This window comes from Ochrobactrum sp. BTU1, from assembly GCA_018798825.1.
Classification (GTDB): domain Bacteria; phylum Pseudomonadota; class Alphaproteobacteria; order Rhizobiales; family Rhizobiaceae; genus Brucella.
Window position 1 is genome coordinate 1206687 of sequence record CP076354.1, and the last position, 54913, is coordinate 1261599.

A 54913-nucleotide genomic window follows, 5' to 3' on the forward strand; every position below is an offset into this window, starting at 1 on the left:
CCTTGAGGGCAGCTTCAACAGTCAGATCAGGATTGATAACGAAAGCCTGCGAAAGAAGAACAACTTCTTCATAGAACTTGCGCATACGGCCTTCGATCATCTTTTCGATGATTGCATCTGGCTTGCCCGATTCACGAGCCTGCTCAATGAAGATCGCCTTTTCGCGTTCTGCAGCAGCTGGATCAACGTCAGCAGCGGTCAGAGCGAGTGGGTTGATAGCAGCAACGTGCATCGCAACCTGACGACCGAATGCGCTTGCAGCTTCTGCATTGCCTTCGGTTTCGATTGCAACGAGAACGCCGAGCTTGCCGAGGCCATCCGAAACACCGTTGTGGATGTAGGTAGCAACTGCACCCTTGGAAACTTCAAGAGCTGCCGAACGACGGAAGCTGATGTTTTCACCAATGGTCGCAACTGCGTCCTTAGCAACCTGCGTAACGGACTTGCCGTCGATGTTTGCTTCAGCAACAGCTTCAGACGAACCGTCGGTCGAAAGAGCAGCCTGAGCGATCTTGCGGACGAGATCCTGGAAAGCGTCGTTACGAGCAACGAAGTCGGTTTCGGAGTTGACTTCAACGACAACAGCCTTGTTGCCGGAAGCAGCAACGCCAACCAGACCTTCAGCAGCCGTACGGCCAGCCTTCTTGTCAGCCTTAGCGATACCCTTGGCGCGCAGCCAATCAACAGCGGCTTCTACGTCGCCGTTGGTTTCAGCAAGCGCTGCCTTGCAGTCCATCATGCCTGCGCCGGTCAGTTCGCGGAGTTCTTTAACCTGTGATGCGGAAATGCTCATTGTGTCGCCTTTCACGAAAGCGAAGGCACACCGAATGGGTGTGCCAACTTTTAACCGACGCTCATTGCATCGGAACGAATGAAGTTATCCACCCGTCATGTGACGGATGGATGAAATTCATGAGCGCTGATTATGCGCCTTCAGCTGGAGCTTCGAGAGCTGGCTCGATAGGAGCTTCAGCCTGTGCGCCAACGTCGATGCCGAGAGCGCCCTGCTGACGTGCAATACCGTCGAGAGCAGCGCGAGCAACCAGATCGCAATAGAGCGAAATAGCGCGTGCAGCGTCGTCGTTGCCTGGGATTGGGAAGTCGATCTGGTCTGGATCGCAGTTCGAATCGATAACCGCAACAACTGGAATACCAAGACGCTTGGCTTCCTGGATAGCAATTGCTTCCTTGTTGGTGTCAATGATGAACATCAGGTCAGGAACCGAACCCATGTCCTTGATGCCGCCGAGAGCGCGGTCAAGCTTTTCGCGTTCGCGTTCGAGGTTCAGGCGTTCCTTCTTCGAGTAACCCTGAGCGTCGCCAGCGAGAATTTCGTCGAGCTTGCGCAGACGCTGGATCGAGTTCGAGATCGTCTTCCAGTTGGTCATCATGCCGCCGAGCCAGCGTGCATTGACGTAGTACTGAGCCGAACGAGCTGCTGCGTCAGCGATGATGTCCGAAGCCTGGCGCTTCGTACCAACGAACAGAACGCGACCGCCGCGAGCAACGGTGTCCGAAACGATCTTCAGCGCGTTGTGCAGCAGAGGAACGGTCTGGGACAGATCAAGAATGTGGATGTTGTTGCGGTCGCCATAGATGTAAGGAGCCATCTTTGGGTTCCAGCGGTGGGTCTGGTGACCAAAGTGAACACCAGCTTCCAGAAGCTGACGCATGCTGAATTCAGGCAATGCCATCTGTATTTTCCTTTTCCGGTTGAACCTCCACGGGCTGAGGCGATTGCTCGCCACCGGAGGCTGAGGCAGGATTTCTCCCTGCAAAAGCCCAATCCCGTGTGTGGAATAGGCGCGCTGTTAAACCAACACGCCAATAAATGCAAGCCTTGCGACCATTATAACGCCAAAGGCTGTGGCAAACGACCTATTTGCAATCCGCTTTGGGTGCTTTGTCATCATAGACATCAAGCTTAACCAGCTTTCCACGCATGGCGAAATCACCGTAATCCATAGTCAAGTCGCGGGTGATGCCGTTTTTGTAAAGCTTGAAGTTGATGCGATAGATTGGAAGACCGTCCTGCTTTTCCTTGTCGTCAAAGTAGGAGATCGTCACCGGCCAGACATTGTCCTTCGTGAACTTGCCCATGGCTTTGGTTTCGTCGTTCTTGGCTTCCTGCTCCTTACCAACGACAACCGTCGTCGAGACAACGCGGTCCGCATCTTCCGACGCATCATAAAGAGACGTCTGATAGAACTTTTCACCAGCTGCCGCTTTGGCGATCAGCTCTTCCATATGCATCGTCGGAAACTGCGTCGCCTTGAGATCGAGCCTGTTCTCCTTCGGCTTGGTCAGTTCGACAAGGGTCTTGCCATCTGCAACCTTGGCATCGCCACGAACTTCCTTGACCAGTTCCTTGTCAACGAAGGTTTTGTTGACGAAACGGAAATCCTTGCCGTTACCGCTTTCAAACGTTGTCGTCTGCTGATCGGTCACGCGTTGCGGCTGCTCATCCATATCGATGCGCGTCACAAAGCGAAAATTCGTCGTATAGCCTTCGCAAGCCGAGCCATTGAACTCATAGACCATACGCCCCGTCAGGCCACTAATCCCGGATTTCTCATCGGCACGATCCAATGTGAGATCATACACTGCGCGATGCGGAACCAACGTTACCGTCGAAGCAGCATTGGCAATCGTTGCCGAACCACCCCAAACACAAACTGCCGCTCCAGTCGCCGCAAATGTCATTCTCAAAAAACGCATACATGAATCTCCCGATCTATTGAGGAGCATGATAAAAAAACTCGTGGCGGAAGCGAGGCAAAAAACGCACCCTCCCCAAAAGCTTCACCGATTCTATTTAATGTATCGGGTGCGAAAGGCATTAAGTTAGCAAGGATTAATGGAATGACCGACACAATCGACAGCCGTCTTAAAAATCTGGGTATATCTTTACCGGAAGCTGCAGCACCGGCTGCAAACTATGTGCCTTTCGCGCAAACCGGCCCTCTGTTGCTGACTTCGGGCCAGCTTCCATTGGAAAACGGCAAGCTCATTCACACTGGTCAGATCGGCGATGCGCTGACGGTTGCTCACGGCCAGGCTGCAGCACGCGCCTGCGCCGTCAATATTCTCGCACAGGCAAAGGCAGCTCTTGGCGATCTGAACAAGATCAAGCGCGTCGTAAAGATCACCGTATTCGTTTCCTCGACAGCTGATTTCGTTGAACAGCATCTGGTTGCCAATGGCGCATCAGATCTTCTCGTCACTGTCCTTGGCGATGCTGGCAAACACGCCCGCTCAGCTGTCGGCGTTGCAAGCCTGCCGCTGAATGCACCGGTTGAAATCGAAGCAATCATCGAGGTTGCATAATGTCATCTCCTGAATGGCTCAAGAAACAGCCAATTGCGCATCGTGGCATCCACGATCTCAATAAAGAGCGGTGGGAAAACACACTCGCAGCCTTTGATGCAGCAGCGAAAGCTGGCTTTGCAATTGAATGCGACGTGCATCTGACCAAAGACGGCGGCGTCATCGTGTTTCATGATGACGATCTCAAGCGCCTTACCGGGCGCGAAGGCCGTATCAGCGATCTGACGCTCGCAGAGGCTACTGAGCTTCATATTGGCGGCACCGCTGATCGCGCGCCAACGCTCAAACAGATGCTTGATCTGATTGCTGGCCGCGTGCCTGTCGTGATTGAGCTGAAGGGCATTGAAGGCCGCGACGATGGTCTCGTGGCGGCTGTTGCAAAAGAACTCGCTTCTTATAAGGGCCAAGCTGCAATCATGTCTTTCGACCATCATCTGGTTCGACTGTTTGCAAGCGACGCTCCCGGCATCCCGGGAGGCCTGACCGCAGAAGGCACGCGTACAAAGGATTTCGAAGCACATTTCTCAATGCTCGCGCATCAGATTTCCTTCGTATCCTATAATGTGCATCACCTGCCGAACCCATTCGTCAGCTTCGTTCGTGAAAAGCTCGCCCTTCCGGTTATCAGCTGGACAGTACGCGATGCAGAAATGAAAAAGCATAGCGATCTCAACGTGGATCAGATCACCTTTGAAGGCTTCGATCCGCGCGCACTGGTCGCTTAACAGGACATTTCGCCATGAGTGACGACGAGAAGCAGACTGAGCAAAGCTTCGCTCTTCGCATCGTTGAAAGCGTTGGCGACTTTTCGGAAGACGAATGGAACCATCTTGCCGGAACTTCCCGGCAGGATGGCAATTATAACCCGTTTATTTCCCGCGCATTTCTTCTGGCGCTGGAACAGTCAGGCTCCGTGTCACAACAGGCTGGCTGGTTGCCTCACTATCTCCGCCTCGAAGACGATCAGGGGTATCTTATCGGGGCAATTCCCAATTACCTGAAAGGCCATAGTCAGGGCGAATATGTATTCGACCACGGCTGGGCAGATGCTTTTGAACGCGCAGGCGGGCGTTACTACCCCAAGTTTCAGGCATCAGTTCCGTTCACACCCGCAACCGGCCCGCGCCTGCTTCACCATCGGGAGTTTGAACCCGAAGCCATCCAGGTTGCTCTCGCGACGGGGCTGCGGCAACTCACTGATCAGACAGGCGCTTCTTCTGCTCACGTTACATTCGCGCCTCAGACCGAGATTTCATCGCTCGAAGCAGCCGGTTTTCTGCATCGAATCGATCAGCAGTTTCACTTTATAAACAATGGCTTTTCCGATTATGATGATTTTCTAAATGAGCTTGTGTCAAGAAAACGCAAAGCTCTCAAAAAAGAACGCCGAGAGGCGCTTTCAGAAGGCATCGAAATCGACTGGCTGACCGGCAAGGAGTTGACGGAAGCGGTCTGGGATGACTTTTATGAATTCTATATTGATACAGGCAGCCGCAAGTGGAGCCGCCCCTATCTCAACCGCAAGTTTTTCTCGCTGATTGGCGAAACGATGGCGCAGGATATCCTGCTGGTCATGGCGAAACGCAATGGTCGTTACATTGCCGGTGCGATCAATTTCATCGGTAGCGATACACTTTATGGACGTCACTGGGGCTGTATCGAGGATCACCCATACCTCCATTTTGAGGTTTGCTACCATCAGGCGATAGACTTCGCGATTGATCGCAAATTACGGGTTGTGGAAGCAGGTGCACAGGGCGAGCACAAGCTTGCACGTGGCTATGTGCCTGTTACGACCCATTCCGCGCATTATATTGCGCATGAAGGTTTCCGCCGCGCTGTCAGCGATTATCTGGAACGTGAACGGCGAGAAGTCGATCAGATACATGCAGCACTGGAAGAGCACACGCCCTTCAAGCAGGCATGACGATAACAACCGAATAAGAGACTGAACTGGAGAGAACAGTATGTCCGCCACCTATGATGACAACAACATCTTTGCAAAAATCCTGCGCGGCGAGATTCCTTCAACGCGCGTCTATGAAACGGATGATATTGTGGCATTCATGGATGTCATGCCGCAGGGAACCGGCCACACGCTGGTTGTTCCAAAAGCCCCTTCACGCAACCTGCTTGATGCAAAGCCGGAAGCGCTCGCCCAAGCCATCAAAGCCGTGCAGAAGATCGCAAATGCCGTGAAGAATGCTTTTGACGCGGATGGCGTCACTGTCATTCAGTTTAACGAACCGGCAGCAGGCCAGACAGTTTATCACCTGCACTTCCACGTCATCCCGCGTTTTGAAGGTGTAGAACTGAAGCCTCATACCGGAAAAATGGAAGACGCAGCGGTTCTTACAGCAAATGCTGAGAAAATCCGCGCAGCACTTTGATAAGAATCGTCTTTATAAGCTCAACAATCCGGCAATCAGCAGCGCTTCTGCCACCACAATACCGACAAGCAAGCGCTTGCCCGCGATAAGATAAGCGATGAATCCGGCAGCTGCCGATCCAACACGAAGCCACATCGGGGAGTTTGCGAGCTCCCCGTTCGGATACAGAATAAGCTGTGCGATCACGCCTGCAACCAGTGCCGTCGCAACACAGCGCACAAACACCAGAACCTCCGAATCCTCACGTACCCGGCCACCGACAACCACTCCCATGACCCGGAAGATGTATGTTGGAAGCGCTCCTGCAAGCAGAATGAATACAAGCGGCCACCACCAATCGGAATAGCTGTCCCAATTCATTGCAGAGCCTCCTTGCTCGCCTTGCGCGAGCGGTGAAAGGCGAAGGAAATCAGCCCGCCGAAAACACCAGTCAGAAGCAGATCATAGCCCGGTGCAAACTGGTGGAAGATCGGGAAAAGCACGATGCCTGAAACCATCGCAATCTGCCCCGCCCGTTCGCGGGCCGATCTCCAGAGCGATGTTAGAAAGTACATCGGCGTGAGCATGAAAAGCGCTGCAAACACGACAGGCGGAAAAGATGCCGACAGCATATAAACCAAGGCGACCACAAGCGCATTCGTGCCAACAAGAACGGTGCCGATGCCTGCAAAATAGCTGGTCCGCATATTGCGTGGCACATTACGCAGCTCTTCCATTGCCATGACCCAGGCCGTCACCGCCACAAAATGGCATAGGGCCGCAAGTGTCAGCTTGCGTGTCTTTGGGCCTTTCAATTCCGGTAAAAGAGCCACCACCATCGGCATGAGGCGAACAGATGACAATCCGACAGCCAAGGCCGCTGCGGGAATTGATACCCCGGCGCTGATCGCGCCAATGAGCACCACCTTTGCAGGCAGAGCCCAAATGGTCAGTGTCATAAACACCGCCTGCCCGGCTGTTATGCCACTTTCAATCGCCAGCCCTGAAAAGCCAATAAAGGAACTCATCAGTAAAATGGCAGGCACGCTCACGATTCGGCGCGTACCGCGAAAAAACCAGCCAAGATGGCCAGATTGCTCTGCTGACTGTTGGTCGGAACTGGGGGAAAGACTCGAAGACATGCTTCAAACTAAAGCATTTCCAGCAAAAGTGCGAAGCGGTTTTGCGCAGGATAATGCATATTAAAAACTGAAGATGTATTTAAGCCAAAATTGCGAAGCGGTTTTTCAGCCGCAAATGCAGTCAATAAAAAAGGCCCTTCATGTGAAGGGCCTTTTTAAGTTCTTATTTCTTACGCGGCACTTTAGGAACCGACGATTTCGCCGTCGAAGCCTTGGTGGCAGGTTTTGGCGCGACCTCATCCTTGCCAGCCAGAACCTTTTCCTTTTCAGCCTTCTTCGGTGCTGCCTTCTTGCGCACGGGCTGCTTCTTTTCTGCCGGAATATCCTTCTTCGGAGTAACCGGCTTGTCGGAAACAGTCTCAAGAGCAAGATCGGTCTTGCCGTCGTCCTTTGTCGTCACATCGACGCGAACCGTACCGCCATGCTTGAGCTTGCCAAACAGCACTTCATTGGCCAATGGCTTCTTGATGTGTTCCTGAATGACGCGAGCCAGCGGACGCGCGCCCATGCGCTCGTCATAACCTTTGTCAGCAAGCCAAGCGATAGCGGGCTCGGTCAGTTCGAATGTCACGCCACGTTCTGCAAGCTGTGCCTCGAGCTGCAGCACGAACTTCTGAACGACCTGATGAATGACCGGAACCGGCAGCGGACCGAATGGAACGATTGCGTCGAGACGGTTGCGGAACTCCGGCGTGAACAGCCGGTTGATCGCTTCCATGTCGTCGCCTTCGCGCCGTGTCGAACCGAAACCAATCGCAGCCTTTGCCATATCGGCGGCACCGGCATTGGTGGTCATGATCAGAATCACATTGCGGAAATCGATCTTCTTGCCGTTGTGATCGGTGAGCGAGCCATGATCCATAACCTGCAACAGAATGTTGTAGAGGTCTGGATGCGCCTTTTCGATTTCGTCGAGCAACAGCACGCAATGCGGATGCTGATCGACGCCATCGGTCAGAAGGCCACCCTGATCGAAGCCGACATATCCTGGAGGGGCACCGATCAAACGCGATACAGTGTGACGCTCCATATATTCCGACATATCGAAACGCAGCAGTTCGACGCCCAGCGAAGAAGCAAGCTGCTTGGCCACTTCCGTCTTACCGACACCTGTTGGGCCGGAGAACAGATAGGAGCCGATTGGCTTGTCTGCTTCCCGCAAACCTGCGCGGGCAAGCTTGATCGCAGAGGAAAGCGCTTCAATCGCCAGATCCTGACCATAGACAACGCGCTTCAGTTCCGATTCGAGATGTGCGAGCACCTGCTCGTCATCCTTCGAAACAGATTTCGGCGGTATCCGCGCCATGGTGGCAATGGTTGCTTCGATTTCCTTGACGCCGATGGTCTTCTTGCGCTTGTTTTCCGGCAGAAGCATCTGGCTTGCACCAGTTTCATCGATCACGTCGATGGCTTTGTCGGGCAACTTGCGGTCGGAGATATAGCGTGCAGAAAGCTCTACAGCCGACTTGATAGCATCAACCGTATATTTGACTTTGTGGAAGTCTTCAAAATACGGCTTCAGACCCTTCATGATCTCAATCGCATCCGGAATCGATGGCTCATTGACATCAATCTTCTGGAAACGACGCACCAGTGCGCGGTCCTTCTCGAAGAACTGACGATATTCTTTATATGTCGTCGAACCAATGCAACGGATTGCACCCGAAGAAAGCGCTGGCTTTAGCAGGTTCGATGCATCCATCGCACCGCCGGAAGTCGCGCCGGCACCGATGACAGTGTGAATTTCGTCGATGAACAGAACCGCACCCGGATATTCTTCGAGCTCCTTTACGACCTGCTTCAGACGCTCTTCGAAATCACCGCGATAACGTGTACCGGCAAGCAGCGTACCCATGTCGAGCGAGAAGATCGTGGCATCAGCAAGCGCTTCAGGCACATCGCCTTCCACGATTCGCTTTGCCAGACCTTCGGCGATTGCGGTTTTACCAACGCCCGGATCACCCACATAAAGCGGGTTGTTCTTGGAGCGACGGCAGAGAACCTGAATGGTGCGGCTGATCTCGCTGTCACGACCGATCAGCGGATCAATACGACCGGACTTGGCTTTCTCGTTCAGATTGACGCAATAGGCAGTAAGCGCATCCTGCTTTTTCTTTGCGCCTTCTTCCGGCTCCACACTCGTACGTTCTTCGCTCGGGCTTTCAGCGCCACGCGGGGTACGCGTTTCGCTGCTCTGCGTGCGTTTTGAAATGCCGTGCGAAATATAATTGACTGCATCATAGCGCGTCATCTGCTGCTCCTGCAGGAAGTAGGCAGCATGGCTTTCGCGCTCTGCAAAGATGGCAACCAGCACATTCGCACCGGTAACTTCTTCACGGTTGGAAGACTGGACGTGAATCACGGCGCGCTGGATCACGCGCTGGAAAGCTGCCGTCGGCTTGGAATCCTCGTCATAGCCAGTGACAAGATTGTCCAGTTCACGGTCGATATAATCGGTCACGATCCGTTTGAGATGCTCGAGATCGACGTTACAGGCGCGCATCACTGCGCCCGCATCCTGATCGTCGATCAGGGCAAGCAAGAGGTGTTCGAGCGTCGCATATTCGTGATGCCGCTCGTTCGCGATGGTAAGCGCTTGATGCAGCGCCCTTTCAAGGCTGGGAGAAAACGATGGCATATGACCTCACTTTTTCTCCATTACACATTGTAATGGATGCTGGTTTTGGCGGGCAAAATCCATGACCTGGCTAACCTTGGTTTCGGCAACTTCGTAAGTGAATACGCCGCACTCACCGACACCGTGGTTATGAACATGCAACATAATACGCGTTGCGTCGTCCATATTCTTTTGAAAAAACCGCTGCAGGACATGAATGACAAACTCCATAGGAGTGTAGTCATCATTGAGAAGCAGGACACGATAGAGGCTTGGCTTCTTGGTTTTAGGCTGCGTGCGCGTGACCACAACCGTACCGTTATCCGGTCCGTTCCCGCCGTTGGTCTTGCTCTGCATGACTGGATTAAAATGCCTCATGAAACCTAACACCCGAATGCCCAACTATCTGGCCTGCCTGCCCTCATATGTAGGGCGTCATGATCTGATTTTAAGCCCTTCATCGACACTTGCAACCGAGACTTATTGCAAGGTGCTGCATTGGCACAGTTATCTCAGTCACTTTTACGAGTAGGCAACCATCGAAAGATGTTCAAAATCAAAAATAGCTATCAATAAGACGAACGAGCACCCGAAACCGCTGGGCACATTTTTTCAAAATTTATGAATATTGTAGTTACCATAAACGGATTGGTAACGCTGATGACAGTAAGGTTACGGAATTAGACAGCTGTGTGCCCTTTGCGCCGCAGTTCAAAAAAACCGGAATACAGGCAGGTCATCATCGTGCGTACCGCATTCAGCAAAGTAGCATATGCCTTGAAAAGAGCGGCGCAAGCCACACTTCTTCTCGCTGTTGTAACAGGCTGCTCTACGGCCTCAACGACAGTTCCTGCTGTGGCAAATGACAGATATGCCGCTATTGTGATCGATGCGAACACCGGAAAAACGCTGTTTGCATCCAACGCAGACGCTAAACGCTATCCGGCATCGCTGACCAAGATGATGACCATGTACATGCTATTTGAAGGCATGAAGTCAGGTCGTATCAATAAAGATACCCGTATTCCTATCTCTTCTTATGCAGCAGCGCGTCCACCGACAAAGATTGGCTTCAAGCCAGGTCAGACCATCCGTGTTGAAGATGCTATTCTCGCCATGGTGACCAAGTCTGCCAACGACGTTGCAACTGCTTCGGGCGAATTCCTTGGCGGCTCAGAAGAGCGTTTCGCACAGATGATGACGGCCAAAGCCCGTCGTCTGGGCATGGCAAACACCACTTTCCGCAACGCGTCGGGCCTTCCGAACATGTCGCAGGTTACGACTGCACGCGACATGGCAATCCTCAGCATTGCGCTTCGTCAGCACTTCCCGCAGGAGTTTTCATACTTCTCGCGTCGTAGCTTCGTATTCCGTGGTCAGACAATCAATGGTCACAACCGCCTGCTCGGTCGTGTTGAAGGCGTTGACGGTATTAAAACCGGTTACACCAATGCATCGGGCTACAACCTCGCTTCATCGGTCAATTATGACGGTCGTCGTCTTGTTGCCGTTGTCATGGGCGGTAACACCGGCGCGAGCCGCGATGCACACATGACCCAGCTGATCCGCAAGTATCTTCCTGCAGCCACTCGTGGCCGCGTTTCGGAACCACTTGTTGCAATGCGTGGTGAAGTTCCACAGGTTGTCGCATCGGTTGATCTGCCAAAGGCACGTAATGCACCGGTTCCAGTTGCTCGTCAGACCACTGAAGTTGCTGACGTCATCAACAACGAAAGCGGCGAAGGCGATATTGACCAGCCACAGGTTCTGGCTCTCGCCGCACCGACACAGCGCCCAGCTGCAATGGCAGCGCAGGCAGCTGTGCGCCCAACGCCAAAGGCCGCAGTTCCGTCGGCTCCAGCACACGATATCGACCCTGTAACGACAGCATCAGCACCCGCTTCCGGTGGCTGGGCCATTCAGGTTGGCTCGCTGCCAAGCGAAGGCCAGGCACGCGATATGTTGACCAAGGTCTCTTCATCAGTCGGTGCGCCACTTCGTTCCGCATCGCCTTACACTGAAACATTCGTGAAGGGTAACTCCACTTTCTACCGTGCTCGCTTTGTAGGCTTCTCCTCGAAGCAGGCTGCATGGGATGCATGCGCATCGCTCAAGAAGAAGAACTTTGGCTGCTACGCAGTCGCCAATTAATCCGAGCGAGAGGGGAGGCTCTCTCGTAACCGCTTTAAACCCGAAAATAGTATTGCGTAGAGGGTTTCGAGATGTCGAATATGAATGAAACGATCGGACAATATGCTCTGAAGTCCAGCATATGGACTGAACAAGCGCCTCGCCCATCCGGACTTAGTTCACTGTTCTCCGTTCAGGCTCTTAAGCAGGCTGCGATTCGTCTTGCCGATGTGCGTCATGGAAAAGGTTTCCATACGCGTGATCTGGTTGGATTGCTGGTTGGCCACGCCGCTCGCAATCGCCGCATGGTGCAGCCGCGCACCATGATGCGTATGACCCTGCCGGTTACGTCCGATAAAGTGGCAGTACGCATCACGATTGAGAGCTGAAATATCTCACCTACAAAAAAGGCCCGTCATTTCGACGGGCCTTTTTTGTTTGTAAACTAAAGCAATCCCAGCGCTGCAAGTTCCTGCCGAAGCTCCGGCGGCAGTGCTGCCCTGCCCGACTTACCAGCCGCTTCATCAAGCGGAACCTCGTTTTCACTGAGATAGCGCCAGCCCTGAAAAGCACGACGTGGTTGCCACTGAGTCGGATGGATTTTCGGCTCCAGCACCAGATGGCAGCGATTGATGCCCTGCTCATCCGTAAACGGGCGAATATCGAGCAAGCGCTGGCGGCATTGAACATTGCCTTTGATCACCCAATAAAGCGATCCGCCTTCAAGCAGTTCATCAATACGTTTGGGAACCATGCGTGTCGTGTGAAACTGTTCCGGGACAAGCCCGGCAGCGCGCTGCTCCGCAAGCCTGAAATCGATCCAGGCTGCGAGATCTTCGATGCTATCGCAGCCGACGCAGAGTTTGACGAGATTAAGTGCCATGAGGCTGATTTAGCCAAGCTGAATGCAGGCTTCAAGTGATAAGAATGTTATCCTCAGCAGGCAACCACATTGACGGCCAGTCCGCCCTGACTGGTTTCCTTGTAGCGCTCGCTCATATCGTGACCCGTCTGACGCATGGTTTCGATACAGGCATCAAGCGGCACGAAATGCTGACCATCACCCTTCACAGCAAGCGATGCAGCCGTAACAGCCTTTACAGCGCCAAGCGCATTGCGTTCAATACAAGGCACCTGCACGAGACCGGCTACCGGATCGCAGGTCATGCCCAGATGATGCTCAAGGGCTATTTCAGCTGCATTCTCAATCTGCTCAGGCGTGCCGCCCATAACAGCCGCAAGACCGGCAGCGGCCATAGCTGATGCAGAACCGACCTCACCCTGACAACCTACTTCTGCGCCTGAGATCGAAGCATTGTGCTTGATCACGCCACCAATTGCCGCTGACGTCAGCAAAAAGTCTCGAATGCCCTTTGCATCGGCATCGTCGTGGAAATGAAGGTAATATCGCAGAACAGCAGGCACGACACCCGCCGCACCATTGGTCGGTGCGGTTACAACACGCCCACCCGAAGCATTCTCTTCGTTGACGGCCATAGCATAGACGGACAGCCAGTCATTTGCGAGCAGCGGATTGAGCTTGTTGTTGCGCCAATCGTCTTCCAGACGCTCAAATAGTTGACGTGCGCGGCGACGGACCTTCAAGCCCCCCGGCATGATACCATCACGGCTCAGGCCACGTTCGATACAACCTCGCATCGCACCCCAGATGCGATCAAGACCTTCGTCGAGATCAAGGCACGACATATGGCACTCTTCATTGGCGCGCTTCATGTCGGCAATTGAAAGCCCACTTGAACGTGCCATAGCGAGCATTTCAGCTGCATTGTTGAACGGATAAGGCACATTGGCCTTTTCCTCGCGCTTTCCACCACTGGTCTGCACGCGGCTCAATTCTTCCGCAGTCACAACAAAGCCGCCGCCAATCGAAAAATACACACGGCGGAGGAGCAATCGGTCGCTTTTGTCGTATGCCTCAAAAGCCATGCCATTCGCATGGCCGGGCAAAGGCGTCTTACGATCAAGAACCAAATCGGTCTTGGGATCAAACTGATATGCCGGATGCCCAGCGGGCTGAACCGTCCTGGCACGCGAAACCTTTTCGACTTCGCTATCCATAATATCCGGATCAATCGAATCAGGTGTGAAACCACAAAGGCCCAGAATCACAGCGCGATCCGTGGCGTGGCCGATGCCGGTATAGGCGAGTGAGCCGTGCAGGCTCGCCTTCAATCGATAAACCTTCGCATTGGCGGGCTTCGGCCAATTGCCGCTGACCAGCTCATCGAGGAACATATGGGCAGCCGTCATCGGACCCATCGTGTGCGAACTCGAAGGCCCAATACCAATTTTATACAGATCGAATACCGACAGAAACATTCTACACCTATTTCGCCCCGCAAACGGGCAGCGCAATGTCACGCGCGAACGCGCAATAATATTACACCATTAACAGATAGTGTAGGAGAGGAACAACGCCAACAGAATGCCGAAATGCGGCATTAAATTTCCGGTTTACGCAACTCCATAGCACGTCGAACCTCAATTAAGATACGAACGCACGTTCTGTCCATTTTCAATGCAAAGCCGTATCCGAAAAGCCATTCAACTTTTCGGGACCGAATGCATCCGCATCAAGCGGAAAAAAGATAAGCCATGAGAATGATTGTAGCGAGGCCAACGACTGCCCAGAGCGTCACGCCCCAGCAGGATTTTTGAACGGTTTCGTCCATGGAGATTTTTTTACAACCTTGTTGTGCAACTCTTATAAGCAGCGTCCTTCACAACGCTGTTACCGGAGATATAATCCTGACGCAGATGAAACGCAACTGTGAAAAATGGCGGAAATGCGGCGCATTTCATCAATTCGCAACAGCACGATTCAAAAACTGATTTAGTATCAGAACCTTAACAACAGCTATGCTTAACAAAAGCTTTAAAGTCACGGCAGAAATGGGGCATCAGGGTTGAGGCAGCAGCATATCTGTCTTGCCGGTCATCCAATAGGCTGTAAGCCCTACCCATTCACGCATTGCTACACTAAAGCGCGACAAGGCTTCGTTCGGCGATTCAAGATAGATTGAAAGGCCCTGCTTTGGTGGTGTCTTATAATCAACCGGCCATGCAACAACGTCAAAGCCTGCTTTGCGGAAGCACCCGATAGACCGCGGCATATGATAGGCCGACGTCACCAGAAGCCATGTTTCACCGGGCTTTGGTTCAGCGAGCGCCTTGGAAAACTCCGCATTTTCTACTGTATTGCGGGATTTGTTCTCAAAAATGAAGCGATCACCTGAAAAGCCCAGATCAGACAACATTGTGCGTGTGCTATCGGCTTCGGGCTTGGCGTCTTCAAAAAAGGCACCGTCCCCACCGGACACAATGACTTTCGCGTCGGGATAAAGCCGTGCAAGCCGCATCGTCTCAAAAATTCGATCGGCAGCGCTGTTCAATTCAAATCCGGGACGCCCTGCATTGATGTCACCATTCATATAACCGCCCAGAACCACAATGCCATCAACACGTTTCGGGAGCTCGGTCTGTTTTGCAAAGCGATCTTCCAGCGGCGCAAGCAACACGGTGCCAAGTGTTGTATAAGCGCTGATAAACAACACCAATACAGCGGCAATTAGCGTTGTAAGCCCGAGTTTTCTAAAGCCGGTCCAGATCAGCAAAAGTGCGATCAACAGAAATACGAGGATGATTGTCAGCGGCTGAAAAAACAGCCAGAAAAGCTTGGAAACACTGAAAAACAACGCGATCTCCACCGATAAGCAGCACGATATAACCCGAACCGAACGAATCCGGTCCTTTGACATAGTTCAATTCGGTGCATCGCGCTTTCCAAAAATCATTCTGATTTTCGTGCAAGTGCTACAGCCATGCAATCGCATGTGATAGGAATCGGCTCGACTCTTAGTGTCACAGCTCAGGAAATAACATGCAGAGCAATGCTGAATTGACTGTAACGCCCGCAAGCCGTCCGCGCCTGACACGCATTGATATTGCGCGCGGCGTCGCGCTTATTGCGATGGCGATCTATCATTTCGGCTGGGATCTTGAGTTCTTCGGCTACATGGCACCGGCAACGACAGCACATGGCGGATGGAAGCTCTTTGCGCGCTGCATCGCATCAAGCTTCCTGTTTCTGGTCGGTTTTAGTCTTGTTCTCGCGCATGGCAGAGCCATCCGCTGGGAAGCAATGGGAAAGCGTCTGTTGCAGATCGGAGCGGCAGCAGCAGCCATTTCCGCTGTGACATACTATATGTCACCCGATAACTTCATTTTCTTCGGCATTCTGCATCAGATCGCACTGGCAAGCGTGCTGGGTCTACTGTTCTTGCGCCTGCCACCTGTTGTTACACTGATCGTGGCAGCTTTCGTCATAACCGCACCGTTTTATGCACAGTCAGATATTTTCAACCAGATGTGGCTTGCATGGATCGGGCTTTCGACAGTCCCGCCTCGCTCCAACGATTACGTGCCGCTGTTTCCATGGTTTGGCGCCGTGCTGATTGGTATAGCGGCGGCACGTATCTTCAAGCGCTTTAACTGGCTCCCGATACTATCCGGCGGCATTAAGCCCGCCTTTCTGCAAAAGCCGCTCACCTCTATCGGTCGCCACAGTCTTGCATTCTATCTGATCCATCAGCCTGTACTGATCGCGCTTGTCTATCTGTTCTCGCAGATCATGCCGCCAGCACAGCCAGCGCCACGCCAAGCCTTTATGCAATCCTGCGTCGCATCCTGCATTCAGAATGGAAGTGAAACGCTATGCACGCAGTTCTGCGGCTGTGTTGTGAGCGAACTCGACAAGGCAAAACTGTTCGACGACGTCTTTAACGGCAAGGCTGACCAGAACAATAACAGCACGGTTCAGCAGATCGCCGAGATGTGCTCACCAGTGCCGGATAATCAGCCTTAAATCAGGTAGAAACACCAAGTTCTGCAAGACGTTCAATGCAGGCTTCTTCAACCTGATCGAGTTCGGAAAGCGTTTCGTCAATGTCGCGACGCTTCTGGCGAAGATCCGCACGCTTTTCCTCAACGCGCTTCATCAAAAGCTTGAGCTGGCCGGTTTCACCCGGCGGCTCGCGATACATCTGTACGATTTCGTGTATCTCGGCGATTGAAAAGCCAAGACGCTTTCCACGCATAATCTGCTTCAGAAGATGCCTATCAGAAGGCCTGAACAAGCGTGTGCGGCCACGCCTTACCGGCGAGATCAGCCCCTCATCCTCATAAAAACGCAATGTCCGGGTCGATATCCCGAATTCCCGCGTCAGTTCTGTGATCGTATAATATTCGCGCACCACAATATTCCAATCTTGCAATATGCAGGCGAATGTTGTGCAACCGCATTTACGTAAAAGTCAATATTAAACCGTCACAATCCCGCACATTGGCTAATACAAGCCACTACATTTAACGTATGACCTTGCCATCATAGTGCCACCCATGCGTTATGAAATGACAATAGGATCAATAACTGACGGCGATTCATGCGGCGCTCTATCAAATTTACCCTTATTGGACTGGTTATCGTTGCGCTTGCCGGGGCAACTCCCTTTGCCGTCGAACCAATCGTCCAAAAGATCGGCGAAGGCTCAATCCGTCAACTGGCAAAAGATGGCAATTTCTGCACAACTGAGAATTGCGAAGAAGGTATAAACTATGCCATTGGCTTCCTCGAAACCAATTACGGTCTCTCACCGCAGAACGTAAAATGGTGCATGGGCGTCGATGTCATCGCTCATTATGAATTGCCATTTGCGAACGGGCTGAAAAAAGCAATAACCGATCGCATGTATCAGCGCTGCGGCGACCCTAATCAGGACGAACCTGTCGGCAACTACACGGCAGAATAGAAGGCCTTTACTTAATGACGCGACTTTTGCGTATCGCTGCCTGGTCGATTCTGGTTTTAATCCTCGTGGTAACGATCAGCCCAATCCAGTTCCGTCCGATCACCGGCGAGCCTGCTGATCTGGAACGTTTTGCTGCTTTTTTTCTTGTCGGTTTTCTCTTTGCACTGGCCTACCCACGCCAATGGCTGGCAGTCCTGTTACTTACGGTCGGGTGCGCTGGCATGTTTGAGCTGCTTCAGCGGCTCGCACCCGGACGGCACGGCGAATTTGCCGATTTCCTTTTCAAAGCGGTTGGTGCCCTTGCGGGCGTTTGTATAGGCCGAGGCTTGAGCCTCTTGCCTTTCTTTGAAAGCAGATTGAAGAGGTAAAATCTCTTTCCTCTAATGGAACCAATTGGTTGTCGGTACGTTTTATCCGCATCAATTCCAATGGAGGTTTCAAATGGCCGACAATAAGACTGCTAGCGACGTTCAACAGGCTCTGGAACAGCAGATTTCTGATCTTCGTGGTGAACTGAAGCGCCTGTCGAAATCCTTGGCATCCCGCTCAAGCGATCTGAGGGATTCTGCGGAAGACGCGTTTGATGATGCATCCGGACGTTTTCGCCACGCGGCAGAGGTTGTTCGTGAGCGTGGTCAGGCTGTCGCGGAAACAGTCAAGGAAAACCCTGGCACGGCAACGACGCTTTTCGGCACCGCAGGTGTACTCGGAATTTTGATCGGCGTTGCAATTGGTTGCGTGATCTCCTCCGATCGCCGCTGATCAAAAAAATCCTCCCGACTAACCCGCGCCCTCCCAGCGCGGGTTTTTCTATGGGCTTTACCTGCTTGTACAAGACTGCTACTCGAAGCCATTGGCAATCTGCCACCGGTCGCAGCCTACCCGGTCAAAACAAGGACAAACGCTTGATATGCAAGCGTGAAGACTGCACCGTGGCTTTTAAAAAGGCACGCAAATGTCTGAAAAGACAATATATTCCGATCTCAAACAACTCGGATCGAACAGCACGATACCGCAATCTCCGGAAGAGGCCGTTCTTGAAAGGGTCGCAAACCCGCAAGCAGGAACGCCGTACTGCGTTCGCTTCACAGCACCAGAATTCACCTCTTTATGTCCTATGACCGGACAGCCGGATTTCGCTCACCTGATGATCGATTACGTTCCGGGCAAGTGGCTGGTTGAAAGCAAGTCGCTCAAGCTTTTCCTGTTCTCATTCCGCAATCATGGTGCTTTCCATGAAGACTGCACGGTCACAATCGGCAAGCGACTTGTTGAACTGTTGGACCCGGAATGGCTGCGCATTGGCGGCTATTGGTATCCGCGTGGCGGCATCCCGATTGATGTGTTTTATCAGACGGGCGAAACACCAAAGAATGTCTGGATTCCTGAACAGTCTGTACCCAATTATCGCGGTCGCGGTTGATCACAAATCTCTGTAACTATTGCCGCTAGAAGTCACGATGCTTATTATTAAATCCCGTGATTGGCATCATTTTGAAACCGGAAACGCTCCAGATGAACAAAGTTGTCCTACTGATCTCGCTGGCCGTTCTCTCCGGCTGTGGTGCCGGAAAAGCGGCAATGGATGCAGGCAAAGGCTTTGATCGATTCGCCTGCATGTCTCGTAACATGAAGGGCGAGACGCCCTGCCCGCAACCCGACAGCCCGAACCAAAATCCATAACCCGAAAAGAGGCAGTAATGGCCATTCAACCCCAAGACGTCCTCGATTTCTGGTTTTCTGCAAAGATGCGCGAAAACTGGTTCAGCAAAAGCGATGACATCGATGCGGAAATTCGCGAAAAATTTCTGGCAGCTTATGAAGATGGTCGCGCAGACAAGCTGGAAGACTGGAAACAGCAGCCGGAAAGTGCACTCGCGCTGACTATCCTGTTCGACCAATTCCCACGTAATATGTTCCGCAGCTCTCCACGCTCATTTGAAAGCGACGGTCTCGCCCGTGACGTTGCAGCGCAGGCGCTTGATCATGACTTCGACCGCAAACTTTCAGCTGAGCAGCGTCAGTTCTTCTACCTGCCATTCATGCATAGCGAGCATCTCAGCGACCAGAAACGCTGTGTCGATCTTTACGAAAAACTGGGTGATGATTTCTCGTTGGGCTTTGCCCGCCAGCATCACGATATTATCGAGCGTTTTGGTCGTTTCCCGCACCGTAACAAGGTTCTGGGTCGCGAAACGACCAGCGAGGAAGCCGAATTCCTCAAGGAACATGCTGGTTTTTAATCGCTAAAGAAGTTTGTAAGGCAAGATACCACGGCGGTCGTGATCGACCGCCAGTCTGCTTTTCAAAGGCGGGACCGCACGCTGCACACATTCAGCTCGGTCGCAGATACGGCAGGAAACACCAATCGGATCAAATGCCGAGCGTGTCGCAATATCCAGCCCATCCGCATAGACAAAATCCTGCGCGTGTGTGACTTCACATCCCAAAGCGATAGCATAACGACGCTGTGGTGCGTGAAACCCGCCCTCGCTCTTGGTTAGCTCGGTGGCAACGCAGAGATAGCGCGCACCATCCGGCGTTTCCGCAAGCTGCCGGATAATTCGCCCAGGCGTCTCGAATGCCTGATGAACATTCCACAACGGACATGCCGCGCCATAACGCGCAAATTGCAGCTTGGCGGCACTGTGCCGCTTGGTAATGTTTCCGGCACGGTCGATCCGCGCAAAGAACACCGGCACGCCGCGCTGGCCGGAGCGCTGCAAAGTGCTCAACCGATGCGCAACCTGTTCCAGACTTGCCCCAAAGCGCGAGGCGAGCAATTCAAGATCATGCCGCAGCTCTTTGGCCGCTGAAAGAAACGTCTGATAAGGTAAGACCAGCGCACCAGCGAAATAATTGCGTAAGCCGATTTTGCAAATCTCGACCGCTTCCAATGAACGAAAGTCCGCACGCTTAGCAATTGCTGTCACAAGCTCTTCCATCTCCAGTTCGGCAATCTGAAACGCTATTTGGAAATTACGGGTCGACGCTGGCGAATAGGGATTAAGATAAAGGACACGAGCAATTGGATCGAAGCGACGCAGAATAGCTTCATCGGGATCAGCGCGTGCAACGCGTACCCGATGATGACTTTCCATATATTGCGGAAGTGCGACACCAATATCGCGTGATGGTATCTTCAGCTCATCGGCCAGCTTTTCCGCCGCAATATCAAGCTCATGAACATAGTTATCGATAAAATGAAAGAAGTCGCGCACTTCTTCATAAGGTGCTGGCTCGGCGGCTGACGGCGCGCGCCCAAGCTGATTATCAAGGCTCGCAAGCTGCTCACTGTTGCGCCGATAGGCCTGATGACAAGCTATCAACGCATGAGCCAAACCCGGCGCATTTTGCGTGATGAGCTTCAGCTCTTGCAAATTCGGCTTGTAATTGTCGAACACCGGATCGGCCAGCGCCTCGGATACTGCCGATAACAGCCGATCATCATCACCAAGCGAAATCGCACCAATGTCGATCTGATAATTCTCAGCCAAAGCCAGCAGAACAGCTGCCGAAACCGGACGCTGATTGTTCTCGATCTGGTTCAGATAACTCGTTGAAACACCTAAGCGTTCAGCAAAGCCCGACTGTGTCGTCTTATGCTGCTCACGTATTTCGCGGATCTTCCTGCCGACATAGAGTTTTTTCGGTGCCATATTTGCAACTTTGCATTTCGCTATTTGCAAATTTATAAATTACACAGCCACACCTTTTCAAGCTTTCAGAATGCGGCATACTGGCTCTAATCATTGAGACAACAACCCGCAATTTCACAGCTTTCCAAAGGCATAGCGAATGCAGGAACTTCTCGAACAGCTTGAAGCCCGTCGCGCCGAAGCCCGTCTTGGCGGCGGACAAAAACGTATCGACGCGCAACACGGCAAAGGCAAGCTCACCGCCCGCGAAAGAATCGAAGTGCTTCTCGACGAAGGTTCGTTCGAAGAGTTCGATATGTATGTCACGCATCGCTGTACCGATTTCGGCATGGAAAAACAGAAAGTGGCAGGTGACGGCGTTGTGACCGGCTGGGGCACGATCAACGGTCGGCAGGTCTATGTCTTCAGTCAGGATTTCACTGTTCTTGGTGGCTCTCTGTCTGAGACGCACGCACAGAAAATCTGCAAGATCATGGATATGGCCATGCAGAATGGTGCTCCTGTGATCGGCCTCAACGATTCTGGCGGTGCACGCATTCAGGAAGGCGTCGCTTCGCTTGCAGGCTATGCCGATGTGTTCAAACGCAATGCCGATGCATCGGGTGTTATTCCGCAGATTTCTGTGATCATGGGACCATGCGCCGGTGGCGCGGTCTATTCGCCCGCTATGACCGACTTCATCTTCATGGTGCGCGATAGTTCCTACATGTTCGTGACCGGCCCTGATGTGGTCAAAACCGTCACCAATGAAATCGTTACGGCGGAAGAACTCGGCGGCGCTTCGACCCACACGAAGAAATCTTCTGTTGCCGATGGCGCCTTTGAAAACGACATCGAGGCACTGGAACAGATACGCATTCTGTTTGACTTCCTGCCGCTCAACAATCGGGAAAAGCCACCCACTCGCCCTGTCTTCGATGATCCGGCGCGTCTTGAAATGCGGCTTGATACGCTGATCCCGGATAGCGCCAACAAGCCTTACGACATGAAGGAGCTGATCCTCGCGCTTGCCGATGAAGGCGATTTCTTCGAAATTCAGGAAGCTTTCTCCAAAAACATCATCACCGGCTTCATCCGCATGGAAGGCCAGACAATCGGTGTGGTCGCCAATCAGCCGATGGTATTGGCTGGTTGTCTCGATATTGATTCATCGCGCAAGGCTGCGCGGTTCGTGCGTTTCTGCGATGCTTTCAGCATTCCGATCCTCACGCTGGTGGATGTTCCTGGCTTCCTCCCCGGCACCGCACAGGAATATGGCGGTGTCATCAAGCACGGCGCGAAACTACTCTTCGCATATTCACAAGCGACCGTCCCAATGGTCACACTTATTACCCGCAAGGCCTATGGCGGCGCATATGACGTGATGGCATCAAAACATATCGGCGCCGACATCAATTATGCATGGCCGACTGCCGAAATCGCCGTGATGGGTGCCAAGGGCGCTACCGAAATTCTTTACCGCTCAGAACTAGGCGATACGGAAAAGATCGCCGCCCGCACCAAGGAATATGAAGAGCGTTTCGCCAATCCTTTCGTTGCTGCCGAACGCGGCTTTATCGACGAAGTGATCATGCCGCATTCTTCCCGCCGCCGTATCGCCCGTGCGTTTTCTGCGCTTCGTAACAAAAGCCAGAACACGCCATGGAAGAAACACGACACTATTCCGCTCTGATAGCCACGGGTACGATACAGATGATCAAGAAAATCCTCATTGCCAATCGCGGCGAAATCGCGTGTCGGGTTATCAAAACAGCCAAGAAAATGGGCATTGCCACGGTCGCCGTCTATTCTGACGCCGACCGCAATGCGCTGCATGTTAAAATGGCCGACGAAGCCGTGCATATTGGACCAGCGCCCTCAAACCAGTCCTATATCGTCATCGATAAGATACTGGCGGCGATAAAAGAGACGGGTGCTGATTCCGTACATCCAGGCTACGGCTTCCTGTCGGAAAACCCACGTTTTGCCGAAGCACTAAAAGCCGCCAATGTCACTTTCATCGGCCCACCAGTGAATGCCATCGAGGCCATGGGTGACAAGATCACGTCCAAGAAGCTTGCGTCCGAGGCTGGTGTCTCCACCGTTCCCGGCCATATGGGGTTGATCGAGGATGCAGACGAGGCGGTAAAAATCGCAAGTACAGTCGGCTACCCGGTAATGATCAAGGCTTCCGCTGGCGGCGGCGGCAAGGGAATGCGCATTGCATGGAACGATGAAGAAGCGCGTGAAGGCTTTCAGCTTTCACGCAATGAAGCCAAAGCATCGTTTGGTGATGATCGCATTTTTATCGAAAAATTCGTCACCCAACCACGCCATATCGAAATTCAGGTGCTCGGCGACCAGCACGGCAATATCATCTATCTGGGCGAGCGCGAATGCTCCATTCAGCGCCGCAATCAGAAGGTGATTGAAGAAGCACCCTCGCCGTTTCTGGATGAAGCAACCCGCAAGGCTATGGGCGAACAAGCCGTCGCTCTTGCCAAGGCTGTCGGCTATTATTCCGCAGGCACAGTCGAGTTCATCGTCGATGGCGACCGCAATTTCTATTTCCTTGAAATGAACACGCGTTTGCAGGTCGAACATCCGGTGACGGAACTCATCACCGGCATCGATCTTGTTGAGGAAATGATCCGCGTGGCATCGGGCGAAAAGCTGCGCATCATCCAAGCCGATGTAAAGCTCAACGGCTGGGCCATCGAAAGCCGCCTTTATGCCGAAGACCCTTATCGCAGCTTCCTGCCCTCTATTGGCAGGCTGACCCGTTATCGTCCACCGGTCGAAGGTCGGCGCGATAATGGCTCTGTCATCCGCAACGACACTGGTGTCTTTGAGGGGGGCGAGATCTCGATGTATTATGACCCCATGATTGCAAAACTTTGCAGCTGGGGACCGGACCGGACCAGCGCAGTTGAAGCCATGGGCGACGCATTGGATGCATTTGAAGTGGAAGGCATCGGTCACAACCTGCCATTCCTTTCCGCCGTTATGGAGCATCCGCGTTTTCGCGCTGGCGCGCTTACCACAGCCTTCATTGCTGAGGAATATCCCGACGGCTTTGCGGGCGTTACCGTGTTGGAAGAAGACGCGCATGTGCTGGCGGCGGTTTCAGCGCAGATCAACATGGCGATTGAACAGCGCAATGGCTTAATTTCCGGCCGTATCTCTTCACAGGCTCAATCTGTTGCAACCGATTGGGTCGTCACCCTAGGCGGCTTCAATTTGCCTATCAGGATCGCTGAGGGTGAAGGCGGTACGATAATCAACTTCGCTGATGGTAACAGCCTCCCTGTCGCCAGTGACTGGCATCCGGGGAAGCAGCTCGGCTCGTTCACGGTCGGCGGCAAGTCAATTGCAGTCAAGGTTTTGCGCTCCGGCACGGGCTGGCGTTTACGCTGGCGCGGCATTGATGTGATCGCTCATGTTCGTAAGCCACGCGTTGCTGAGCTGGCAAAGCTTATGCCGGTCAAGCTTCCGCCAGATACCTCGAAGATGCTGCTCTGCCCGATGCCGGGCGTGATCACCTCAGTTCTCGTCAAAGAAGGTGATACGGTCGAGGCAGGCCAGCCACTGGCAACGGTTGAAGCCATGAAAATGGAAAATGTGCTGCGTGCGGAACGCCGCTCTACCGTCAAACGAATAACGACGGAAGCAGGTGCAAGCCTCGCCGTCGATGAACTGATCATGGAATTTGAATAAGCTTTGAGCAGGCGCATTTGCGCCTCTTGGAGGCAAAGCTTTATGGGATGGAGAATAAGCCAATGACGCAGAAAACCCGCGCGGATTGGGAGGCGTTGGCCGAGAAGGAACTGAAGCGTCCCGCTGACAGCCTCGTCTGGCACACGCCTGAAGGCATTGATGTGAAGCCGCTCTATACTGCCGACGATCTTGATCAGGTAGACCACCTCGGCACCCTGCCCGGCTTCGAGCCATTTCTGCGCGGCCCGCGTGCAACCATGTATGCGGGCCGTCCGTGGACCATCCGCCAGTATGCGGGCTTTTCCACGGCCGAAGAATCCAACAACTTTTACCGCAAGGCGCTAGCGGCTGGTCAGCAAGGCGTTTCTGTCGCTTTCGATCTTGCCACCCATCGCGGTTATGACAGCGATCATCCGCGCGTTGAAGGCGATGTCGGCAAAGCAGGCGTGGCGATAGACTCCGTCGAGGATATGAAAATCCTATTCGACGGAATCCCGCTTGAGAAAATCTCGGTATCCATGACGATGAACGGCGCAGTAATCCCGATCCTCGCCAATTTTATCGTCGCTGGTGAAGAACAGGGCGTTTCGCGCGATTTGCTGTCTGGCACCATTCAGAATGATATTCTGAAAGAGTTCATGGTTCGCAACACCTATATCTATCCGCCGGAACCATCTATGCGGATCATTGCTGACATCATCGCCTATACGGCGACCGAAATGCCGAAATTCAATTCGATTTCCATTTCCGGCTATCACATGCAGGAAGCTGGCGCGACACTGGTGCAGGAACTGGCTTTCACGCTGGCCGATGGCCGCGAATATGTGCGAGCAGCTTTGAACAAAGGTCTCAATGTCGATGAATTCGCAGGGCGCCTGTCGTTCTTCTTCGCCATCGGCATGAATTTCTTCATGGAGATCGCCAAGCTTCGTGCAGCGCGCCTGCTCTGGTCGCGCATCATGAAGGAATTCGACCCGAAGAAGCCCGGCTCACTGATGCTGCGCACCCATTGCCAGACATCAGGCGTCTCACTGCAGGAACAGGACCCGTATAACAATATCGTCCGCACAGCTTTTGAGGCCATGTCCGCCGCCCTTGGCGGAACACAATCACTTCACACCAATTCTTTTGACGAAGCCATTGCTTTGCCGACAGAATTTTCCGCCCGTATCGCCCGCAACACACAGCTCATTCTACAAAACGAAACCGGCGTTACCAAAGTCGTGGATCCACTTGCAGGGTCTTATTACATCGAAAGCCTGACGAATGAACTGGCAGAAAAAGCATGGGCTTTGATCGAAGAGGTTGAAGGTCTTGGCGGCATGACCAAAGCCGTTGAAAGCGGCCTCCCCAAGCGTCTGATCGAAGAAGCGGCAACGCGCCGACAGGCAGCCGTTGACAAGGGTGAGGAAGTCATCGTCGGCGTAAACAAGTTTCGTCTGGAACAGGAAGACAATATCGACATTCTTGAAATCGATAACACCGCCGTCCGCAATTCGCAGATAGCGCGCCTCAACCGGATCAAGGAAACCCGTAACAAGACGAAAGTTGAAGCGGCGCTTTCTGAACTTGAAAAGGTCGCGAAAACCGGCGAAGGCAATATCCTTGCTGCGGCTGTCGAAGCATCACGCGCCCGCGCAACCGTTGGAGAAATCTCCGATGCCATGCGTAGCGCCTTCGGTGATCATGCAGCTGTGCCGAAGGTCGTTAGCAAGGTTTATGGCACCGCCTACGAAAATGAGCCGGAATATCTCACCCTTGTAGAGCGTCTCGAAGAGTTCTCCAGACATAGCGGCGACAAACCCCGTCTGATGGTGGCCAAACTCGGTCAAGACGGCCATGATCGTGGTGCGAAAATCATCGCTTCCGCCTTTGGCGATATCGGCTTTGAAGTGCTGGCTGGACCTCTGTTCCAGACGCCAGATGAAGCCGCAGACATGGCAATCAAGGCCAAAGTGCATGTACTTGGAGTGTCTTCGCTCGCAGCCGGGCACAAGACACTGCTGCCGCAGCTAGTCGAAACACTTCGCAAAAAAGGTGCCGAAAATATCATCGTTGTATGTGGTGGTGTCGTCCCGCGCCAGGACTATCAATATCTGTTCGACCACGGCGTATCAGCAGTATTCGGCCCCGGCAGCAATGTACTCGATTGCGCACGTGCCGTACTCGACCTCATGGAAGGCAAGCGGCGCAATTTATAATATTATCAATAATATACGGGCACTATGAGACTCATTTTATGAGCCGTTTCAGAAGCCGGATGAATTGTCCGGCTTCTCATTGTCTAGATCCAATCAGTTCTTCGGTCCCGCGAAACCTGCAATGGCAGAACTTGTCACGGACACTGGGTCACTAGCCGGAAAAGTATCTTCCAATCCCTCATCCAGCTGTCGTTCAAGCTCGGTACGATCACCGGCGCGACGCGCACTTGGAATGGTGATCTGGCTTGCCGGTTCAATACCGCATTCAATACAGGCAACGCTTAGCGCTTCACCGAGCTTGAGTGCTGCTTTGCGGATCACAGCATCGCGTGGAAGCTCGGCACCTGTGTCGTTCTCGACCTTGACGGTAATGCGCTCTTCGCTTTCGGTTACAAATTCGACCATATAGGTCGCGAAACCGCCAAGCGAACTGACACGGGTTTCAACGATATCCATGGCTTTTACCTCCGTGTTTCACCTGCAGAAACAACGGCAAACGACCACGATAGTTCCCGAAAAGGAACCTGTGTCATGCTGAAACGCTTTCTGGCAAATTGTGGGAGGAAGCGATGTCTCAGTTTTTCACGCAAGTCAGTGAGAAAGCCGCAGAACTTGCCGGGCACTATGCTGCGTTTATTCTGGCAACACTGTTCATTGTCGTTTGGGGTATCAGCGGGCCATTTTTCGATTTTTCTGACACCTGGCAGCTGGTGATAAACACATCGACCACGATCATCACTTTTCTGATGGTGTTTCTTATCCAAAATTCGCAGGACCGCGAAGCCAGCGCCACCCAGGCAAAGCTCGATGAAATCCTAAACCTCGTTTCCAAAACACGAAGCGAGACGATTGGTGCAGAGCATCTCCCTCTCGATAAGCTCAAGTTGATCTTAAAACATCTCGAACAGGAAGGCGAAAAACGCGCAACTGCCGCCGCCGTGCAGGAAGAGAATGAATGAAACGACGCAGCCGCCTTTTCCTGAAACAACTCGTGCCTATATCCAAAATGTGGACGAATTAATCAAAAACAGAAAGGACGTCTTATGGCCATCACAAGAAAGGAAGAAGCCCGCGCCCTCAATGCTGAAGAGAAGGAGCTGGTCGAGAAATCTCATCACCCTCACCTTCAGGACGTACCAGACTCCGAGCTATCACAATTGGCAAAGCTATTGCGCGACCGTCGCAGCAAAGCGCGCGATCAGGCCCACCAGCGGCGCCGTGAGATGCGCGGAAAAACTGCCGCAAGAGGCGCTTCAGCATCTAAGGCTGATGAAGGTTCGCATTTGAAGGTGTCTGTGCTAGCAATGGCCATGCGTCGCATCAATGCAGAAGTCGACCGCCGCCGCAGCATGTCAGCCAGCAACGAACTTATAGCGAATGCGCAAAAGGCATTGGCAACAAAGAAAGCCAATGAAAAGCCGGATAAGACATTCAACACGCGTCATGCGCGCCATGGGATGCGCAACATACCGAATGAAAAGACCGATAGCTTGATACGACCTATGGAGCGTGGCCGTCTGAAAAAGGCTGCAAGTGTCGCTCAGGCTAAGCGTGATTCCCGACAGGAAGCCGCCAGCTGATCCTATTCTTATCCATGCCTCTCTCGATCAAATTTACCGAGAGAGGCAATTAAAACAATATATTGAAGTCTTTTCTTGTAAAATTACCTACAGCATTTCCAATGCCGTTTTCCGGGTTGGCGGCGCGAAAGTCCGATCCAGCAAAGTCAGCTGTTCTTCCGTTAACTTGATATCTGCAGCATTTCGATTTTCGCGAACATGACTGAGCTTCGACGTTTTTGGAATAGCAATGACATTGCCATTTCGCATGGTCCATGCAAGCGCGATTGCGGCAGGCGACACGCCAATTTCATCCGCAACTTCATGTAGAACACTGTTGCCCAAAAGCCTCCCCTGTTCGATCGGAGAATAGGCCATCCATGGCACTTCGCGAGCGGCACACCATGGCAACAAATCGAATTCTGGTCCGCGCCGGATAAGATTATACAAAATCTGATTGGTCGCGACCGCCTTGCCGCCAGCAATATTGCTCAGCTCCTGCATGTCATCCGTGTCAAAATTGCTGACACCCCATGCGCCGATTTTGCCGGCCCGCTGTAGCTCTTCAAATGCAGACAGGGTTTCTTCCAATGGATAGCGACCACGCCAATGCAACAGGTAAAGATCGATCTTTTCTGTGCCAAGCCGCTTAAGGCTGCGCTCACAGGATTCAATCGTTCCCTGAGCAGATGCATTATAGGGAAGCACTTTGCTGACGAGAAATACATCATCGCGACGGCCTCCGATCGCCTCGCCGACCACCTCTTCCGCTCCACCGTCTGCGTACATTTCTGCGGTGTCGATCAGGGTCATGCCAAGTTCTATACCGCATTGCAGCGCCTCAACTTCAAGTCGCCGCTGCCGCGCATCCTCACCCATATACCATGTGCCCTGTCCAAGTGCAGGCACATGGGTGCCCGACGCCAGTTTCACTTGTGGAATTTGTCCGGTCATGGTTCGCCTCTTGATGCTTCAGTAAGCGCATAAAATCGCGACTACGAAAAACATAGGCTAGATCAGGCGAACTGCAAGCCAAAGCCTTGCATCAGGCGGCGGATGGCATAATCCGGCTTCTGCGATGTAAACACCGCCAGATCATCGTGATGATGCAATTCCTCATCAATCTGTCTTGGCTGCAATAGCGATACAGTACGGCGCGCAATGGCTTCTGCCGGATCAAGCCAATCCACCGGCCATGGCGCCAGCCTGCGGAAAACATTTGCGAGGAATGGGTAATGCGTGCAGGCCAACACGACGATATCCGTACGTTCACCATCTTTTTCGACAAAACATGGCGCGATCTGCTCAACGATCAGCGCCTCATCGATCTTTTCACCGCGAATATGGGCTTCCGCAACGCCTGCAAGCCTGTCCGCTCCCACCAGGCGCACATGGCATTGGGTGGCGAATGACTGGATAAGGTCGCGTGTATAGGCGCGCTTGACCGTACCCGGCGTTGCCAGAACCGAAACAAGCCCCGACGATGTACGTTCAGCGGCAGGCTTGATCGCAGGCACCGTACCAACAAATGGCACAGCAGGATAAGCGCGGCGCAAATCATCCAGCACCAGTGTCGAGGCCGTATTGCACGCAATAACCGCGATTTCGGGATCATACTCGGCTATGAACTTGCCAAAGAGCTCGACAATTCGCGCGCGCAGTGCTTCCTCTTCCCAATCGCCGTAAGGGAAACCGGCATCGTCGGCGATATAGACAAATCGCCGGTCCGGCATCATCACCCGCAACTCGCGCAGAACCGTCAACCCGCCAATACCGCTATCGAAGACCAAAATAGGCCTTTCATCTGTCACCAGCTTTTTGGCAGAAACGTCTGCTGCGGGTGCGTGTTTCATTCAGCCTTGTCCTCTGTTGCAGGCTTGCGGGCCCGGCTTTCCGGTGCGCCTGAGCCGCGCGGCTTTTTGGGTGTGAAAACATCAAGAGAAGTGATGACGCCACGCAGAAGCTTGAGCTCTGCGGATGCAAAACCCGCGCGCGTCAGCACCGAGCGCAGATTGTTGACCATGATTTCTTTCTTCGCCTCGGGGCGGAAATAACCCCGAATATCAAGCGCTTCTTCCAGATGGTTGAAAAGACTCTGCAATTCCAGCTTGGGCGCTGCTTCCATTTCCGGACCACGGAAAACCGTATCAGTATCGCTCTCAAGGCCCGACTTCATCCACTCATAAGACATAAGCAGTACAGCCTGCGCGATGTTGAGCGATGCAAAGGCCGGATTAACCGGGAATGTCACCAGTTCATCTGCGAGACCAACTTCCTCATTGCTCAGCCCAAAACGCTCACGCCCAAACATGATGCCAGTCTTTTCACCAGCCTTGAAACGGCGGCGCAATTCGCCATTTGCTTCGACAGGGCTGCGCACCTGTTTGAAACCATCGCGCTCACGTGCTGTGGTGGCATAAACGAAATTGAGATCGGCAATTGCTGATGGCAGGTCGTCATAAACAACGGCATTGTCGATGATGTGATCGGCCTTGCTTGCCGCTGCGCGTGCCTTTTCACTCGGAAATTCTTCGCGCGGCTCAACCAGACGCAATTCGGCAAGACCAAAATTCGCCATAGCGCGCGCCACCATGCCGATATTCTCCGGCAATTGGGGATTAACCAGAATGATCGCCGGTCCTTCGGTGATCAAAGGGCGCTGTTTGTCTGTTCCTGCCATGGTAATTTCCGTCACTACTTTATAAACACGGCGCTTCCCTGACATAATTGACGAAAAATCGCAAAGATTCCCCTTACATTCCATATCGAAAATCGCGTGTAGTAGCGGAATAACACCAGTCTTCTTCCCATCCATGTCAGACTGCCGACACCGACATTGACGTTTACAGGGAGGAAAATCATGTCCGGCAAAAAGATTCTCATGATTTGCGGCGACTTCTGCGAAGATTACGAAACCATGGTTCCGTTTCAGACGCTGCTCGCCGTAGGCCACAAAGTCCATGCCGTCTGCCCCGGGAAAAAGGCAGGCGATGCCATTGCCACCGCTATCCACGACTTTGAAGGCCATCAAACCTACACTGAAAAGCCAGGCCATAATTTCACGCTCAACGCTACTTTTGCCGACGTCAAAGCAGAAAGCTATGACGCACTCGTCATTCCCGGTGGTCGCGGCCCTGAGTATCTGCGCCTTGATGAAAAGGTCATCGCCATCGTCAAACACTTCTTTGAAGCTGGCAAACCTGTTGCAGCCGTCTGCCATGGCGCACAGTTGCTCGCGGCTGCACGCGTTCTGGAAGGTCGCACCTGCTCGGCATATCCCGCCTGCCGCCCTGAGGTAGAGCTGGCTGGCGGCACTTATGCTGATATTCCGGTGGATCAGGCTGTCACTGATGGCAATCTGGTAACAGCGCCCGCATGGCCGGCCCATCCGGCATGGCTGTCACAATTTTTCGCCGTTCTCGGTACCAAAATCATACACGCCTGATTGTAAGCTGCCTGCAATGCTAAGCTGGTTGCAGGCAGCTCCAAACTGCGCGACATTGGGACGGGAGATATTTCGGGAGGAACATATGTGCAGATTGTTCATCGGGGCAGAACCGCAACTCTGGCAAAGCGTCACACGCTCGCTGCGCATTGATGGCGTCGTAACCAGTGTGCGGCTCGAAAATTTCTTCTGGTGGACGCTGGAAGATATAGCCATGCGTGACGATCTGACCGTCAATCGCCTTCTCGGTCGCCTCTATGAGGAATCCCGCACGGAAGGCCACGACCTTGATAATTTCGCATCGTTTCTGCGCGTTTGCTGCGGGCGCTATCTGGCACTACAACTCAATGGTTTCCTACCAACAGACAAATCAACTGCGATCTCGACACTGGATGCAGATGCCATATTGCTGCGTGAGCAGGAAACTTATCGTGATCAGCGCTCAGAATGGCGAAAATCCACCCATCACGCCGCCTGAAAATGTGCCTATAGGCCAAAGAATAAGCCTCTTACGCTTTGCCTTCGCGTTTACCGATGCTATACGAGCGCGACGCATTAAATGAGAGGCATTATCAATGGCAAAAATCAAGGTTGCAAACCCGGTCGTTGAACTCGACGGCGATGAGATGACCCGCATCATCTGGCAGTTCATCAAGGACAAGCTGATCCACCCATACCTCGACATCGATCTGAAATATTACGATCTGTCGGTCGAGCACCGTGATGCTACCAATGACCAGGTTACCATTGATGCTGCAAACGCCATCAAGGAACACGGCGTTGGCGTCAAGTGCGCAACCATCACGCCGGATGAAGCCCGCGTTGAAGAATTCAAGCTCAAGAAGATGTGGAAGTCGCCTAACGGCACCATCCGTAACATCCTCGGCGGCGTTATCTTCCGCGAACCAATCATCTGCAAGAACGTTCCTCGCCTGGTTCCAGGCTGGACCCAGCCAATCATCGTTGGCCGCCACGCTTTTGGTGACCAGTACCGCGCGACCGATTTCAAGTTCCCTGGCAAGGGCACGCTGTCGATCAAGTTCGTCGGTGAAGACGGCGAAACCATCGAGCACGAAGTCTATCAGGCTCCGGCTGCTGGCGTGGCAATGGCCATGTACAATCTCGACGAATCGATCCGCGAATTTGCACGCGCTTCGCTGAACTACGGCCTGCAGCGCAACTATCCGGTCTATCTCTCGACCAAGAACACCATTCTGAAGGCCTATGACGGCCGCTTCAAGGACATCTTCGAAGAAGTCTATCAGGCTGAATTCGCTGAGAAGTTCAAGGAAGCAAAGATCTGGTACGAACATCGCCTGATCGACGATATGGTTGCTTCGGCCCTCAAGTGGTCTGGCGGTTATGTCTGGGCTTGTAAGAACTACGACGGCGACGTTCAGTCCGACATCGTGGCACAGGGCTTCGGCTCGCTTGGTCTGATGACCTCGGTTCTGATGACGCCAGATGGCAAGACCGTTGAAGCGGAAGCTGCACACGGCACCGTGACTCGTCACTATCGCCAGCATCAGAAGGGCGAAGAAACTTCGACCAACTCGATTGCTTCGATCTTCGCATGGACCCGCGGCCTCGCACATCGTGCAAAGCTCGACAACAATGCTGAGCTGAAGCGTTTTGCTGACACGTTGGAAAAGGTCTGCGTCGATACAGTCGAAAGCGGCTACATGACCAAGGATCTGGCGCTGCTCATCGGTCCAGATCAGCCTTGGCTCTCGACCACTGGCTTCCTCGACAAGATCGACGAAAACCTTCAGAAGGCAATGGCTGCTTAAACGCAAGCAAAGTCACATAAAGACGGCGGGATTTTCCCGCCGTTTTTTGTTTGCACCGCACTATTTATCGCTCGTAAGCGCAAATGCTCCCCGATAGTCTGTTGATTCAGAAACAGGGAGAACTGGTATGTCGACAATTCGGGCGTTAACACCGCAAGATCGGACTGCGTGGGAGCCATTATGGAAAGCCTATCAGGTCTTTTACGAAGTCGACATTCCCGCAGAGACAACCGACATTACATGGGGGCGCTTTCACGATGCGTCTGAGCCGATGCACGCACTGGGCGCGTTTGATGACGACGGACGCCTCGTTGGCATAGTCCATGTGATCTTTCACCGCTCCTGCTGGTTGCCAAAATGGACCTGCTATCTCCAGGATCTCTATGTCGAAAACTCCCAGCGTGGAAAAGGCACAGGTGCCGCACTGATTGAGGCTGTGGCCGATCTTGCTCGTGAAGAAGGTGCTGGCCGCCTCTATTGGCTTACGCATGAAAGCAATGCGAAAGCGCGTCGTCTTTATGACAGCATCGCGCAAGAGTCTGGTTTCATTCAATATCGCAAGGCGCTCTAAAAAAACCGGTTTCCCGTTTCTTTTTGCTGCAAGAAAGAGCATCCTTGCTCAGAGCTTGCAGGGAGGATCAGCAATGGGCGATTTGAAGCTTTACACCAATCCCATGTCACGCGGGCGCATTGCGCGCTGGATGCTCGAAGAGATCGGGCAACCCTATGATGTTGAAATACTGGATTACGGCCCACCCATGAAAGGGCCAGACTATTGCGCCATCAATCCGATGGGCAAAGTGCCTGCCCTTCGTCATGGCAACGACATCGTCACGGAAGTGGCAGCCATCTGTGCCTAGCTTGCGACCACCTTCCCTGAATCTGGTCTTGCCCCACATCCGGACGAGCGCGCCGATTTTTATCGCTGGCTTTTCTTCACATCTGGCCCGGTCGAAGCCGCTCTGTCCAACCACGCGCTGGGTTATGAAGTGCCAGCCGACAAGCAGGGTATGGTCGGCTATGGCAATTACGATACGGTTGTTAGTACGCTTGAAAATGCAGTGTCACGCCATCCCTACATCACCGGATCACGCTTTAATGCAGCTGACGTCTATGTCGGCTCACATATCGGATGGGGTTTGCGCTTCGGCACCTTGCCAGCAAAGCCTGCCTTTAAGGCTTATTGGGATCGTTTGAAAGATCGCCCTGCGATGAAACGTGCCAATGAACTGGATGATGCCGCCGCAGCCGCAGCGGCTTCAAAACATTAGTTAAAGCATTTCCAGCAAAAGTGCGAAACGATTTTGCATGGATAATGCTATAAAAACGAAGAGATATAGCAGCTTGAATGATTCAGTATTAACTGGAACCGCTCTAAAGCTGAAAAGCCTTGGCAAAGGCCTGGGCGCCATTGGGTGAGAAGGCAATAACACGACCTTCCTCCCGACGCGCCCAACCTTTATCGATGAAGTTTTTCAGAAGCGCTGCACCAAGCGCACCGCCCAAGTGGTTGCGTCTCTCACTCCAGTCTAAACAATGACGGCAGAGTGGCCGTTTGCCCTTTTGCAGCGTATCAACATCAATGCCCATGCAAGAGAAGAATGACTTTCCTTCATCAGTAAGGAGTGGCTCGTTGGCATCATTGATCAAACCGAGCTTATACGATGCATCAAGCATTTCCACGCCGCGCTCGCCCGCCAGATGATCGTAACAAATCCGCGCCTTACGCAGCGCATGATCTTTCGGACCAGTGCGAACACGCACGGCGCCGGTTCGCTGTGCAAGCCCCATAAGCCCTTCGAGCACCTGCGCCACATCCGTACCTGATAGCCTGAAATAACGATGCCTGCCCTGCTTCTCAGCCACCAGCAAATTGGCAGCATCAAGCTTGGAAAGATGCCCACTGGCTGTCTGAAGTGTTACGCCTGCGGCGGCTGCAAGTTCGCTTACCGTCAAAGCACGACCGTCCATCAGCGCAGTCAGCATGTTTGCGCGCGCCGGATCACCCAAAAGGGCAGCAACAGAAGCTATGATCGGTCCGTCATTCATACTTCGATGCTAACCGAAGCATGGATGAAGTTCAATACGCTAAAACGTCTCCAGCAAATCAGCCAATTTCAGGAGATAAGAATGATTACCTGCTTCATCCGCTATCAAATCGACCCGTTCAAAGCCGATGCTTTCGCGGAATATGCACGCAACTGGGGACAGGCAAGCCCCCGTTGTGGCGCGAGGCTGATTGGCTATTTTGGCCCGCATGAGGGCTCCACCACAACCGCTTATGGCGTTTATTCAGTCGAAGACCTTGCTGCCTATGAACAGTTTCGCGCACGTCTGGCCGCAGACCCAATCGGCCGGGCAAACTATGAATTCGCGAAGCGCGAGCAATTCATCCGGTCTGAAGAACGCATATTTCTTAAGCTTCAATCAGCTCCACATGCGGAGTTTATCAAGCCATGATCGCTGTCATCTTTGAAGTCTGGCCAGCAGATGATGAAAGGCGCGAGCAGTATCTCGATATCGCCGCAAGCCTGCGCGCCGATCTGGCAAAAATTGACGGCTTCATATCCATTGAACGCTTTCAAAGCTTGGTTGAGCCAGAAAAGCTGCTGTCTCTCTCCTTCTGGCGTGACGAAGAGGCCGTAAAGCAGTGGCGCAATCTGCCAACACATCGGATCGCACAGACGAAAGGGCGCGGCGGTGTGTTTGAAAACTACCGTCTACGTGTTGCGAATGTCGCTCGCGATTACGGGCTCGATCAGCGCGAAGAAGCTCCTGACGATAGCCGCAAGATTCACGCCGCATAAAAAAGGCCGGGAAAATCCCGGCCTTTTCATTCTTATAAGAAATTCATCAGACCATCAGCGCTTTAACCGCTGCGATTGCATCATTTGCCTTGGTGCCATCGGGACCACCGGCCTGAGCCATATCCGGACGACCGCCGCCGCCAGCGCCACCGAGCGCACCAGAAGCAGCACGAACCAGATCAACTGCACTGAACCGACCAACCAGATCTTCGGTCACGGCAGCAACTGCGCTTGCCTTGCCATCTTCACCAACGCCGATGAAGAGGACAACACCAGAGCCAACCTGCTTCTTGCCTTCGTCGGCAAGTGGCTTGAGATCACGCGGCGAGACACCTGTCACAACCTTGCCAAGGAAATTGACACCGTTGACGGTTTCCACAGCGCTGCCACCGTCCGAAGAACCACCGCTCAACGCAAGCTGTCTGCGTGCTTCGGTAAGTTCGCGTTCGAGTTTCTTGCGCTCATCAACCAGAGCATTGACGCGCTCCAGTGCTTCCGATGGCGTGGTTTTCAGCACGCCGGCGATTGCCTTGACGCGCTCGTCCTGTTCTTCGAGGTAAAGGCGAGCCGCCTCACCCGTCAGAGCCTCCATACGACGGACACCGGCGGCAACACCGCTATCAGATAGAATGCGAACGAGACCGATATCACCGGTCTGGCGCACATGCGTACCACCGCAAAGCTCAACCGAGTAAGCCTTACCGGCCTTTTCGCCGTGCTTCGCCGTGCCCATCGAAACAACGCGCACTTCATCGCCGTATTTTTCGCCGAACAGCGCCATCGCACCTTCGGCAATAGCATCATCCACAGCCATCAAGCGCGTGGTGACTTGAGCATTCTGCAGAATGATCTCGTTGGCGAGATTTTCAACAGCTGTCAGTTCCTCAGCCGAAATCGGCTTTGGGTGCGAGAAGTCAAAGCGCAGACGATCAGGCGCGACAAGCGAACCCTTCTGTGCAACGTGAGAACCCAACGTTTCACGCAGAGCTTCATGCAAGAGGTGAGTGGCCGAGTGATTGGAACGGATGCGCGTGCGACGCTCTCCATCAACCTTCAACTCAACCGGTTCACCAACCTTCGCGGAACCCTTGGTAATTTCGCCGGTGTGAACGAAGAGGCCTTCACCCTTCTTCTGGGTGTCTTTGATCGTGATGACAAAGCCTTCGCCGGAGATTGTTCCGGTATCGCCCTGCTGACCACCAGATTCGCCGTAGAATGGCGTCTGGTTGACTACGACGGTCACGGTTTCGCCTTCGGCAGCCGATGCCACTTCTGCGCCATCACGCACGAGGGCAGCAATAACACCTTCCGCACTTTCGGTTTCATAGCCGAGGAACTCGGTCGCGCCGACCTTATCCTTGATGCCGAACCAGATGGTTTCCGCTGCAGCTTCGCCGGAACCGGTCCAGTTGGCGCGAGCTTCCGCCTTCTGGCGTTCCATGGCGACATTGAAGCCATCAGTATCGACCGTCACGCCGCGTTGGCGCAAAGCATCCTGCGTCAGATCAAGCGGGAAACCATAGGTATCGTAAAGCTTGAACGCGGTTTCGCCATCAAGACGATCACCTTCAACCAGGTTTTCCGAAGCATCGGAAAGCAGGCCAAGGCCGCGTTCCAACGTTTTGCGGAAACGGGTTTCTTCCAGCTTAAGTGTTTCGGAAATAAGCGCTTCTGCGCGGATGAGTTCCGGGTAAGCCTGGCCCATTTCGCGGATCAGAGCTGGCAGCAGACGCCACATCAATGGCTGGCTCGCGCCAAGCAGCTGCGCATGGCGCATAGCGCGACGCATGATGCGGCGTAGAACATAACCGCGACCTTCATTAGACGGCAGAACGCCATCTGCAATCAGGAAGCTCGATGCACGCAAATGATCGGCAATTACGCGATGGCTGGCGCGGAAATCGCCTTCGGCCTTAACGCCAGTTGCTTCTTCCGAAGCACGGATAAGCGCCTTAAACAGATCGATATCGTAGTTATCGTGCACGCCCTGAAGCACTGCCGCAACACGCTCAAGGCCCATGCCTGTGTCAATCGAAGGACGCGGCAAATCAATGCGTTGATCAGGTGTAACCTGCTCGAACTGCATGAAAACGAGGTTCCAGATCTCAATGAAACGATCGCCGTCTTCATCTGCTGATCCGGGAGGTCCACCCCAAATATGATCGCCGTGATCGTAGAAGATTTCCGAACAAGGACCGCACGGTCCGGTGTCACCCATAGCCCAGAAGTTGTCATTCGTTGCAATGCGGATGATACGATCATCCGAAAGACCGGCAATCTTCTTCCAGAAATTCGCAGCATCATCATCCGTGTGATAGACGGTGACGAGCAGCTTGTCCTTGTTGAGGCCAAATTCCTTGGTAATCAGGTTCCAGGCATGGCTGATCGCTTCTTCCTTGAAGTAATCACCAAACGAGAAATTGCCGAGCATTTCAAAGAAAGTGTGGTGGCGTGCTGTGTAGCCCACATTATCCAGATCGTTATGCTTGCCGCCAGCGCGTACGCATTTCTGCGAAGTAGTCGCGCGGCTGTAAGGGCGCTGTTCAAGACCAGTAAAAACGTTCTTGAACTGAACCATACCCGCATTGGTGAACATCAGCGTCGGGTCGTTACGAGGAACGAGCGGGCTTGATGAAACGACTTCATGTCCGTTTTTGCGGAAATAGTCGAGGAATGTGGACCTTATCTCGTTGACGCCAGCCATAATTCACCCTTGGACATTTTCTGCCCTGCATGAGATGCGCATGAAATACGCATCAATTATATAATCTCCACCCGCAGGAATGCGGCGATATACGGCACATTTTGCCGCCACGCTTCGACTACCCGATAATGGAAAGTCCGTAAGGTAGAGTTTCGGTTGTCCGCTTTTAGCGGCGTGCTGCTTTTCTGTCCAGATAAGCAGTGTGCGCTATAAAAGCAATTTAACCCGGAAACCTAGAAAACGGCATCTATGCAACAGTGTTGAACCATAGGAGAGCCAATAATTCGGCTTCACCGTAAATGCTGCGAGTAATGCCTGACGCGATGCGCCCCAGCTCAAAAACAAAAGCTCCGCATTTTCGTGCGGAGCTTTTGTCAAATTATAGAGCCAGGAAACTTATGCTTCGGCTGCGTCTGGACCGTCATCCGCTTCCGGACCACCATCTTCAAGGAATTGCTCGGCGATCAAGCCGGCGTTCTGACGGAGTGTCGTTTCGATTTCTTTCGCGACTTCCGGATTATCCTTGAGGTACTGCTTGGCATTTTCGCGGCCCTGCCCGAGACGCTGGGAATTATAGGAGAACCATGCTCCGGACTTCTCGACCACACCGGCTTTAACGCCAAGGTCGACCAGCTCACCAGTCTTGGAAACACCTGCACCATACATGATGTCGAACTCGACCTGCTTGAATGGAGGGGCAAGCTTGTTCTTGACCACCTTCACGCGAGTCTGGTTACCAACGACCTCGTCACGTTCCTTGATCGAACCAATACGGCGAATATCAAGACGTACAGAAGCATAGAACTTCAGTGCATTACCGCCGGTCGTTGTTTCAGGCGAACCGAACATAACGCCGATCTTCATACGAATCTGGTTGATGAAGATGACCATGCAGTTCGAACGCGAAATCGAAGCGGTGAGCTTGCGCAGAGCCTGGCTCATCAGACGCGCCTGAAGGCCCGGCAAAGAATCGCCCATTTCGCCTTCAATTTCAGCACGCGGCGTAAGAGCAGCAACCGAGTCGACAACCAGAACATCGATAGCACCGGACCGCACAAGCGTATCCGTGATTTCAAGTGCTTGTTCGCCAGTATCAGGCTGAGAAATCAGCAGGTTTTCAAGATCAACGCCAAGCTTGCGGGCATATACCGGATCAAGTGCGTGTTCCGCATCCACGAATGCGCAAATACCACCCTTCTTCTGTGCTTCTGCAATCGTATGCAGTGCGAGAGTGGTTTTACCCGAACTTTCCGGGCCATAGATTTCTACGATACGTCCCTTGGGCAGACCGCCGACGCCCAATGCGATATCGAGAGAAAGCGAGCCGGTTGGCACAGTCTCAATATCGACGACCTCGTTCTGACCGAGCCGCATGATTGAGCCCTTGCCGAACGCACGTTCAATTTGCGACAGCGCCGCATCAAGTGCCTTAGTCTTGTCCACTGAATTTTCCTCAACGAGTCGCAATGATTTCTGAGACATCTTACACCATCCTCTTGCATCGCTAGAAGCCCATAGGGCTCATCGCCAATATCTATTTGTATCCGTTTTGTTCCAATTTAGCAACCTAGTCAAGCAATTGATTTAAATAGATATAATTTTTTTGTTCTATTATTGTTCTATAATATTAGAAATGACAAATGTGAATCGCTATCCACGCATTAGTTAAGAAAAACTGAAGTTTTTGATACACGATTCTGCAAAATACAAAACGCAGCCCTTCTTCCGAAGGACTGCGCTGAAAAAGAATCTGACTGATTCTTGATTTATCAGCTTGCGCCACGAAGCGGCGAAATCTGAATTTCAACCCGGCGGTTCTGCGCGCGGCCATCCGGCGTCGCATTGGTCGCAACTGGCTGGCTAGCACCGTAACCGATAACCGCAAAGCGACGTGGATCGATACCCTGCGAACCCAGATAGCTTGCAACAGACGACGCACGGCGCTGCGAGAGACCTTGATTGTAGCTAGCACTACCGGTCGAGTCGGTGTGGCCGTGAACGTCGACAAGAGTCTGGTTGAACTTACGCAGAACGATCGCAACCGAGTTCAGCGTTGGGTAGAACTGGCTCTTAACCTGATCCTGATCCGTATCGAAAGTAATGGCTGAAGGCATATTCAGGATAATCTGGTCGCCATTACGCGTAACTGAAACGCCAGTGCCCTGCAGCTGATTGCGCAGTTCGGATTCCTGACGATCCATGTAATTGCCGATTGCGCCGCCACCCAAAGCACCAATACCGGCGCCGATCAGGACTGCATTGCGCTGAGCGCGGCTGGAGCCGCCGACCATGAGGCCGCCAAGCGCACCAACAGCGGCACCGATTGCAGCGCCACCGGCGGTGTTTGATACCTTCTGTTCACCGGTATAAGGATCGGTGGTGCAGCCTGCCAGAAATGTGGCACCAATTAGGGCAATCCCGATTTTCTTCAGCATGTATTGGTAATCCTCAATTGTCGATTCGTCGCGAATGATAGCTTCGATTAAGGCCGGATGGTGTTTTTAAATCCCCATCCGCGACTTTTAGAACGCAATTTGGCTTGTTTACAACAGCTTGCCGACATTTGATCGCCGCGCGTTAGCCAATCCGCCCGCATTGACGCAGCTGAGTTGCGTAACGGTTGGCCATGGATTGGGCGCGTCTCGCACCGTTCAACGCTGTCGCATTGCCGCGCCAGACTCCACGGGAATATCCACCATGTCCCGAGTAATACGCGAGATAGAGACTGTAAGCGTCAGTCCGATTGATACCATTCTTCTGATAGCTCTGATTGTGATACCAGCCGATGAAGTGGATCGCGTCGCCGAAGTTGCTGCGAGAAGCGGTCCAGCGGCCAGTCTCACGCTTATAGCGATCCCAGGTTCCGTTCAGTGCCTGCGAATAGCCATAGGCGCTCGAGGCGCGTTTCCACGGGATAAAGCCAAGCAGCTTGGTACGCGGTGGACGAGCATAAGGGCGGAATCCGGATTCAGTATAAATTGTCGCCATTAGAACATGGACCGGCACACCGAACTCGCGCGAAGCGCGGGTCGCGTCTTTCTGCCAATTATTTATCCAACCGTCGCGTTGATCGAAGACTGCGCAAACATTGCTGACCTGTCGTGGAGCAGTCGCGCAGCCGCCAAGAATAACGAGCGCGACGAGAAGCAAAACGCGCGTCATGGGAAACCTCATTGCAATTACAAAAATTGATAAATTGTAAAAATTAAAGAGGACTTAAACTAAGGCATTGATTTAACTATGGTTACTACAATGTTTACAGCCTCTTCCGTTGGTTGCTGAACGTTTGAATTCATTGGTAAAACCAATCTCTAGACGGCCACAGAATACAACCATTGATTGCCTACACATTGACTGCGGCTCGCAGGATGAAGGCCGAATTGTGACTAAACTCAAAAACGCTGTTAAAACGTGTCTGATGCAGAGTGTGTTCATGCATAGAACAACGGAGGAGCTTTCATGAATGTGCAAAAGCTGCGTGAAGTTTACGAAACATATATATCCTGTCTTAATGCTCAGGATTGGCCATCGTTAAAGCTTTATGTGGCTGAAGATGCTCAGCATAATGGTCAGAGATTGGGCGTTGACGGATATCGCGACATGCTCATTCGAGATTATCAACAGATACCAGATCTACAGTTTAAGATAGGATTGTTGGTTGTTGAGCCACCAGTTGTCGCAAGCAGATTAGATTTTGATTGCACGCCTGTCGGGCAATTTCTCGGCCTTCCCATAAATGGCAGGAATATCCGTTTTTCCGAGAACGTCTTTTATGAGTTTTCGGACAACAAAATCAGCAAGGTCTGGTCTGTTCTCGATAAAGCGGGCATCGAAGCACAACTCTGACGTCACACAAGAACCATCCGTTCAACGGCGTGTTTGACGTTCGGCCCTTAGGCGTGACCAATAATCAAGCCGCTTGCGAATATCGCGCTCAAAGCCTCTTTCCGGCGGATCATAGAAAACCTGCCGTCCCATGGCTTCCGGGAAGTAATCCTGACCCGAAAATGCGTCAGGTTGATCATGATCATAAGCATAACCATCACCATAGCCTTCATTCTTCATCAGCTTCGTCGGCGCGTTGAGAATGTGCTTCGGCGGCAACAATGAGCCATTCTCTTTGGCGGCACGCATCGAAGCCTTATAAGCCATGTAAACCGCATTGGATTTGGGTGCTGTCGCGAGATAGACGCAGGCTTGGGCAAGCGCCAGTTCCCCCTCCGGTGAACCCAGATAATCATAGGCATCTTTCGCGGCATTGCAGATAACAAGCGCTTGTGGATCAGCCAGGCCAATATCTTCAACCGCCATGCGGACAAGGCGACGCCCAAGATAGAGCGGATCTTCACCGGCATCGAACATGCGGCTGAGATAATAAAGAGCGGCATCAGGATCAGATCCCCGCACCGATTTATGCAAAGCGGAAATCAGATTGTAGTGGCCGTCTTGTCCCTTGTCATAAACTGGCGCGCGACGCTGAACAACATCCTGAAGCTTTGCAGCGTCAAACACCTCGTCAGGCCGTGCTGCACGCCATACTTCTTCTGCAAGTGTTAGCGCGGCACGACCGTCACCATCGGCCATGCGAACCAGGCTTGCTCGTGCTTCTTCGTCCAGCGGCAGCGGACGTGCTTCCTGTTCTTCTGCACGCGTGAGAAGCGTAGCGATGCTTTCGCCATTATGCGGATGAAAAGTCAGCACCCTCGCCCGCGACAACAAAGCGGCATTGAGTTCAAACGAAGGATTTTCTGTCGTAGCGCCAATCAGGATGACCGTGCCGTCTTCCATTACCGGCAGAAAACTATCCTGTTGCGCGCGATTGAAACGATGAATCTCGTCCACAAAGAGCAGTGTTTGGCGACCCGACATGCGTCGTGCACGCGCTGATTCAAAAACCTTTTTGAGGTCAGCAACACCGGAGAAAATCGCTGAAATTTGCTCGAAAGCCAAATCAGTCTCTCCGGCAAGCAGCCTGGCAACTGTTGTCTTGCCAGTACCCGGAGGGCCCCAGAAGATCATCGAGCCGAGCGATCCGGACGCGATCATGCGTGTCAGCACACCTTCTGGTCCTGTCAGGTGTTCCTGCCCCGTCACTTCCGAAAGGTGGCGCGGGCGCAAGCGATCAGCGAGTGGCCTGTTACGGTCCGCATTCGGATCAACCGCAGTTGAAAAAAGGTCGCTCATTTCGCTTCGCTCAATGCCAGAAAAACAGATGTCGTCTCAGGCATAGTCCCGCCTGAAACGACATGCAACTTTAAATGCTTGGCGATGAGGTCAGCGAACAAACTGTCGGATCAGCGCGCCATTACGCTCAACTTCCAGTCTCCAGGCCAAACCTCGGCCATCATTAAGCGCTGCAGTCAGATCATTAATCGTGCGGATCGGGTTACCATTGATACCCCTGATAATATCACGTTGACGCAAACCGAGTCGTGCGGCCTGCGAATTAACGACGACATCCGTCACAATAACGCCCCGCGCCCCATCACGCAGACGCATTTTTGAAGCCGTTTGTGGTGTTAGTTCTTCAACCACGGCACCTGCAAAGGGATTGTCACCCTCTATGGTCTGCTTCTGTTGCGGCTTGGCTTCAGGCTCTTTTGCAAGCTTAACAGGCAGTTTGCTGTCCTTGCCGTTACGCACAATATCCAGCGTCACTGTATTGCCGATGCCAGCTGTCGAAAGACGATAACCGAGCACATCGATATTATCGGCCCTGACACCCTGTACCGAAAGCACCACATCGCCAACTTTCAAGCCAGCTTGTTCGGCAGGACCGCCCTTGGTGACGGCTGTCACCAGCACGCCAAAGGACTTATCCATGCCGAGACCTTCAGCAACGTCAGGCGTGATGTTCTGGAAGGTCGCACCGATAAATGGACGTTCAAAGCTCGTGCTCCCGCTCAATGCGGCATCAACAACGGCGCGTACCATATTGGAAGGAATAGCGAATCCGATACCGACAGATCCACCTGAGCGGGAATAAATTGCGGTATTGATACCAATCAGGCGTCCACGCATGTCGATCAGACCGCCGCCCGAATTTCCGGGATTGATAGCGGCATCAGTCTGAATGAAGAAGTCAAAATCTGAAACGCCAACCTGCGTACGAGATTGGGCGGAAACAATACCGTTGGTAACGGTCTGGCCTACCCCAAACGGATTGCCGATAGCCAGCACAAGATCGCCAACTTCAACACCATCGGAATCACCCAGCGAAAGAACCGGGAATTTGTCATTCGCGTCGATCTTCAATACCGCAAGATCGGTCGTTTCATCGCGCAGCAGCACCTTGCTTTCGAACTGGCGGCCATCTGAAAGCGCCACCTTAATTTCGTCGGCGTCCTTAATGACGTGATTGTTTGTGACAACAATACCAGACGCATCAACGATGACGCCCGAACCGAGCGACTGCTCAGTGCGCGACTTGCCACCGCCGCCAAACTGCTTCCCGAAAAACTGCTCAAAAAACGGATCGCCTGCAAATGGTGATGCCTGCTGCTGCACCTGACGCGCGGCGTAGACGTTAACGACTGCAGGCGCTGTTTCCTTCACCAGAGGCGCGAAGGAAAGCTGCATATCGCCACGGCTTAGAGGGATCTGTTTGCCCTGAGCTGGAACGGCTGTTTCCTGCGCGATCGCAGGCAAAGTGACTGTGCTGATCGACGCGATAAGCAGACCCGCAATTCCATAACGCCGCCAATTCATTCGCAAACTCCAGTTTTCCTCATCTCGCATCCGATTCCTCGGAGCCAATATCGGCAATATGGAGCTAACAAGGCCAAGTATAAAGGGCTGGAATATGGCAAAGCGCATTACAGCTTCGTAATGAATTACGTCACGCTTCTCCTAACCTCGCAACAATTCAATAAAAACTATCTGCAAACGAAAAAAGGGCCGCACGAGGCAGCCCTTTTTCAATAAGTGCGAAGCGTAAATTACGCTGCGTCAGCTTCTGCAGCAGCTTCAGCTTCAACGCGTGCGCGGTCAGCTTTGCCCTTGGCATCAACATCGCGTTCAACGAATTCGACAACTGCGAGTGGCGCATTATCGCCAGTGCGGAAGCCTGCCTTCATGATGCGGATGTAGCCGCCGTTGCGGGTTGCATAACGTGCAGCCAGCGTATCGAACAGCTTAGCAACCAGCTTGACGTCGCGGATGGCGGAAATCGCCTGACGACGTGCATGCAGGTCACCACGCTTGCCGAGAGTGACAAGCTTTTCTACGATTGGACGGATTTCCTTAGCCTTAGGAAGCGTGGTCACAATCTGTTCGTGCTCGATGAGCGAAGCCGCCATGTTGGCGAACATTGCCTTGCGATGCGAGGCAGTGCGGTTCAGCTTACGCTGTCCATTACCGTGGCGCATGGCCTTCTCCTTTTAACTCAGTTCTGCCGGAAACGTCCGGTCTTAATATTGGTCTTCGTAGCGCTTAGCGAGGTCTTCGATGTTTTCAGGCGGCCAGGCTGGGATTTCCATACCGAGATGGAGACCCATCGACGCCAGAACTTCCTTGATCTCGTTGAGCGACTTGCGGCCGAAATTCGGAGTCCGCAGCATCTCGGCTTCCGTCTTCTGGATCAGATCGCCGATATAGACGATGTTGTCGTTCTTCAGGCAGTTTGCCGAACGTACCGACAGTTCGAGCTCGTCCACCTTCTTGAGCAGAGCCGGATTGAAAGCCAGTTCCGCAACCTGTTCCTGCGGAGCTTCCTTCTGTGGCTCTTCGAAGTTGACGAAGATCGCCAGCTGGTCCTGAAGAATACGAGCTGCATAAGCAACTGCATCTTCACCGCTCACGGAACCATTGGTTTCGATGTTGAGCGTCAGCTTGTCGTAATCAAGAACCTGACCTTCACGGGTGTTCTCGATCTTGTACGATACCTTGCGGATCGGCGAATAAAGGCTATCAACCGGAATAAGGCCGATTGGAGCATCTTCCGCACGATTACGGTCGGCAGGCACATAGCCCTTACCGGTGTTGACGGTGAATTCCATGCGGATTTCAGCGCCTTCATCCAGCGTGCAGATGACGTGATCCGGATTAAGGATCTCGACATCGCCAACAGTCTGAATGTCACCAGCCGTAACAACGCCAGGGCCTTCCTTACGGACAACCATGCGCTTCGGGCCTTCGCCTTCCATACGGATAGCGATTTCCTTGACGTTCAGAACGATATCCGTGGTGTCTTCGCGGACGCCCGGAATGGAAGAGAATTCATGCAGAACGCCATCGATCTGAATGGCGGTTACAGCAGCGCCGCGCAGCGACGACAGAAGCACGCGACGCAGTGCGTTACCGAGCGTCAGACCGAAACCGCGTTCCAGCGGTTCAGCAACGACGGTTGCATGGGTGCGTGAGCCGTTGGTGATAAAATCCACCTTGTTCGGCTTAATCAGTTCCTGCCAGTTCTTCTGGATCATTTTATTTTCCTCTATCAACCGTCGCTACCATCCAATCGTAGCGATCTTGTGAAGATCCGCAGAGGAACCCCGGACACATAGTCCGAGGTTCATGCGGCATATAAAAGAAATTAGACCCGGCGCTTCTTGCGCGGACGGCAACCGTTGTGCGGGATCGGCGTAACATCGCGGATCGACGTGATCACAAAGCCGGCAGCCTGAAGGGCGCGCAGCGCAGATTCGCGACCAGAACCCGGTCCGCAAACCTCGACTTCGAGGGAGCGCATGCCATGTTCCTGAGCCTTCTTGGCGCAATCTTCAGCAGCGATCTGTGCGGCAAACGGGGTCGACTTACGCGAACCCTTGAAACCCTGAGCACCCGCAGAAGACCAGGCAATCGCATTGCCCTGCGCATCCGTGATGGTGATCATGGTGTTGTTGAACGTCGAATTAACGTGGGCAACGCCCGACGAGATGTTTTTGCGCTCGCGACGGCGAATACGCTGGGCTTCCTTAGCCATGATAGTCCTCTCAAAACTCGATCTCGACACCGCCGTAGTTCCAGCGGCTCCACCGGCCCTTTGATAAGGACCAGCACCGAACCCACCCGATTATCGGGCAAGCCCGGCAGAACGATTGGTTCTGCCGAAAGTTACTTCTTCTTACCTGCGATAGCCTTTGCAGGACCCTTACGGGTACGTGCATTGGTATGCGTGCGCTGACCACGAACTGGCAGCGAACGACGATGACGCAGACCGCGGTAGCAGCCAAGGTCCATCAGACGCTTGATGTTCATGGAAACTTCACGACGCAGGTCACCTTCGACGCGGTATTCAGCATCGATAGCTTCACGGATCTGAAGTACTTCAGCATCCGACAGCTGGTTTACGCGACGATCGTCAGCAATGCCGACCTTCGTTACGATTTGACGAGCAAATTTAGGTCCAATCCCGTGGATGTACTGAAGCGCAATGATTACGCGCTTGTTCGTTGGGATGTTGACGCCAGCGATACGTGCCACGTCTGTTCTCCTTGAGTTACATAAAAATCGATCTGGCAGATGCGATCAACCAGACAGCATTGTTTGACCGGTCCCGGCCTCTTACTATTTCCGCCAGAACCGACCATTCAAACCAATTGAAGTGGGGCAGTCTTTGACGGAATCGCCCGAAAAAGTCAACTCTTAACTGTCCGTAAAGCTGCCAAAGCAACTGCACAGACATTAAAAGCAACTCTTGAAAGCGAGAAGCGGACAGAAAAACGCTAAACGTCTTCCTGTCCGCAATTTTTAAACGACTTTTTCAAGCCTCAAGCCGGAACGAGAATTCTCTCAATTTCGGCAGTAACTTCTTCAACCGGAGCCATACCATTGATGACGCGAAGTTCACCGGTTCCAGCGTAATAGCTGGAAAGAGGCGAAGTCTTCTCACGATATTCGACGAGACGCTTACGGAAGGCTTCCGGGTTATCGTCGGAACGAACCTGACCACCCTTGGCAATCGTTTCAGCCACGCGGCTTTCCATCCGCTTGACCAATGCATTCTCGTCAACCTTAAGCTCGATAACCGCATCAAGCTTGAGACCTTTGCCAACCAGCATTTCGCCGAGTGCCTGCGCCTGAGGCACAGTACGCGGATAACCGTCCAGAATGAAACCGCTTGCGCAGTCCGGCGCATCAATGCGCTCTGAAACGATCTGGTTGACGATTTCATCAGAAACCAGCTGCCCGGCATCCATCACTGCCTTGGCGCGCTTCCCGATCTCGCTCTGCTGAGCGACTGCTGCACGCAGCATGTCGCCAGTCGAAAGCTGAGGTATTCCATGCTTCTTGGTAAGAAGTCCAGCCTGCGTCCCCTTACCTGCTCCGGGCGGCCCAAGAAGTATCAGTCTCATTTATTACGTTTCCCACCTCTGAGTTTGGACTTCTTGATCAGCCCTTCATACTGATGAGCGACAAGATGTCCCTGAATTTGCGCAACCGTATCGAGCGTTACGCTGACCACGATCAACAGCGAAGTACCGCCAAGATAGAATGGTACACCGGTCGCGGAAATCAGGAATTCCGGCAGAAGACAGACAAGCACAATATAGATGGCGCCGACAACAGTGATGCGTGTCAACACATAGTCTATGTACTCAGCTGTACGTTCACCCGGACGAATGCCCGGAATAAAGCCGGAGTGCTTCTTAAGCTGGTCAGCTGTGTCCTTGGGATTGAACACGATAGCCGTGTAGAAGAAGCAGAAGAATGCCATCAAGCCCGCATAGAACAGCATGTAAAGCGGCTGACCATGACCGAGAGCGTTGAGAATAGTTGTACCCCAGGCCGGCATTTCAGCTGTATTTGCGAAGCCAGCAACGGTGGCAGGCAGAAGCAGCAGCGACGAAGCGAAGATCGGAGGGATAACGCCAGCCGTGTTGAGCTTGAGAGGCAGATGCGAAGTATCGCCCTGGAACATGCGATTGCCAACCTGACGCTTCGGATACTGGATCAGAAGACGACGCTGTGCACGCTCAACGAAAACGATGATAGCGATCAGCGCGATAGCCAGAACGATAACGCCAAGGATCAGACCGGTCGACAGAGCGCCAGTACGGCCCAGTTCCAGCGTACCGGAAATAGCATGTGGAAGGTTTGCAACAATGCCGGCGAAGATAATGAGCGAAATACCGTTACCGATGCCGCGAGCAGTGATCTGCTCACCGAGCCACATCAGGAACATGGTACCGCCAACAAGCGTAATCACCGACGAAATCAGGAACATCGGTCCAGGATTGGTGACAATCCCGTTACCCGACTGCAAACCTACTGAAATGGCATAAGCCTGTACGATTGCAAGAAGCACCGTACCATAGCGGGTGTACTGATTGATAATCTTGCGGCCCGACTCGCCTTCTTTCTTCAGCGCTTCAAGCGTCGGAACAACCGACGTCATAAGCTGCACGATGATCGAGGCAGAAATGTACGGCATGATGCCAAGAGCGAAGATAGCCATACGGCCAACCGCACCACCGGCGAACATATTGAAAAGTCCGAGCACACCCTGGCTATGCTGCTGGAAAGCCTGCGCAAGCGCATCAGGATTGATGCCGGGCAGCGGAATATAGGTGCCGAAACGGTACACCAGCAAAGCGCCCAGTGTGAACCAGATGCGCTTCTTGAGTTCTTCAGCTTTCGAGAAAGCCGAAAAATTGAGATTGGAAACTAGCTGTTCAGCAGCCGATGCCATTAAATTTCTCCGGTGAAAAGTCTCCGGTCCCCCACTCCCATCGACGCGCGTTTCTCCAACTCGCATCCCTTCGGACAAGAAGACCCTACCCAGATATGCGCATTGGCATAAATGTGCAAGCGGCGGCACAAGGGCCGCCGCTTTTTATTTTTATGTCGATGCCTTATTCGGCAGCAGCTTCAGGAAGCTTTACGCTACCGCCGGCCTTTTCGATCTTTTCGATCGCAGCTTTGGAAGCACCAGCAACCTCGAAGGCTACCTTTGCCTTCAGTTCGCCGTCCGCCAGAACGCGAACACCGTCCAGAGCGCGACGAATCACGCCAGCAGCCTTAAGCGAATCGCTATTCACAACTGCCTTTGCATCCAGCTTGCCAGCGTCGATCGCAGCCTGAACACGGCCGAGCGAAACAACGTTGAAGCTCTTTGCAAAGATGTTGGTGAAGCCGCGCTTAGGCAGACGGCGGTAGATTGGCATCTGGCCGCCTTCAAAGCCGTTGATCGCTACGCCAGAACGGGACTTCTGTCCCTTGACGCCGCGGCCAGCGGTCTTACCGGTGCCGGAGCCGATACCACGGCCGACGCGCTTACGCGCCTTTACTGAACCTGGCTTATCACGCAGATCGTTGAGTTTCATGTCTCTATCCCCTGCGTTATCAGGCCTCGTCCACAACGCGGACGAGATGCTGAACCTTGGCGATCATACCACGAACCGAAGGAGTATCCTCCAGTGTGCGGCGGCGGTGCATTTTGTTAAGTCCGAGTCCGATCAGCGTTGCACGCTGTTCGGCTGGACGACGGATAGGGCTTCCGATCTGTTCGACCGTAACCGTCTTACCCTTCTTCTCAGCCATCACTCAAATCCCTTGTCTATGGCGTATCCGGTGTTTGTGCACCGGACTGGCACAAACTATCGGCTATTCTTCCGAACCGACCACATCATGGCGGCGAGCCTGAAGGGTCGAGTACTTGATACCGCGCTGTGCAGCGATGTCCTTTGGATGCATCTGATGCTTCAGAGCGTCAAAGGTTGCACGAACCATGTTGTAAGGGTTCGAGGAGCCGAGCGACTTAGCAACAACGTCCTGAACGCCAAGCGTTTCGAACACTGCACGCATTGGACCACCAGCAATGATACCCTTACCGGCAGGAGCTGCACGGAGGAGAACCTTGCCAGCGCCGTGACGGCCCTGCACATCGTGATGCAGAGTACGGCCCGAACGAAGCGGAACGAAAATCATGTCGCGCTTAGCAGCTTCAGTTGCCTTACGGATCGCTTCAGGCACTTCGCGTGCCTTACCATGACCGAAGCCAACGCGGCCCTTCTGGTCGCCAACTACGACGAGCGCAGCGAAACCAAAACGACGGCCACCCTTAACAACCTTGGCGACGCGATTAATGTGAACGAGCTTGTCAACGAATTCGCTGTCGCGCTCCTCACGACCGCGATCTTCGCGGTTACGTTCTTTCTGTGCCATATCCTATTCCTTTATTTTTTTCCGGAAGCACAAAATTATTAGAAGCTAAGTCCGCCTTCGCGGGCAGCTTCGGCGAGAGCCTTCACACGGCCGTGGTAAATGAATGCACCACGGTCGAACACTACTTCACTGACGCCTGCTTTCTTAGCACGCTCTGCAACCAGCTTGCCAACTGCAGCTGCTGCTGCGGAGTCGGCGCCGGTCTTGAGCTTGCCCTTCAGGTCGCCATCCAGGGTCGAAGCAGCTGCGATGGTAACACCGCGAACGTCGTCGATAACCTGAACGTAGATGTTCTTGGAAGAGCGGTGTACGCTGAGACGTGGACGGCCGTTTGCGACAGCCTTGACCTGACGGCGTACACGAGCAGCGCGACGCTGCAAAGTTTCTTTTGGCGATGCCATGACGCGCTTCCCTTACTTCTTCTTGCCTTCTTTGCGGACGATCTTCTCGCCAGCATACTTGACGCCCTTGCCCTTGTAAGGCTCGGGGCCGCGATATTCGCGGATCTCAGCCGCGACCTGACCGACCTGTTGCTTGTCGATACCAGTGACGACGATTTCCGTCGGCTTAGGAACAGCAACAGTGATGCCAGCAGGCACGTCATAGACCACTTCGTGGCTGAAGCCGAGCGAAAGCTGGACATTCTTGCCCTGCATAGCAGCACGGTAACCAACGCCGCTAATCTCAAGCTTCTTTTCAAAGCCCTTTTCGACGCCTTCGAAGATGTTAACGATCATCGAACGCGACATGCCCCACTTGGAGCGAGCTTCTTTGGACTGGTCACGAGGATCGACGCTTACAGCGCCGTCTTCGAGCTTAACCAGAACTTCATCGTGCACTACGAAAGACAATTCGCCTTTCGCGCCCTTAGCCTTGACGGTCTGACCTTCAACGCTGGCGGTCACGCCCGCCGGGACCGGCACGGGTTTTTTACCGATACGAGACATTTTTATACCTGTCTTTTATCTGTTCACTGTCGGCCGCATCAGAAGATGCGGCAGAGCAGCTCACCACCAACGTTTTGTTCACGAGCTTCATGATCAGCCATCACACCCTTAGGGGTGGACAGGATCGAGATGCCAAGGCCATTCGCAACCTGCGGGATCGACTTAACCGACACGTAAACGCGACGGCCAGGCTTCGAAACGCGGGTCAGTTCACGAATGACTGGAACGCCTTCATAATACTTCAGTTCGATTTCGATCTCGGCTTTGCCGTTCACGAATTCACTCTGCGTGTATCCGCGGATGTAACCTTCAGACTGAAGAACATCCAGTACGCGAGCGCGCAGCTTCGAAGCCGGGGTCGAAACCTTGGTCTTCTTGCGGCCAACTGCGTTGCGGATACGGGTCAGCATATCGCCGATAGGATCTGACACAGACATATGCTACTCCTTACCAGCTCGACTTAACTATGCCTGGAATCTGTCCAAGCGAACCCAACTGGCGAAGCGCAATACGCGACATCTTCAGTTTACGGTAATAACCACGCGGGCGACCCGAAACTTCGCAACGATTGCGAATACGGACCTTAGCAGAATTGCGCGGCAGTTCGGCGAGCTGGATAGTAGCGCGGAAACGCTCATCCAGCGGAAGGCTCTGATCCATTACGATCGCCTTCAGACGTGCACGCTTTTCAGCATGACGCTTAACCAACTTTTCGCGGCGCTTGTTGTTTTCGACTGCGCTAGTCTTGGCCATATTAATATACCTCGCTACGCTTGCCGTTACTGCCGGAACGGGAAGTTGAAGGCGCGCAGAAGAGCGCGGGCTTCATCATCCGTCTTAGCGGTCGTGCAAACGATGATGTCCATGCCCCAGATCTGATCAACTTTATCGTAGTTGATTTCTGGAAACACGATGTGTTCCTTAATACCCATGGCGAAGTTGCCGCGGCCATCAAAGCTCTTCGGATTCAGACCGCGGAAATCTCGAACGCGCGGAAGCGCAATCGTGATCAGACGATCAAGGAATTCGTACATGCGGTCCGCACGAAGAGTTACCTTCGTACCGATTGGCATGTCTTCACGCAACTTGAAGGTCGCGATCGAATTACGGGCGCGAGTAATGACAGCCTTCTGACCGGCAATCAAGCCCAGATCTTCTGCTGCAACAGCTGGCTTCTTCGAATCAGAAGTCGCTTCGCCGACGCCCATATTGAGAACAACTTTGGTGATGCGTGGGATCTGCATCTCGTTGTCATATTTGAATTCTTCAAGAAGAGCCTTGCGGATCGTATCCAGATAAACTTTCTTGAAGCGTGGAAGTGCCTTAGCTTCAGCCATCAGATCACTGCTCCCGAACGCTTTGCGACGCGAACCTTCTTGCCGTCCTCAACGCGGAAACCAACGCGAGTCGGCTTGCCGTCCTTAGGATCAGCAACTGCCAGGTTCGACAAATGAATCGGCGCCTCTTTCGAGATGATGCCGGCTTCCTGAGTCTGTGTCTGGCGCTGATGACGCTTCACAACATTAATGCCACGAACAACGGCTTTGTCGTCCTTAGGCATAACCTGAAGAACTTCGCCTGTACG

General features: G+C 53.1%; 63 protein-coding genes and 1 pseudogene (2 of these 64 only partly in view). 26 read left to right on the forward strand and 38 right to left on the reverse strand.

Annotation, left to right across the window (positions count from 1 at the left end; genetic code table 11):
* The 3 genes from tsf to eipB all read right to left on the reverse strand — a co-directional run.
* Positions 1-793 carry the 5' portion of a translation elongation factor Ts gene (gene tsf / locus KMS41_05800; GenBank protein ID QWK76649.1) on the reverse strand. 125 nt of this gene lie to the left of the window's left edge, so 793 of the gene's 918 nt are visible here — the first part of the coding sequence; the start codon lies at positions 791-793; the stop codon falls past the left edge of the window.
* Positions 794-923: 130 nt separating this feature from the next.
* A complete protein-coding gene (rpsB, locus tag KMS41_05805; GenBank protein ID QWK76650.1) occupies positions 924-1694 on the reverse strand; it encodes a 30S ribosomal protein S2 in 771 nt (256 codons plus the stop codon).
* A gap of 184 nt (positions 1695-1878) precedes the next feature.
* Entirely contained in the window at positions 1879-2718 is an 840-nt protein-coding gene (gene eipB / locus KMS41_05810) for a cell envelope integrity protein EipB (protein QWK76651.1), read from the reverse strand.
* Positions 2719-2862: 144 nt separating this feature from the next.
* Between eipB and KMS41_05815 the strand changes: the two genes are divergently transcribed.
* From KMS41_05815 to KMS41_05830, 4 genes are read left to right on the forward strand one after another with little or no spacing between them, the layout of a single operon-like run.
* Entirely contained in the window at positions 2863-3327 is a 465-nt protein-coding gene (locus KMS41_05815) for a RidA family protein (protein ID QWK76652.1), read from the forward strand.
* Entirely contained in the window at positions 3327-4052 is a 726-nt protein-coding gene (locus KMS41_05820; protein ID QWK76653.1) for a glycerophosphodiester phosphodiesterase, read from the forward strand. Before KMS41_05815 ends, KMS41_05820 begins: the two co-directional genes overlap by 1 nt.
* 14 nt (positions 4053-4066) lie before the next feature.
* The gene (locus KMS41_05825; GenBank protein ID QWK76654.1) at positions 4067-5254 is read left to right on the forward strand and encodes a GNAT family N-acetyltransferase; all 1188 of its coding nucleotides are present in this window, start codon (positions 4067-4069) and stop codon (positions 5252-5254) included.
* A 40-nt stretch (positions 5255-5294) separates the two neighbouring features.
* Entirely contained in the window at positions 5295-5717 is a 423-nt protein-coding gene (locus KMS41_05830) for an HIT family protein (protein QWK76655.1), read from the forward strand.
* Positions 5718-5729: 12 nt separating this feature from the next.
* Here the strand turns inward: KMS41_05830 and KMS41_05835 are convergent, their stop codons facing one another.
* The 4 genes from KMS41_05835 to clpS all read right to left on the reverse strand — a co-directional run bounded on the left by KMS41_05835 (position 5730) and on the right by clpS (position 9833).
* Positions 5730-6077, reverse strand: a complete 348-nt coding sequence (locus KMS41_05835) for an AzlD domain-containing protein (protein ID QWK76656.1) — start codon at positions 6075-6077, stop codon at positions 5730-5732.
* Positions 6074-6838 carry an AzlC family ABC transporter permease gene (locus KMS41_05840; protein QWK76657.1) on the reverse strand — a complete coding sequence of 255 codons (765 nt, stop codon included), beginning with the start codon at positions 6836-6838 and terminating at the stop codon, positions 6074-6076. Before KMS41_05840 ends, KMS41_05835 begins: the two co-directional genes overlap by 4 nt.
* A gap of 163 nt (positions 6839-7001) precedes the next feature.
* Positions 7002-9476, reverse strand: a complete 2475-nt coding sequence (gene clpA, locus KMS41_05845; protein ID QWK76658.1) for an ATP-dependent Clp protease ATP-binding subunit ClpA — start codon at positions 9474-9476, stop codon at positions 7002-7004.
* A gap of 6 nt (positions 9477-9482) precedes the next feature.
* Positions 9483-9833 carry an ATP-dependent Clp protease adapter ClpS gene (gene clpS, locus KMS41_05850; GenBank protein ID QWK76659.1) on the reverse strand — a complete coding sequence of 117 codons (351 nt, stop codon included), beginning with the start codon at positions 9831-9833 and terminating at the stop codon, positions 9483-9485.
* 366 nt (positions 9834-10199) lie between these two features.
* Between clpS and KMS41_05855 the strand changes: the two genes are divergently transcribed.
* The gene (locus KMS41_05855) at positions 10200-11606 is read left to right on the forward strand and encodes a D-alanyl-D-alanine carboxypeptidase (GenBank protein ID QWK76660.1); all 1407 of its coding nucleotides are present in this window, start codon (positions 10200-10202) and stop codon (positions 11604-11606) included.
* Between the two features lie 71 nt (positions 11607-11677).
* Positions 11678-11974 (forward strand): hypothetical protein, encoded by a 297-nt coding sequence (locus KMS41_05860; GenBank protein ID QWK76661.1) that lies wholly within the window; start codon positions 11678-11680, stop codon positions 11972-11974.
* A 56-nt stretch (positions 11975-12030) separates the two neighbouring features.
* On the opposite strand, the gene KMS41_05865 is transcribed toward KMS41_05860, so the two are convergent.
* The 3 genes from KMS41_05865 to KMS41_05875 form a co-directional block, all read right to left on the reverse strand.
* Positions 12031-12468, reverse strand: coding sequence for a DUF1489 family protein (locus KMS41_05865; GenBank protein QWK76662.1), 438 nt, complete (start codon positions 12466-12468; stop codon positions 12031-12033).
* 53 nt (positions 12469-12521) lie between these two features.
* Positions 12522-13925, reverse strand: coding sequence for an L-serine ammonia-lyase (locus KMS41_05870; GenBank protein ID QWK76663.1), 1404 nt, complete (start codon positions 13923-13925; stop codon positions 12522-12524).
* 581 nt (positions 13926-14506) lie between these two features.
* The gene (locus KMS41_05875; protein ID QWK76664.1) at positions 14507-15301 is read right to left on the reverse strand and encodes a YdcF family protein; all 795 of its coding nucleotides are present in this window, start codon (positions 15299-15301) and stop codon (positions 14507-14509) included.
* 185 nt (positions 15302-15486) lie between these two features.
* Between KMS41_05875 and KMS41_05880 the strand changes: the two genes are divergently transcribed.
* Positions 15487-16470 (forward strand): DUF1624 domain-containing protein, encoded by a 984-nt coding sequence (locus KMS41_05880; protein ID QWK76665.1) that lies wholly within the window; start codon positions 15487-15489, stop codon positions 16468-16470.
* 1 nt (position 16471) lies between these two features.
* Here the strand turns inward: KMS41_05880 and KMS41_05885 are convergent, their stop codons facing one another.
* Positions 16472-16858 (reverse strand): MerR family DNA-binding transcriptional regulator, encoded by a 387-nt coding sequence (locus KMS41_05885; GenBank protein ID QWK76666.1) that lies wholly within the window; start codon positions 16856-16858, stop codon positions 16472-16474.
* A gap of 189 nt (positions 16859-17047) precedes the next feature.
* On the opposite strand from KMS41_05885, the gene KMS41_05890 reads away from it, so the two are divergent.
* The 6 genes from KMS41_05890 to KMS41_05915 all read left to right on the forward strand — a co-directional run bounded on the left by KMS41_05890 (position 17048) and on the right by KMS41_05915 (position 19656).
* Positions 17048-17413, forward strand: coding sequence for a hypothetical protein (locus tag KMS41_05890; protein QWK76667.1), 366 nt, complete (start codon positions 17048-17050; stop codon positions 17411-17413).
* A 14-nt stretch (positions 17414-17427) separates the two neighbouring features.
* Positions 17428-17781, forward strand: coding sequence for a VanZ family protein (locus tag KMS41_05895; protein QWK76668.1), 354 nt, complete (start codon positions 17428-17430; stop codon positions 17779-17781).
* Between the two features lie 73 nt (positions 17782-17854).
* Positions 17855-18175 carry a hypothetical protein gene (locus KMS41_05900; protein QWK76669.1) on the forward strand — a complete coding sequence of 107 codons (321 nt, stop codon included), beginning with the start codon at positions 17855-17857 and terminating at the stop codon, positions 18173-18175.
* Between the two features lie 193 nt (positions 18176-18368).
* Complete coding sequence (gene queF / locus KMS41_05905; GenBank protein ID QWK76670.1) at positions 18369-18836, forward strand: preQ(1) synthase; 468 nt, start codon at positions 18369-18371, stop codon at positions 18834-18836.
* Between the two features lie 92 nt (positions 18837-18928).
* Positions 18929-19096 carry a hypothetical protein gene (locus KMS41_05910; GenBank protein QWK76671.1) on the forward strand — a complete coding sequence of 56 codons (168 nt, stop codon included), beginning with the start codon at positions 18929-18931 and terminating at the stop codon, positions 19094-19096.
* Between the two features lie 17 nt (positions 19097-19113).
* On the forward strand, positions 19114-19656 hold the full coding sequence (locus KMS41_05915) for a DUF924 family protein (protein QWK76672.1): 543 nt from the start codon (positions 19114-19116) through the stop codon (positions 19654-19656).
* Positions 19657-19659: 3 nt separating this feature from the next.
* Here the strand turns inward: KMS41_05915 and KMS41_05920 are convergent, their stop codons facing one another.
* A complete protein-coding gene (locus tag KMS41_05920) occupies positions 19660-21072 on the reverse strand; it encodes an XRE family transcriptional regulator (protein QWK76673.1) in 1413 nt (470 codons plus the stop codon).
* Between the two features lie 139 nt (positions 21073-21211).
* Between KMS41_05920 and KMS41_05925 the strand changes: the two genes are divergently transcribed.
* The 3 genes from KMS41_05925 (at position 21212) to scpA (ending at position 26969) form a co-directional block, all read left to right on the forward strand.
* Positions 21212-22744 carry an acyl-CoA carboxylase subunit beta gene (locus tag KMS41_05925; protein ID QWK76674.1) on the forward strand — a complete coding sequence of 511 codons (1533 nt, stop codon included), beginning with the start codon at positions 21212-21214 and terminating at the stop codon, positions 22742-22744.
* Between the two features lie 20 nt (positions 22745-22764).
* Entirely contained in the window at positions 22765-24768 is a 2004-nt protein-coding gene (locus KMS41_05930; GenBank protein ID QWK78790.1) for an acetyl/propionyl/methylcrotonyl-CoA carboxylase subunit alpha, read from the forward strand.
* A gap of 62 nt (positions 24769-24830) precedes the next feature.
* The gene (gene scpA / locus KMS41_05935; protein QWK76675.1) at positions 24831-26969 is read left to right on the forward strand and encodes a methylmalonyl-CoA mutase; all 2139 of its coding nucleotides are present in this window, start codon (positions 24831-24833) and stop codon (positions 26967-26969) included.
* Positions 26970-27062: 93 nt separating this feature from the next.
* Here the strand turns inward: scpA and KMS41_05940 are convergent, their stop codons facing one another.
* The gene (locus KMS41_05940; protein QWK76676.1) at positions 27063-27425 is read right to left on the reverse strand and encodes a hypothetical protein; all 363 of its coding nucleotides are present in this window, start codon (positions 27423-27425) and stop codon (positions 27063-27065) included.
* 113 nt (positions 27426-27538) lie between these two features.
* Here KMS41_05940 and KMS41_05945 point away from each other — a divergent pair, with 113 nt between their 5' ends.
* On the forward strand, positions 27539-27928 hold the full coding sequence (locus KMS41_05945) for a low affinity iron permease family protein (GenBank protein QWK76677.1): 390 nt from the start codon (positions 27539-27541) through the stop codon (positions 27926-27928).
* Between the two features lie 84 nt (positions 27929-28012).
* Positions 28013-28549, forward strand: coding sequence for a hypothetical protein (locus tag KMS41_05950; GenBank protein ID QWK76678.1), 537 nt, complete (start codon positions 28013-28015; stop codon positions 28547-28549).
* A gap of 87 nt (positions 28550-28636) precedes the next feature.
* Here the strand turns inward: KMS41_05950 and KMS41_05955 are convergent, their stop codons facing one another.
* From KMS41_05955 to KMS41_05965, 3 genes are all read right to left on the reverse strand, one after another.
* Positions 28637-29482 (reverse strand): aldo/keto reductase, encoded by an 846-nt coding sequence (locus KMS41_05955; GenBank protein QWK76679.1) that lies wholly within the window; start codon positions 29480-29482, stop codon positions 28637-28639.
* 62 nt (positions 29483-29544) lie between these two features.
* The gene (murI, locus tag KMS41_05960) at positions 29545-30381 is read right to left on the reverse strand and encodes a glutamate racemase (protein ID QWK76680.1); all 837 of its coding nucleotides are present in this window, start codon (positions 30379-30381) and stop codon (positions 29545-29547) included.
* The gene (locus KMS41_05965) at positions 30378-31208 is read right to left on the reverse strand and encodes an RNA methyltransferase (protein ID QWK76681.1); all 831 of its coding nucleotides are present in this window, start codon (positions 31206-31208) and stop codon (positions 30378-30380) included. The genes murI and KMS41_05965 overlap by 4 nt, the downstream gene beginning before the upstream one ends.
* A gap of 180 nt (positions 31209-31388) precedes the next feature.
* On the opposite strand from KMS41_05965, the gene KMS41_05970 reads away from it, so the two are divergent.
* The 5 genes and pseudogenes from KMS41_05970 to KMS41_05990 all read left to right on the forward strand — a co-directional run bounded on the left by KMS41_05970 (position 31389) and on the right by KMS41_05990 (position 35034).
* Positions 31389-31973 carry a DJ-1/PfpI family protein gene (locus tag KMS41_05970; protein QWK76682.1) on the forward strand — a complete coding sequence of 195 codons (585 nt, stop codon included), beginning with the start codon at positions 31389-31391 and terminating at the stop codon, positions 31971-31973.
* A gap of 85 nt (positions 31974-32058) precedes the next feature.
* Positions 32059-32451 (forward strand): ribbon-helix-helix domain-containing protein, encoded by a 393-nt coding sequence (locus tag KMS41_05975; protein QWK76683.1) that lies wholly within the window; start codon positions 32059-32061, stop codon positions 32449-32451.
* A gap of 97 nt (positions 32452-32548) precedes the next feature.
* Positions 32549-33763 (forward strand): NADP-dependent isocitrate dehydrogenase, encoded by a 1215-nt coding sequence (locus KMS41_05980; protein ID QWK76684.1) that lies wholly within the window; start codon positions 32549-32551, stop codon positions 33761-33763.
* Positions 33764-33890: 127 nt separating this feature from the next.
* Positions 33891-34334 carry a GNAT family N-acetyltransferase gene (locus tag KMS41_05985; protein QWK76685.1) on the forward strand — a complete coding sequence of 148 codons (444 nt, stop codon included), beginning with the start codon at positions 33891-33893 and terminating at the stop codon, positions 34332-34334.
* A gap of 73 nt (positions 34335-34407) precedes the next feature.
* Positions 34408-35034 (forward strand): annotated as a pseudogene (locus KMS41_05990) (glutathione S-transferase family protein).
* Positions 35035-35137: 103 nt separating this feature from the next.
* On the opposite strand, the gene KMS41_05995 reads toward KMS41_05990, so the two are convergent.
* Positions 35138-35812: a winged helix-turn-helix domain-containing protein gene (locus KMS41_05995; protein QWK76686.1), complete on the reverse strand. Its 675-nt coding sequence runs from the start codon at positions 35810-35812 to the stop codon at positions 35138-35140.
* 81 nt (positions 35813-35893) lie between these two features.
* On the opposite strand from KMS41_05995, the gene KMS41_06000 reads away from it, so the two are divergent.
* Together KMS41_06000 and KMS41_06005 are read left to right on the forward strand one after the other, a co-directional pair.
* The gene (locus KMS41_06000) at positions 35894-36223 is read left to right on the forward strand and encodes an NIPSNAP family protein (protein QWK76687.1); all 330 of its coding nucleotides are present in this window, start codon (positions 35894-35896) and stop codon (positions 36221-36223) included.
* Positions 36220-36570 (forward strand): antibiotic biosynthesis monooxygenase, encoded by a 351-nt coding sequence (locus KMS41_06005; protein ID QWK76688.1) that lies wholly within the window; start codon positions 36220-36222, stop codon positions 36568-36570. The genes KMS41_06000 and KMS41_06005 overlap by 4 nt, the downstream gene beginning before the upstream one ends.
* Positions 36571-36616: 46 nt before the next feature.
* Here KMS41_06005 and alaS read toward each other — a convergent pair whose 3' ends face one another.
* From alaS to KMS41_06025, 4 genes are all read right to left on the reverse strand, one after another.
* The gene (alaS, locus tag KMS41_06010) at positions 36617-39274 is read right to left on the reverse strand and encodes an alanine--tRNA ligase (protein QWK76689.1); all 2658 of its coding nucleotides are present in this window, start codon (positions 39272-39274) and stop codon (positions 36617-36619) included.
* Positions 39275-39670: 396 nt separating this feature from the next.
* Positions 39671-40756 carry a recombinase RecA gene (gene recA / locus KMS41_06015; protein QWK76690.1) on the reverse strand — a complete coding sequence of 362 codons (1086 nt, stop codon included), beginning with the start codon at positions 40754-40756 and terminating at the stop codon, positions 39671-39673.
* Positions 40757-41043: 287 nt separating this feature from the next.
* Positions 41044-41709, reverse strand: a complete 666-nt coding sequence (locus tag KMS41_06020) for an OmpA family protein (protein ID QWK76691.1) — start codon at positions 41707-41709, stop codon at positions 41044-41046.
* Positions 41710-41851: 142 nt separating this feature from the next.
* Positions 41852-42436 carry a transglycosylase SLT domain-containing protein gene (locus tag KMS41_06025; GenBank protein ID QWK76692.1) on the reverse strand — a complete coding sequence of 195 codons (585 nt, stop codon included), beginning with the start codon at positions 42434-42436 and terminating at the stop codon, positions 41852-41854.
* Positions 42437-42733: 297 nt separating this feature from the next.
* Between KMS41_06025 and KMS41_06030 the strand changes: the two genes are divergently transcribed.
* On the forward strand, positions 42734-43120 hold the full coding sequence (locus KMS41_06030; GenBank protein ID QWK76693.1) for an ester cyclase: 387 nt from the start codon (positions 42734-42736) through the stop codon (positions 43118-43120).
* 21 nt (positions 43121-43141) lie between these two features.
* Here the strand turns inward: KMS41_06030 and KMS41_06035 are convergent, their stop codons facing one another.
* The 17 genes from KMS41_06035 to rplX all read right to left on the reverse strand — a co-directional run.
* Positions 43142-44458, reverse strand: a complete 1317-nt coding sequence (locus KMS41_06035) for a replication-associated recombination protein A (protein QWK76694.1) — start codon at positions 44456-44458, stop codon at positions 43142-43144.
* A gap of 90 nt (positions 44459-44548) precedes the next feature.
* Positions 44549-45982: a DegQ family serine endoprotease gene (locus KMS41_06040; protein ID QWK76695.1), complete on the reverse strand. Its 1434-nt coding sequence runs from the start codon at positions 45980-45982 to the stop codon at positions 44549-44551.
* Between the two features lie 230 nt (positions 45983-46212).
* The gene (rplQ, locus tag KMS41_06045) at positions 46213-46641 is read right to left on the reverse strand and encodes a 50S ribosomal protein L17 (GenBank protein ID QWK76696.1); all 429 of its coding nucleotides are present in this window, start codon (positions 46639-46641) and stop codon (positions 46213-46215) included.
* A gap of 42 nt (positions 46642-46683) precedes the next feature.
* Positions 46684-47697: a DNA-directed RNA polymerase subunit alpha gene (locus tag KMS41_06050; protein ID QWK76697.1), complete on the reverse strand. Its 1014-nt coding sequence runs from the start codon at positions 47695-47697 to the stop codon at positions 46684-46686.
* 110 nt (positions 47698-47807) lie between these two features.
* On the reverse strand, positions 47808-48197 hold the full coding sequence (gene rpsK, locus KMS41_06055) for a 30S ribosomal protein S11 (GenBank protein ID QWK76698.1): 390 nt from the start codon (positions 48195-48197) through the stop codon (positions 47808-47810).
* 131 nt (positions 48198-48328) lie between these two features.
* Complete coding sequence (gene rpsM, locus KMS41_06060) at positions 48329-48697, reverse strand: 30S ribosomal protein S13 (GenBank protein QWK76699.1); 369 nt, start codon at positions 48695-48697, stop codon at positions 48329-48331.
* A gap of 287 nt (positions 48698-48984) precedes the next feature.
* A complete protein-coding gene (locus KMS41_06065) occupies positions 48985-49569 on the reverse strand; it encodes an adenylate kinase (protein QWK76700.1) in 585 nt (194 codons plus the stop codon).
* Positions 49566-50906, reverse strand: coding sequence for a preprotein translocase subunit SecY (gene secY, locus KMS41_06070; protein QWK76701.1), 1341 nt, complete (start codon positions 50904-50906; stop codon positions 49566-49568). Before secY ends, KMS41_06065 begins: the two co-directional genes overlap by 4 nt.
* A 163-nt stretch (positions 50907-51069) precedes the next feature.
* Complete coding sequence (rplO, locus tag KMS41_06075; GenBank protein ID QWK76702.1) at positions 51070-51540, reverse strand: 50S ribosomal protein L15; 471 nt, start codon at positions 51538-51540, stop codon at positions 51070-51072.
* A 19-nt stretch (positions 51541-51559) separates the two neighbouring features.
* Entirely contained in the window at positions 51560-51757 is a 198-nt protein-coding gene (gene rpmD / locus KMS41_06080; protein QWK76703.1) for a 50S ribosomal protein L30, read from the reverse strand.
* 63 nt (positions 51758-51820) lie between these two features.
* The gene (gene rpsE, locus KMS41_06085; protein QWK76704.1) at positions 51821-52381 is read right to left on the reverse strand and encodes a 30S ribosomal protein S5; all 561 of its coding nucleotides are present in this window, start codon (positions 52379-52381) and stop codon (positions 51821-51823) included.
* Between the two features lie 38 nt (positions 52382-52419).
* Positions 52420-52782, reverse strand: coding sequence for a 50S ribosomal protein L18 (gene rplR, locus KMS41_06090; protein ID QWK76705.1), 363 nt, complete (start codon positions 52780-52782; stop codon positions 52420-52422).
* Positions 52783-52794: 12 nt separating this feature from the next.
* A complete protein-coding gene (gene rplF / locus KMS41_06095; protein QWK76706.1) occupies positions 52795-53328 on the reverse strand; it encodes a 50S ribosomal protein L6 in 534 nt (177 codons plus the stop codon).
* A 38-nt stretch (positions 53329-53366) separates the two neighbouring features.
* The gene (rpsH, locus tag KMS41_06100; GenBank protein ID QWK76707.1) at positions 53367-53765 is read right to left on the reverse strand and encodes a 30S ribosomal protein S8; all 399 of its coding nucleotides are present in this window, start codon (positions 53763-53765) and stop codon (positions 53367-53369) included.
* A 10-nt stretch (positions 53766-53775) separates the two neighbouring features.
* Complete coding sequence (gene rpsN / locus KMS41_06105; GenBank protein QWK76708.1) at positions 53776-54081, reverse strand: 30S ribosomal protein S14; 306 nt, start codon at positions 54079-54081, stop codon at positions 53776-53778.
* 26 nt (positions 54082-54107) lie between these two features.
* Positions 54108-54665, reverse strand: coding sequence for a 50S ribosomal protein L5 (gene rplE / locus KMS41_06110; protein QWK76709.1), 558 nt, complete (start codon positions 54663-54665; stop codon positions 54108-54110).
* On the reverse strand, positions 54665-54913 hold the 3' portion of the coding sequence (gene rplX / locus KMS41_06115) for a 50S ribosomal protein L24 (protein ID QWK76710.1). 57 nt of this gene lie beyond the right edge of the window; only the last 249 of its 306 coding nucleotides appear in the window; its start codon lies beyond the right edge, outside the window — the gene reads right to left on this strand; the stop codon is at positions 54665-54667. The genes rplE and rplX overlap by 1 nt, the downstream gene beginning before the upstream one ends.

Coding starts and splice junctions, on each gene's coding strand:
- rpsB (QWK76650.1), bottom strand. CDS start 1,694: ATGGCATTGCCTGAATTCAGCATGCGTCAGCTTCTGGAAGCTGGTGTT.
- eipB (QWK76651.1), bottom strand. CDS start 2,718: ATGCGTTTTTTGAGAATGACATTTGCGGCGACTGGAGCGGCAGTTTGT.
- KMS41_05815 (QWK76652.1), top strand. CDS start 2,863: ATGACCGACACAATCGACAGCCGTCTTAAAAATCTGGGTATATCTTTA.
- KMS41_05820 (QWK76653.1), top strand. CDS start 3,327: ATGTCATCTCCTGAATGGCTCAAGAAACAGCCAATTGCGCATCGTGGC.
- KMS41_05825 (QWK76654.1), top strand. CDS start 4,067: ATGAGTGACGACGAGAAGCAGACTGAGCAAAGCTTCGCTCTTCGCATC.
- KMS41_05830 (QWK76655.1), top strand. CDS start 5,295: ATGTCCGCCACCTATGATGACAACAACATCTTTGCAAAAATCCTGCGC.
- KMS41_05835 (QWK76656.1), bottom strand. CDS start 6,077: ATGAATTGGGACAGCTATTCCGATTGGTGGTGGCCGCTTGTATTCATT.
- KMS41_05840 (QWK76657.1), bottom strand. CDS start 6,838: ATGTCTTCGAGTCTTTCCCCCAGTTCCGACCAACAGTCAGCAGAGCAA.
- clpA (QWK76658.1), bottom strand. CDS start 9,476: ATGCCATCGTTTTCTCCCAGCCTTGAAAGGGCGCTGCATCAAGCGCTT.
- clpS (QWK76659.1), bottom strand. CDS start 9,833: ATGAGGCATTTTAATCCAGTCATGCAGAGCAAGACCAACGGCGGGAAC.
- KMS41_05860 (QWK76661.1), top strand. CDS start 11,678: ATGTCGAATATGAATGAAACGATCGGACAATATGCTCTGAAGTCCAGC.
- KMS41_05865 (QWK76662.1), bottom strand. CDS start 12,468: ATGGCACTTAATCTCGTCAAACTCTGCGTCGGCTGCGATAGCATCGAA.
- KMS41_05870 (QWK76663.1), bottom strand. CDS start 13,925: ATGTTTCTGTCGGTATTCGATCTGTATAAAATTGGTATTGGGCCTTCG.
- KMS41_05880 (QWK76665.1), top strand. CDS start 15,487: ATGCAGAGCAATGCTGAATTGACTGTAACGCCCGCAAGCCGTCCGCGC.
- KMS41_05890 (QWK76667.1), top strand. CDS start 17,048: ATGCGGCGCTCTATCAAATTTACCCTTATTGGACTGGTTATCGTTGCG.
- KMS41_05895 (QWK76668.1), top strand. CDS start 17,428: ATGACGCGACTTTTGCGTATCGCTGCCTGGTCGATTCTGGTTTTAATC.
- KMS41_05900 (QWK76669.1), top strand. CDS start 17,855: ATGGCCGACAATAAGACTGCTAGCGACGTTCAACAGGCTCTGGAACAG.
- queF (QWK76670.1), top strand. CDS start 18,369: ATGTCTGAAAAGACAATATATTCCGATCTCAAACAACTCGGATCGAAC.
- KMS41_05910 (QWK76671.1), top strand. CDS start 18,929: ATGAACAAAGTTGTCCTACTGATCTCGCTGGCCGTTCTCTCCGGCTGT.
- KMS41_05915 (QWK76672.1), top strand. CDS start 19,114: ATGGCCATTCAACCCCAAGACGTCCTCGATTTCTGGTTTTCTGCAAAG.
- KMS41_05920 (QWK76673.1), bottom strand. CDS start 21,072: ATGGCACCGAAAAAACTCTATGTCGGCAGGAAGATCCGCGAAATACGT.
- KMS41_05925 (QWK76674.1), top strand. CDS start 21,212: ATGCAGGAACTTCTCGAACAGCTTGAAGCCCGTCGCGCCGAAGCCCGT.
- KMS41_05930 (QWK78790.1), top strand. CDS start 22,765: ATGATCAAGAAAATCCTCATTGCCAATCGCGGCGAAATCGCGTGTCGG.
- scpA (QWK76675.1), top strand. CDS start 24,831: ATGACGCAGAAAACCCGCGCGGATTGGGAGGCGTTGGCCGAGAAGGAA.
- KMS41_05940 (QWK76676.1), bottom strand. CDS start 27,425: ATGGATATCGTTGAAACCCGTGTCAGTTCGCTTGGCGGTTTCGCGACC.
- KMS41_05945 (QWK76677.1), top strand. CDS start 27,539: ATGTCTCAGTTTTTCACGCAAGTCAGTGAGAAAGCCGCAGAACTTGCC.
- KMS41_05950 (QWK76678.1), top strand. CDS start 28,013: ATGGCCATCACAAGAAAGGAAGAAGCCCGCGCCCTCAATGCTGAAGAG.
- KMS41_05955 (QWK76679.1), bottom strand. CDS start 29,482: ATGACCGGACAAATTCCACAAGTGAAACTGGCGTCGGGCACCCATGTG.
- murI (QWK76680.1), bottom strand. CDS start 30,381: ATGAAACACGCACCCGCAGCAGACGTTTCTGCCAAAAAGCTGGTGACA.
- KMS41_05965 (QWK76681.1), bottom strand. CDS start 31,208: ATGGCAGGAACAGACAAACAGCGCCCTTTGATCACCGAAGGACCGGCG.
- KMS41_05970 (QWK76682.1), top strand. CDS start 31,389: ATGTCCGGCAAAAAGATTCTCATGATTTGCGGCGACTTCTGCGAAGAT.
- KMS41_05975 (QWK76683.1), top strand. CDS start 32,059: ATGTGCAGATTGTTCATCGGGGCAGAACCGCAACTCTGGCAAAGCGTC.
- KMS41_05980 (QWK76684.1), top strand. CDS start 32,549: ATGGCAAAAATCAAGGTTGCAAACCCGGTCGTTGAACTCGACGGCGAT.
- KMS41_05985 (QWK76685.1), top strand. CDS start 33,891: ATGTCGACAATTCGGGCGTTAACACCGCAAGATCGGACTGCGTGGGAG.
- KMS41_05995 (QWK76686.1), bottom strand. CDS start 35,812: ATGAATGACGGACCGATCATAGCTTCTGTTGCTGCCCTTTTGGGTGAT.
- KMS41_06000 (QWK76687.1), top strand. CDS start 35,894: ATGATTACCTGCTTCATCCGCTATCAAATCGACCCGTTCAAAGCCGAT.
- KMS41_06005 (QWK76688.1), top strand. CDS start 36,220: ATGATCGCTGTCATCTTTGAAGTCTGGCCAGCAGATGATGAAAGGCGC.
- alaS (QWK76689.1), bottom strand. CDS start 39,274: ATGGCTGGCGTCAACGAGATAAGGTCCACATTCCTCGACTATTTCCGC.
- recA (QWK76690.1), bottom strand. CDS start 40,756: ATGTCTCAGAAATCATTGCGACTCGTTGAGGAAAATTCAGTGGACAAG.
- KMS41_06020 (QWK76691.1), bottom strand. CDS start 41,709: ATGCTGAAGAAAATCGGGATTGCCCTAATTGGTGCCACATTTCTGGCA.
- KMS41_06025 (QWK76692.1), bottom strand. CDS start 42,436: ATGACGCGCGTTTTGCTTCTCGTCGCGCTCGTTATTCTTGGCGGCTGC.
- KMS41_06030 (QWK76693.1), top strand. CDS start 42,734: ATGAATGTGCAAAAGCTGCGTGAAGTTTACGAAACATATATATCCTGT.
- KMS41_06035 (QWK76694.1), bottom strand. CDS start 44,458: ATGAGCGACCTTTTTTCAACTGCGGTTGATCCGAATGCGGACCGTAAC.
- KMS41_06040 (QWK76695.1), bottom strand. CDS start 45,982: ATGAATTGGCGGCGTTATGGAATTGCGGGTCTGCTTATCGCGTCGATC.
- rplQ (QWK76696.1), bottom strand. CDS start 46,641: ATGCGCCACGGTAATGGACAGCGTAAGCTGAACCGCACTGCCTCGCAT.
- KMS41_06050 (QWK76697.1), bottom strand. CDS start 47,697: ATGATCCAGAAGAACTGGCAGGAACTGATTAAGCCGAACAAGGTGGAT.
- rpsK (QWK76698.1), bottom strand. CDS start 48,197: ATGGCTAAGGAAGCCCAGCGTATTCGCCGTCGCGAGCGCAAAAACATC.
- KMS41_06065 (QWK76700.1), bottom strand. CDS start 49,569: ATGAGACTGATACTTCTTGGGCCGCCCGGAGCAGGTAAGGGGACGCAG.
- secY (QWK76701.1), bottom strand. CDS start 50,906: ATGGCATCGGCTGCTGAACAGCTAGTTTCCAATCTCAATTTTTCGGCT.
- rplO (QWK76702.1), bottom strand. CDS start 51,540: ATGAAACTCAACGATCTGCGTGATAAGCCAGGTTCAGTAAAGGCGCGT.
- rpmD (QWK76703.1), bottom strand. CDS start 51,757: ATGGCTGAGAAGAAGGGTAAGACGGTTACGGTCGAACAGATCGGAAGC.
- rpsE (QWK76704.1), bottom strand. CDS start 52,381: ATGGCACAGAAAGAACGTAACCGCGAAGATCGCGGTCGTGAGGAGCGC.
- rplR (QWK76705.1), bottom strand. CDS start 52,782: ATGGCATCGCCAAAAGAAACTTTGCAGCGTCGCGCTGCTCGTGTACGC.
- rplF (QWK76706.1), bottom strand. CDS start 53,328: ATGTCTCGTATCGGTAAAAAACCCGTGCCGGTCCCGGCGGGCGTGACC.
- rpsH (QWK76707.1), bottom strand. CDS start 53,765: ATGTCTGTGTCAGATCCTATCGGCGATATGCTGACCCGTATCCGCAAC.
- rpsN (QWK76708.1), bottom strand. CDS start 54,081: ATGGCCAAGACTAGCGCAGTCGAAAACAACAAGCGCCGCGAAAAGTTG.
- rplE (QWK76709.1), bottom strand. CDS start 54,665: ATGGCTGAAGCTAAGGCACTTCCACGCTTCAAGAAAGTTTATCTGGAT.